Source organism: Blastococcus sp. SYSU DS0539, from assembly GCF_054050855.1.
In genome coordinates this window covers 1-57,671 of the sequence record NZ_JBJHAF010000012.1, presented here as the reverse complement: position 1 = coordinate 57,671, position 57,671 = coordinate 1, and the positions used below count along the sequence as shown (strand labels likewise).

The 57,671-nt window shown below is 74.4% G+C and carries 49 protein-coding genes (1 of these 49 running past the window's edge); 6 read left to right on the top strand and 43 right to left on the bottom strand.

Annotated features, from left to right (window positions below; translation table 11 throughout):
- Positions 1–141: the start of an imidazole glycerol phosphate synthase subunit HisH gene (gene hisH, locus ACI790_RS15105; RefSeq protein WP_456570603.1), read on the bottom strand. 498 nt of this gene lie to the left of the window's left edge; only the first 141 of its 639 coding nucleotides appear in the window; its start codon is at positions 139–141; its stop codon lies beyond the left edge, outside the window.
- A gap of 174 nt (positions 142–315) precedes the next feature.
- Between hisH and ACI790_RS15100 the strand changes: the two genes are divergently transcribed.
- On the top strand, positions 316–594 hold the full coding sequence (locus ACI790_RS15100) for a hypothetical protein (RefSeq protein ID WP_456570602.1): 279 nt from the start codon (positions 316–318) through the stop codon (positions 592–594).
- 42 nt (positions 595–636) lie between these two features.
- Here the strand turns inward: ACI790_RS15100 and ACI790_RS15095 are convergent, their stop codons facing one another.
- The 5 genes from ACI790_RS15095 to hisD are packed head-to-tail and all read right to left on the bottom strand — an operon-like array spanning position 637 to position 4,440.
- The gene (locus ACI790_RS15095) at positions 637–1,233 is read right to left on the bottom strand and encodes a nucleotidyltransferase family protein (RefSeq protein WP_456570601.1); all 597 of its coding nucleotides are present in this window, start codon (positions 1,231–1,233) and stop codon (positions 637–639) included.
- The gene (locus tag ACI790_RS15090) at positions 1,230–1,406 is read right to left on the bottom strand and encodes a hypothetical protein (RefSeq protein WP_456570600.1); all 177 of its coding nucleotides are present in this window, start codon (positions 1,404–1,406) and stop codon (positions 1,230–1,232) included. Before ACI790_RS15090 ends, ACI790_RS15095 begins: the two co-directional genes overlap by 4 nt.
- Before the next feature lie 4 nt (positions 1,407–1,410).
- Positions 1,411–2,007 (bottom strand): imidazoleglycerol-phosphate dehydratase HisB, encoded by a 597-nt coding sequence (hisB, locus tag ACI790_RS15085; protein ID WP_456570599.1) that lies wholly within the window; start codon positions 2,005–2,007, stop codon positions 1,411–1,413.
- 4 nt (positions 2,008–2,011) lie between these two features.
- Positions 2,012–3,124, bottom strand: a complete 1,113-nt coding sequence (locus ACI790_RS15080) for a histidinol-phosphate transaminase (protein ID WP_456570598.1) — start codon at positions 3,122–3,124, stop codon at positions 2,012–2,014.
- Complete coding sequence (gene hisD / locus ACI790_RS15075; RefSeq protein WP_456570597.1) at positions 3,124–4,440, bottom strand: histidinol dehydrogenase; 1,317 nt, start codon at positions 4,438–4,440, stop codon at positions 3,124–3,126. The genes ACI790_RS15080 and hisD overlap by 1 nt, the downstream gene beginning before the upstream one ends.
- Before the next feature lie 131 nt (positions 4,441–4,571).
- On the opposite strand from hisD, the gene ACI790_RS15070 reads away from it, so the two are divergent.
- The gene (locus ACI790_RS15070) at positions 4,572–5,372 is read left to right on the top strand and encodes an LON peptidase substrate-binding domain-containing protein (RefSeq protein ID WP_456570596.1); all 801 of its coding nucleotides are present in this window, start codon (positions 4,572–4,574) and stop codon (positions 5,370–5,372) included.
- An 18-nt stretch (positions 5,373–5,390) separates the two neighbouring features.
- On the opposite strand, the gene ACI790_RS15065 is transcribed toward ACI790_RS15070, so the two are convergent.
- The 16 genes from ACI790_RS15065 to ACI790_RS14990 all read right to left on the bottom strand — a co-directional run bounded on the left by ACI790_RS15065 (position 5,391) and on the right by ACI790_RS14990 (position 26,574).
- Positions 5,391–6,575, bottom strand: a complete 1,185-nt coding sequence (locus ACI790_RS15065) for a PucR family transcriptional regulator (protein ID WP_456570595.1) — start codon at positions 6,573–6,575, stop codon at positions 5,391–5,393.
- Between the two features lie 173 nt (positions 6,576–6,748).
- The gene (locus ACI790_RS15060; RefSeq protein ID WP_456570594.1) at positions 6,749–8,164 is read right to left on the bottom strand and encodes a phytoene desaturase family protein; all 1,416 of its coding nucleotides are present in this window, start codon (positions 8,162–8,164) and stop codon (positions 6,749–6,751) included.
- On the bottom strand, positions 8,161–9,966 hold the full coding sequence (locus ACI790_RS15055; RefSeq protein ID WP_456570593.1) for a DUF3556 domain-containing protein: 1,806 nt from the start codon (positions 9,964–9,966) through the stop codon (positions 8,161–8,163). Before ACI790_RS15055 ends, ACI790_RS15060 begins: the two co-directional genes overlap by 4 nt.
- A gap of 94 nt (positions 9,967–10,060) precedes the next feature.
- Positions 10,061–11,527, bottom strand: coding sequence for a class I adenylate-forming enzyme family protein (locus ACI790_RS15050; RefSeq protein ID WP_456570592.1), 1,467 nt, complete (start codon positions 11,525–11,527; stop codon positions 10,061–10,063).
- A gap of 173 nt (positions 11,528–11,700) precedes the next feature.
- Positions 11,701–12,312 (bottom strand): hypothetical protein, encoded by a 612-nt coding sequence (locus tag ACI790_RS15045; RefSeq protein ID WP_456570591.1) that lies wholly within the window; start codon positions 12,310–12,312, stop codon positions 11,701–11,703.
- Positions 12,313–12,379: 67 nt separating this feature from the next.
- Positions 12,380–15,946, bottom strand: a complete 3,567-nt coding sequence (gene dnaE, locus ACI790_RS15040) for a DNA polymerase III subunit alpha (RefSeq protein ID WP_456570590.1) — start codon at positions 15,944–15,946, stop codon at positions 12,380–12,382.
- Between the two features lie 199 nt (positions 15,947–16,145).
- The gene (locus ACI790_RS15035; protein ID WP_456570589.1) at positions 16,146–16,610 is read right to left on the bottom strand and encodes a GNAT family N-acetyltransferase; all 465 of its coding nucleotides are present in this window, start codon (positions 16,608–16,610) and stop codon (positions 16,146–16,148) included.
- A 15-nt stretch (positions 16,611–16,625) separates the two neighbouring features.
- Positions 16,626–17,429, bottom strand: a complete 804-nt coding sequence (locus tag ACI790_RS15030; protein WP_456570588.1) for a CPBP family intramembrane glutamic endopeptidase — start codon at positions 17,427–17,429, stop codon at positions 16,626–16,628.
- A 10-nt stretch (positions 17,430–17,439) separates the two neighbouring features.
- Entirely contained in the window at positions 17,440–18,387 is a 948-nt protein-coding gene (locus ACI790_RS15025) for an RluA family pseudouridine synthase (protein ID WP_456570587.1), read from the bottom strand.
- Positions 18,388–18,425: 38 nt separating this feature from the next.
- On the bottom strand, positions 18,426–18,869 hold the full coding sequence (gene lspA / locus ACI790_RS15020; protein WP_456570586.1) for a signal peptidase II: 444 nt from the start codon (positions 18,867–18,869) through the stop codon (positions 18,426–18,428).
- A gap of 231 nt (positions 18,870–19,100) precedes the next feature.
- Entirely contained in the window at positions 19,101–20,390 is a 1,290-nt protein-coding gene (locus ACI790_RS15015; RefSeq protein ID WP_456570585.1) for an ABC transporter ATP-binding protein, read from the bottom strand.
- Between the two features lie 55 nt (positions 20,391–20,445).
- Positions 20,446–21,279: a carbohydrate ABC transporter permease gene (locus tag ACI790_RS15010; protein ID WP_456570584.1), complete on the bottom strand. Its 834-nt coding sequence runs from the start codon at positions 21,277–21,279 to the stop codon at positions 20,446–20,448.
- A gap of 2 nt (positions 21,280–21,281) precedes the next feature.
- Positions 21,282–22,241, bottom strand: a complete 960-nt coding sequence (locus tag ACI790_RS15005; protein WP_456570583.1) for a carbohydrate ABC transporter permease — start codon at positions 22,239–22,241, stop codon at positions 21,282–21,284.
- Positions 22,238–23,599, bottom strand: a complete 1,362-nt coding sequence (locus ACI790_RS15000) for an extracellular solute-binding protein (RefSeq protein ID WP_456570582.1) — start codon at positions 23,597–23,599, stop codon at positions 22,238–22,240. The genes ACI790_RS15005 and ACI790_RS15000 overlap by 4 nt, the downstream gene beginning before the upstream one ends.
- 78 nt (positions 23,600–23,677) lie before the next feature.
- Positions 23,678–25,021 carry a DUF4032 domain-containing protein gene (locus ACI790_RS14995; protein ID WP_456570581.1) on the bottom strand — a complete coding sequence of 448 codons (1,344 nt, stop codon included), beginning with the start codon at positions 25,019–25,021 and terminating at the stop codon, positions 23,678–23,680.
- Positions 25,022–25,062: 41 nt separating this feature from the next.
- Positions 25,063–26,574, bottom strand: a complete 1,512-nt coding sequence (locus ACI790_RS14990) for a potassium/proton antiporter (protein WP_456570580.1) — start codon at positions 26,572–26,574, stop codon at positions 25,063–25,065.
- A 122-nt stretch (positions 26,575–26,696) separates the two neighbouring features.
- On the opposite strand from ACI790_RS14990, the gene ileS reads away from it, so the two are divergent.
- The gene (gene ileS / locus ACI790_RS14985; RefSeq protein ID WP_456570579.1) at positions 26,697–29,876 is read left to right on the top strand and encodes an isoleucine--tRNA ligase; all 3,180 of its coding nucleotides are present in this window, start codon (positions 26,697–26,699) and stop codon (positions 29,874–29,876) included.
- Positions 29,877–29,909: 33 nt separating this feature from the next.
- Here ileS and ACI790_RS14980 read toward each other — a convergent pair whose 3' ends face one another.
- From ACI790_RS14980 to mraZ, 19 genes are all read right to left on the bottom strand, one after another.
- The gene (locus ACI790_RS14980) at positions 29,910–30,593 is read right to left on the bottom strand and encodes a hypothetical protein (RefSeq protein ID WP_456570578.1); all 684 of its coding nucleotides are present in this window, start codon (positions 30,591–30,593) and stop codon (positions 29,910–29,912) included.
- A 142-nt stretch (positions 30,594–30,735) separates the two neighbouring features.
- On the bottom strand, positions 30,736–31,476 hold the full coding sequence (gene wag31, locus ACI790_RS14975) for a DivIVA-like cell division protein Wag31 (RefSeq protein WP_456570577.1): 741 nt from the start codon (positions 31,474–31,476) through the stop codon (positions 30,736–30,738).
- 98 nt (positions 31,477–31,574) lie between these two features.
- Positions 31,575–31,862 (bottom strand): YggT family protein, encoded by a 288-nt coding sequence (locus tag ACI790_RS14970; protein WP_456570576.1) that lies wholly within the window; start codon positions 31,860–31,862, stop codon positions 31,575–31,577.
- Between the two features lie 49 nt (positions 31,863–31,911).
- Positions 31,912–32,649: a cell division protein SepF gene (locus ACI790_RS14965; protein ID WP_456570575.1), complete on the bottom strand. Its 738-nt coding sequence runs from the start codon at positions 32,647–32,649 to the stop codon at positions 31,912–31,914.
- A 91-nt stretch (positions 32,650–32,740) separates the two neighbouring features.
- Complete coding sequence (locus tag ACI790_RS14960) at positions 32,741–33,475, bottom strand: YggS family pyridoxal phosphate-dependent enzyme (protein ID WP_456570574.1); 735 nt, start codon at positions 33,473–33,475, stop codon at positions 32,741–32,743.
- 55 nt (positions 33,476–33,530) lie between these two features.
- Positions 33,531–34,262: a peptidoglycan editing factor PgeF gene (gene pgeF / locus ACI790_RS14955; protein WP_456570573.1), complete on the bottom strand. Its 732-nt coding sequence runs from the start codon at positions 34,260–34,262 to the stop codon at positions 33,531–33,533.
- Between the two features lie 79 nt (positions 34,263–34,341).
- On the bottom strand, positions 34,342–35,655 hold the full coding sequence (ftsZ, locus tag ACI790_RS14950; protein ID WP_456570572.1) for a cell division protein FtsZ: 1,314 nt from the start codon (positions 35,653–35,655) through the stop codon (positions 34,342–34,344).
- Between the two features lie 388 nt (positions 35,656–36,043).
- Positions 36,044–36,844 carry a cell division protein FtsQ/DivIB gene (locus tag ACI790_RS14945; protein WP_456570571.1) on the bottom strand — a complete coding sequence of 267 codons (801 nt, stop codon included), beginning with the start codon at positions 36,842–36,844 and terminating at the stop codon, positions 36,044–36,046.
- On the bottom strand, positions 36,841–38,301 hold the full coding sequence (murC, locus tag ACI790_RS14940) for a UDP-N-acetylmuramate--L-alanine ligase (protein ID WP_456570570.1): 1,461 nt from the start codon (positions 38,299–38,301) through the stop codon (positions 36,841–36,843). The genes ACI790_RS14945 and murC overlap by 4 nt, the downstream gene beginning before the upstream one ends.
- Positions 38,298–39,395, bottom strand: a complete 1,098-nt coding sequence (gene murG / locus ACI790_RS14935) for an undecaprenyldiphospho-muramoylpentapeptide beta-N-acetylglucosaminyltransferase (RefSeq protein WP_456570569.1) — start codon at positions 39,393–39,395, stop codon at positions 38,298–38,300. The genes murC and murG overlap by 4 nt, the downstream gene beginning before the upstream one ends.
- Positions 39,392–40,918, bottom strand: a complete 1,527-nt coding sequence (gene ftsW, locus ACI790_RS14930; RefSeq protein ID WP_456570568.1) for a putative lipid II flippase FtsW — start codon at positions 40,916–40,918, stop codon at positions 39,392–39,394. Before ftsW ends, murG begins: the two co-directional genes overlap by 4 nt.
- Before the next feature lie 4 nt (positions 40,919–40,922).
- A complete protein-coding gene (gene murD / locus ACI790_RS14925; protein ID WP_456570567.1) occupies positions 40,923–42,356 on the bottom strand; it encodes a UDP-N-acetylmuramoyl-L-alanine--D-glutamate ligase in 1,434 nt (477 codons plus the stop codon).
- A complete protein-coding gene (gene mraY / locus ACI790_RS14920) occupies positions 42,353–43,429 on the bottom strand; it encodes a phospho-N-acetylmuramoyl-pentapeptide-transferase (protein ID WP_456570566.1) in 1,077 nt (358 codons plus the stop codon). Before mraY ends, murD begins: the two co-directional genes overlap by 4 nt.
- Positions 43,426–44,817, bottom strand: a complete 1,392-nt coding sequence (locus tag ACI790_RS14915) for a UDP-N-acetylmuramoyl-tripeptide--D-alanyl-D-alanine ligase (RefSeq protein WP_456570565.1) — start codon at positions 44,815–44,817, stop codon at positions 43,426–43,428. Before ACI790_RS14915 ends, mraY begins: the two co-directional genes overlap by 4 nt.
- Entirely contained in the window at positions 44,814–46,376 is a 1,563-nt protein-coding gene (locus tag ACI790_RS14910; RefSeq protein ID WP_456570564.1) for a UDP-N-acetylmuramoyl-L-alanyl-D-glutamate--2,6-diaminopimelate ligase, read from the bottom strand. Before ACI790_RS14910 ends, ACI790_RS14915 begins: the two co-directional genes overlap by 4 nt.
- 104 nt (positions 46,377–46,480) lie before the next feature.
- Positions 46,481–48,328, bottom strand: a complete 1,848-nt coding sequence (locus tag ACI790_RS14905) for a peptidoglycan D,D-transpeptidase FtsI family protein (protein WP_456570563.1) — start codon at positions 48,326–48,328, stop codon at positions 46,481–46,483.
- Positions 48,329–48,331: 3 nt separating this feature from the next.
- Positions 48,332–49,087: a hypothetical protein gene (locus tag ACI790_RS14900; protein WP_456570562.1), complete on the bottom strand. Its 756-nt coding sequence runs from the start codon at positions 49,085–49,087 to the stop codon at positions 48,332–48,334.
- Entirely contained in the window at positions 49,084–50,079 is a 996-nt protein-coding gene (gene rsmH / locus ACI790_RS14895; protein ID WP_456570561.1) for a 16S rRNA (cytosine(1402)-N(4))-methyltransferase RsmH, read from the bottom strand. The genes ACI790_RS14900 and rsmH overlap by 4 nt, the downstream gene beginning before the upstream one ends.
- 422 nt (positions 50,080–50,501) lie before the next feature.
- Complete coding sequence (gene mraZ / locus ACI790_RS14890; RefSeq protein WP_456570560.1) at positions 50,502–50,936, bottom strand: division/cell wall cluster transcriptional repressor MraZ; 435 nt, start codon at positions 50,934–50,936, stop codon at positions 50,502–50,504.
- A gap of 223 nt (positions 50,937–51,159) precedes the next feature.
- Between mraZ and ACI790_RS14885 the strand changes: the two genes are divergently transcribed.
- The 3 genes from ACI790_RS14885 to ACI790_RS14875 are packed head-to-tail and all read left to right on the top strand — an operon-like array spanning position 51,160 to position 55,841.
- Complete coding sequence (locus ACI790_RS14885) at positions 51,160–52,143, top strand: AAA family ATPase (RefSeq protein WP_456570559.1); 984 nt, start codon at positions 51,160–51,162, stop codon at positions 52,141–52,143.
- A 3-nt stretch (positions 52,144–52,146) separates the two neighbouring features.
- Complete coding sequence (locus ACI790_RS14880; protein ID WP_456570558.1) at positions 52,147–53,496, top strand: DUF58 domain-containing protein; 1,350 nt, start codon at positions 52,147–52,149, stop codon at positions 53,494–53,496.
- Positions 53,493–55,841, top strand: a complete 2,349-nt coding sequence (locus ACI790_RS14875; protein WP_456570557.1) for a transglutaminase family protein — start codon at positions 53,493–53,495, stop codon at positions 55,839–55,841. Before ACI790_RS14880 ends, ACI790_RS14875 begins: the two co-directional genes overlap by 4 nt.
- Before the next feature lie 3 nt (positions 55,842–55,844).
- Here ACI790_RS14875 and ACI790_RS14870 read toward each other — a convergent pair whose 3' ends face one another.
- Entirely contained in the window at positions 55,845–56,246 is a 402-nt protein-coding gene (locus tag ACI790_RS14870) for a DUF3040 domain-containing protein (protein ID WP_456570556.1), read from the bottom strand.
- A 165-nt stretch (positions 56,247–56,411) separates the two neighbouring features.
- On the bottom strand, positions 56,412–57,623 hold the full coding sequence (gene dinB / locus ACI790_RS14865; RefSeq protein WP_456570555.1) for a DNA polymerase IV: 1,212 nt from the start codon (positions 57,621–57,623) through the stop codon (positions 56,412–56,414).
- Positions 57,624–57,671 lie beyond the last annotated feature (48 nt).

Sequence of the window (57,671 nt, the reverse complement as noted above, 5' to 3'; positions counted from 1 at the left end):
GCCGGGGACGACGAGCCCGTCGGCGTCCAGCGCCGTCTGGAAGTCGGCGGTGACCGTCACGTCGGCCCCCACCCGCTGGAGCGCGCGCTCGGCCGACCGCAGGTTGCCCGAGCCGTAGTCGAGGACCGCCACCTTCTTCACGCCTGCCACGCTACCGACCAGCACGGGAGCGACCGGAAGTGTTCCCGGCGGCGGCGGCCGGCAGCCGAGCCGGCCGAGGGCAGCCGCCGGGCGTCCACCCAGCCACCACGGGAGGGCCACTCAGGACACCTTCTTCCGGGCGACAGTGGCCACCCAGGGGCTACCGTCCCTCCGATGAGCTTGACCATCGTCATGGTCGCGGACATCCCGAGTGGAGCCGACGCGGGCTTCCAGGCGTACGAGTCCGCAGTTCTGCCCCTGCTCACGCGTCACGGCGGTCGCCTCGAACGACGCCTGCGAACTGGCGACGCGCTCACGGAGGTCCACATCGTCTCCTTCGTGTCGCAGGACGGCTTCGAGTCCTACCTGGCCGACGAAGAGCGGCAGTCGCACAAGGGGCTGCTGGACGGCCTCGGCGTCACCCAGCGCGTGCTTCTCGTCGACGACGTGTAGGTCCCGTTGCACGCGCGCGCGGCGGACCGGGACGGCGGATGCTCAGCGGCCGGCGTCCGGCCCGTCGGGCCACGGCAGGACCGTGAGCTCGGGCCACTCCCCCACCCAGCGCGCGGCCTTGGCCTCGTAGACGTGCCGGGGCGCCAGCCGCGGGTTGGGCCGCACCACCAGCGCGAAGAGGTCGTCGTAGCCGTGCGGTGCGTAGACCTCGACCGCGCCGGCGTCGTCCACCCGGATCCCGTAGCAGCAGCAGACCGCCGCGAAGTGGTCGATGGCGTCGGCGCAGTCCCGGAACGGCACGGCCGGCGCGCCGAACCTCAGCTCGTACCAGAGGTGCACCCGGGCCTCGTTGCGGATCTCGACCGGCACCGGCAGGTCGGCGAACAGCTCCGCGCCCGCCCGGATCACCGCGTCCTCGGCCCCCCACGAGGTGTCGGGGTCGAAGTAGAAGAAGTCGGCGTCGCGGATGCCGGTGCCGGGTGGACGGCCGGTCAGGCCGTTCCACACCGTCTGGAACAGCACCCCGGCGGTCAGCCACCAGTCGGCCAGGCCCAGGGCGGGGGCGCGCTCGAGCACCGCCCGCACCGTGGGGTCGGCGGTGACCAGCTCGAGGAAGCGCTCCTCGTCCGCTCGGCTCACACCAGCCGGAGGATCCCCGAGGCCGTCGCCAGCACCGCCGCGAACAGCAGGATCGCGGCGAAGACGGTCTGCGGTCCGGTGCGCCCGGCGGTGTCGGAGTCCGCCCGCCAGATGCTCCAGGCGCCGCCGAGGAGGAACCCGCCGAGCACGACGAGGATCAGGCCGAAGTCCACCGGGTTACAGGGCGCCCTTGGTGGAGGGCACGTCGGTCACCCGCGGGTCCAGGGCGACGGCGGTGCGCAGCGCCCGCGCCAGCGCCTTGAACTGCCCCTCGACGATGTGGTGGGCGTCCCGGCCGGCGTAGAGCACCCGGACGTGCAGGCTGATCCGCGCGTTGAACGCGAAGGACTCCAGCACGTGCTTGGTCAGGCTGGTCGGGTAGTCCGGCCCGATCATCGGGGTCATGTTCTCGGGCTCGGCGTGCACGAAGTACGGCCGGCCGGAGAGGTCCACCGCCGCCTGGGCAAGCACCTCGTCCATGGGGATCGTCGCGTCGCCGTAGCGGGTGATGCCGCGCTTGTCGCCGAGCGCCTGGGCGAACGCCTGGCCCAGGGCGATGGCGACGTCCTCCACCGTGTGGTGGGCGTCGATGTGCAGGTCGCCGTCGGCCCGCACGGTCAGGTCGATGCCGCTGTGCTTGGACAGCGCCGTCAGCATGTGGTCGTAGAAGCCCACGCCGGTGCTGATCGAGCTGGTGCCGGTGCCGTCGAGGTCGAGCTCGACCACGAGCTTGGTCTCGTTGGTCTGTCGCTCGACGCGTGCGGTGCGGGTCATGCGGTCAGTCTCCCAGAGTCGTGCGGTGGTCCGGCGCGATCTCACCCAGCGCGGTGAGGAAGGCGTCGGTCTCCTCGGCGGTGCCGGCGGTGACGCGGAGCCAGCCGGGCAGCCCGACGTCGCGCACCAGCACCCCGCGGTCGAGCAGCGCCTGCCAGGCCTTCGCCTGGTCCGCGAAGTGCCCGAACAGGACGAAGTTGGCGTCACTGGGCACGCTGGTCAGCCCGAGGCCGGGCAGCGCCGCGACGATCCGGTCGCGCTGCGCCTTCACCGCGTCGACGGTCGCCAGCAGTGCGTCGGTGTGCGCCAGGGCCGTGCGTGCGGCGGCCTGGGTGAGCGAGCTGAGGTGGTACGGCAGCCGGACCAGCTGCAGCGCGTCGACGACGGCGGCGTCCGCGGCGAGGTAGCCCAGCCGCAGGCCCGCCATCCCGAAGGCCTTGCTCATCGTCCGGCTGACGATCAGCCGGGGCCGGCCCGGCAGCAGGGTGAGCGCCGACGGCGTGCCGGTCCGGGCGAACTCGGCGTACGCCTCGTCGACGACGAGCACCCCGTCGGTCGCCTCGTACAGCGCGGCCACCGTGTCCAGGTCGACCGCGGTCCCGGTCGGGTTGTTCGGGCTGGTCACGAAGGTGGCACCGGGCCGGACCTCCCGCACCTGCGCCACCGCGGCCGCGGCGTCGATGGTGAAGTCGGCGGCCCGGTGGCCGTCGACCCACGCCGTGCCGGTGCCCGCCGCGATGATCGGGTGCATCGAGTACGAGGGGGTGAAGCCCAGCGCCGTGCGCCCGGCACCGCCGAAGGCCTGCAGGATCTGCTGGAGCACCTCGTTGGAGCCGTTGGCCGCCCACACCTGCCGGGCACCGACGGGCTGCCCGCCGGTGCGCGTCAGGTAGGCGGCGAGGTCGGTCCGCAGCGCGACGGCGTCGCGGTCGGGGTACCGGTTGAGCTCCAGGGCCGCGGAGCCGAGCGCCGCCCCGAGGTCGGCGAGCAGCTCGGCCGGCAGCGGGTGCGGGTTCTCGTTGGTGTTGAGCCGGTGGGTCGCCGGCACCTGCGGAGCGCCGTAGGGCGTGCGACCGCGCAGCTCCGGCCGCAGCGGGAGCTCGTCGAGGCCGGCCATCAGCCGCTCTGCCGCGCGGTCTGCCGGATGCGGACGGCGGCGGCGTGCGCCGGCAGGTCCTCGGCGCCGGCGAGGGCGTCGACGTGCCGGGCGACGTCGGCGAGCGCCTGCTCGTCGTACTCGACCAGGTGGATCCCGCGCAGGAACGACTGCACGGACAGCCCGCTGGAGTGCCGGGCGCACCCGCCGGTGGGCAGCACGTGGTTCGACCCGGCGATGTAGTCGCCCAGGGAGACCGGCGACCAGGCGCCGACGAAGATCGCGCCCGCGTTGCGCACCCGCAGCGCCACCTCGCGGGCATCCCGGGTCTGGATCTCCAGGTGCTCGGCGGCGTAGGCGTCCACCACGCGCAGGCCGGCGGCCAGGTCGTCGACCAGCACGATGCCGGACTGGGTGCCGTCCAGCGCGGTGGTGATCCGGTCGGAGTGCTTGGTGGCCGCCACCTGCGCGGGCACCAGCGCCAGGACGGCGTCGGCCAGCGCCTCGCTGTCGGTCACCAGCACCGCACCGGCCAGCGGGTCGTGCTCGGCCTGGCTGATCAGGTCCGCGGCGACGTGCGCCGGGTCGGCGGTGTCGTCGGCGAGGATCGCCACCTCGGTGGGGCCCGCCTCGGAGTCGATGCCGATGAGCCCGCGCAGCAGCCGCTTCGCGGCGGTGACGTAGACGTTGCCCGGCCCGGTGACCATGTCGACGGGCTCGCAGGACCCGGCGCCGTAGCCGAAGACGGCGATCGCCTGGGCGCCGCCGACGGCGTACACCTCGGTGACCCCGAGCAGCGCGCACGCGGCGAGCACCCCCGGGTCCGGCAGCCCGCCGTGGTCGCGCTGCGGCGGGGAGGCGACGGCGATCGACTCGACACCGGCGATCTGCGCGGGCACCACGTTCATCACGACGCTGGACAGCAGCGGGGCGAGCCCGCCGGGCACGTACAGCCCCACGCGGCGGACCGGCAACCAGCGCTCGGTGACGGTCCCGCCGGCGACCACCTGGGTGGTCACGTCGGTGCGCCGCTGGTCGGCGTGCACCTGCCGGACCCGGGAGATCGCCTCCTCCAGCGCCTCGCGCAGCGTCGGGTCGCACTCGGCCAGCGCCCGGTCCAGCGCCTCCTGCGGCACGGCGAAGTCCTCGGCGTCCACCCCGTCGAGCCGGGCGGTGATCTCCCGCACCGCGTGGGCACCCCGGATCCGCACGTCCTCGCACAGCGGCCGGACGGTGGCCAGCACCGAGTCGATGTCGGTGGCGGCCCGCGGCAGCAGGCCGGCGAGTTCCCGGACGCCGGGCAGCGCGGATCCGCGCAGGTCGATGCGGGCGAGCACGGGTGCCTCCGGATGGGTGGGCGGAACAGTCACCGGCGTCGGGCGACGGGGTCTCCAGGGTAGCCAGCGGCCCGGACCGCACCCGGGGCGCCCGGGCGGGCAGCGGGCAGGCGACCCGTAGGCTTGCCCGGATGGGTGAGCTGATCCCGCTGTTCCCGCTGGGACGGCCGCTGTTCCCCGGTGTCGTGCTGCCCCTGCAGATCTTCGAGCCCCGGTACCGCCGGCTGATGCGCGACCTGATGGACCTGCCCGAGCACGGGGACCGCCGGTTCTTCGGCGTCGTGGCGATCCGGCAGGGCTGGGAGGTCGAGCACGTGTCCCCGGCGGCCGCCCTCTACGACGTCGGGTGCACCGCCCGCCTGCAGCGGGTGCAGCCGCAGGCCGACGGCGGCTTCCGGATCGTGACGGTGGGCGGCGAGCGGTTCCGCCTGCTCGACGTCGTCGTCGGGGACGATCCGCCCTACCTCCAGGCCGAGGTGGAGTGGCTCGCCGAGGAGGAGGCCGCCGAGGAGGCCGCCGGCGACGCCGAGGCCGTCACCGACGGCTCCGGCCTGCTGGCTCCCCCCACCGACGAGGTGGCCACCTCGGTCGCCCGTGGATCGCTGGACCTGCTCGCCCGCGGGGTGGGTGACCTGTTCACCCGCTACGTGTCGGAGGTGTCGGCGCTGGGCGCCGGCGCCCACGGCGACGGCGCGGAGGCGGCCGTGCGGCTCGCCGCCGCGGCCGACGACCCGACGGCGCTGTCGTGGCTGGTCGCGTCGTCGGCGCTGCTCACCACGGAGGACCGGCAGGCCCTCCTGGCGGAGTCGGCCACCCGGCGACGGCTGGCCGCGGAGTCCCGCCTGCTGCGCCGGGAGCTGACGCTGCTGCAGACCCTCGGCGCCGTGCCGGCGCCGCTGCAGCAGTTCGCCAGCCCGATGACGGTGAACTGACCCGCCGGGAACGGGCGGTCAGCGGGGACCGGGGGCGGTGAGGACCGCGGAACCGAGGAAATGGCAGGCGTTCAGGGCGACGGCCAGGTCCACCCGGTGCGACCGGGCAGCGGGGTCCCGGAGCTCCAGGGCCCGGGAGACGCGGTACTTCACCGTGTTGCGGTGCAGCCGCATGATCTCGGCCGTCTCGGTGTAGCTCTCCCCGGCGAGGTAGAAGATCCGGAGGGTGTCCCGCAGCACGCGGGACGCATCGTTGTCCAGGGCGAGCTGCCCGAGGACCTCGGAGATCCAGACCCGGGCCGAGTCCAGGTCCGCGGCCAGCATCGACGTGATGGCGACCCCTTCGTCCCCGAAGCCCACCACCGGCACGGGTGCGCCCGACGCCGTCGCGACGCGGCGCGCGGCCTGCGCCTGGACGTGCGTCCGCCGGAAACCGGCCACACCGGGAGCGGTCAGCCCGAGGGTGACCCGGCACGTCCGCGCCTGCTCCACCTGCCGGTGGATCCGTGCCGTGTCCACCTCGGCCGGGCGGGCCGCGAACGGCAGCCACGCCCAGGCCGTCTCCCGGTCGACCGCCGTCACCAGCGGCGCTCCGGAGCAGCCCGCGCCGGCGGCCACCTTGGACACCACCGAGGTGAGCAACCGGAGCTCGTCGGGAGCCGGGGTGGCGTCCACGGACCAGATGATCAGCCCCAGGTGGTGGGCGGCGAGCCGGTACCCCGTCTCCCGCTCGAAGTGGGCGGGAGCCACGTTCCGCCCGCCCAGGACGTCGTGGATCAGTGCCGCGCGGACCGTGCCCTGGGTGCTCAGCCAGCGCTCGCGTTCCTTCTCGTAGGCCTCGAACACGTACTGCGAGATCCAGTCGATGTACCGCCCGACCACCGTGGCCATGTGGTGCAGGACCTGGAACTTCTCCTCCGCCGTGCAGTCCAGCGCCTGCACGTCGGGGAAGATCTGCTCGATGAAGTCGTCCTTGCCCACGCTGTAGGCGCGCACCAGGGAGTTGGCCGGGATCTCGCGCTGGGCCAGCCGCAGCGCGTACTCCACGGCGGCCGTCGTGGGCTGCAGGTGCTCGATCGGGATGTGGTTGGTGAGGATGTGCGTGAGCGTCTTGGTGTTCGCGTCCACGCTCGCCCGGAGCAGCTCGAGGAACTGCGGGTCGACGTCGAGGGACCGGATGTGCCTGGCGATGAGATCGCTCATGTCCCGGGCTATCTGCGGCTGACGCGCGTCCAGCCGCTGCGCGGCCCGGGTGACGAGGGCGCGGATGCGGTCGGCGGCCGGGTCCCCGGGCGGTCCAGCTGCGCCCGGCGAGGGCCCCGCCGCCCCCTCGGTGCCGCTCCGCCCCGGCGGGTTCAGGCCTCCCTCCACCGGGCTCAGCGGGTGATCCGGGACAGGGCCGACGTCGCGGCGTTGAAGCCGCACAGGCCGTGTGCGCCGGCGCCGGGCGGGGTGGCTGCCGAGCACAGGTAGACCCCGTCGACACCGAGCGAGTAGGGATCCAGTGCGATGCGGGGCCGGAACACCAGCTGGAGGGGGTCGTTGGCGCCGGTGACGACGTCCCCGCCGACGTAGTTGGCGTTGTGCGCCTCCAGACCGGCGGTCGAGGTCACGTGCCGAGCGAGGACGCGGTCCCGGAAACCGGGCGCGAACCGCTCGATCTGGGCCTCGATGGCGGCGGTGGCGTCGCCGGTGTACCCGGCCGGCACGTGGGCGTAGCTGTACACCGGGTGGACGCCGTCGCTGGACCGGGTCGGGTCGGCGACGGACTGCTGCCCGACCAGCACGAACGGATGATCCGGCATCCGGCCACGTGCGACGTCGGTCTCGGCCGTGGCGATCTCCTCGAACGTGCCACCGACGTGGACGGTGCCCGCGCGGCGGGACTCCTGGTGGGCCCAGGGAACGCCGCCCTGCACGGCGAACTCGACCTTGAAGGAGCCGGGGCCGTGCCGGTACCGGGTGAGCGCGCGGGTGATCCGCCCGGGCATGCGGTCCCCGACGATCCGCGCGGCCGCGGCCGGGGCGACGTCGAGCATGACGATGTCGGGATCGCCGAGCTCGTCCAGCGAACCGACGGTCACCCCGGTCTCGACCTTGGCCCCGTGCGCGTCGAGCAGGGCGGAGATCGTCCGGCCGAAGGCGGCCGACCCGCCCTCGGCCACGGGCCAGCCGTAGCGGTGCGCCGCCGTGCCGAGCGCCACGCCGATCGCCGAGGACGCCGGGGAGCCGAACGGCCGGAAGGCGTGCGCGGCGACGCCGGCGAACAGCGCCCGCGCCTCCGGCGTCGACCAGCGCCGGGCCAGCGCCGTCGCCGGCAGCAGCGCGTAGGCGCCGAAGCGGGCCAGCTTCACCGGGTGGGCCGGCACGTGCAGGAGCGGGCGCAGGAAGTCCTCGGTGATGTCACCGAACCGTTCCGTCAGGGGGCCGAAGAGGCTGCGCCAGCGGCGCCCGTCGGGCCCCAGGGTGGCAGCCGTGTCGTCCACCGACCGCTGGACGGCAGCGCCACGGCCGCCGTCGAGCGGGTGTGCGTACTCGATGTCGGCCCAGCGCCAGGTCAGCCCGTGCGCCGCCAGGTCGAACGCGCGCGAGAAGGGGGTGTCGACGGCCAGGGGGTGGAAGCCCGAGCACTCGTCGTGGATCAGCCCGGGCAGCGTGAGGGCGCTGCTGCGGGTACCTCCGCCGATGGTGTCCGCGGCCTCGAGCACCGTGACCCGGACACCGGCGGCGGCCAGAGTGAGGGCGGCAGCGAGCCCGTTGGGCCCGCTGCCGACCACGACGGCGTCGGTCATGCACTCACACTGGCACGGACGACGGGGTGGGTGTGCTCCCCCGCCGGCGTGTATCCGGGACTGCGCCAGGTGACGGTGTGCGGGATGGGCCCGTCGGGCAGCCACGGCTGCGCCGCCACCGCGTCCGACACCTCCCAGTAGCCGCGCTCGACGACGCCCAGCGCCGCATCGATGACCTTGTACTCCTGGGTGGAGCGGTGGATCGGCTGCGACTCGACCCAGACGACGACGCACTCACCCGGTTCGAAGGCGCAGCGCTCCTGCACCGCGCGGATCGTCTGCTCGTTGTGCAGGTGCGCATCGCCGAACTGCCAGCCGACCAGCGTGGTGCAGACGAACTCGCCCTCGCGGATCCGGTAGTTCTCCAGCCGGTCGAGGTGCCGCATCATCAGCGACAGCAACCCCCGCCCCTGGCTGTGCATGGTCCGCCAGGCCACCGCCTTCTGCATGAAGATCTCCGCGATCTCCTTGCCGAAGGCAGCCGTGAGCTGGTCGACCTGGTTGTCGTTGTACTTCACCAGGTGCTTGTTGAGCTTCGCCTCGGCCTCGTCACCCCGGAAGGCCCAGGTGGCCGAGGCCCAGTTGCCGGCGTACTGGCGCATCGACGGCAGGAAGGACACCAGGTCCGGCCGCAGGTTGCCCAGGATCGGGAAGGCGACGAACACGGCGACGATGCCGGCGAGCAGCCACGGCGAGCTGATCGCGCCGACCCCGTATCCCTCGGACGCGGGGAAGCCGCCGAAGATCCAGGCGGTGGCGAACATGAAGAACACGTTCCACTCCAGCGGAACCGCGAGCGGGAACGTGGACGTGATGAAGATGTGGAACACGATCATGCCGACGATGGCCAGCCAGGTGATCGTCGCGTTCGTCGAGAAGAGCAGCACGAACGGCAGCACCAGCTCGACGACGGTGCCGCCGATGTGGGCGAAGGCCCAGGCGATCCGCGAGGGACGCAGGTCGTTCGGGAAGTCGCGGTAGAGGGCGCGCTTGAACCGCGTGGAGGTCAGCCACGGCGTGTTGCTCATCATCGGCGGGACCACGTTGGTGAAGTGGTGGCCGAACTTGGAGACACCGGCGCCCACCCAGATCGACACCATGGCGATCTTGGCCACCAGGATCATGTCGACGTGGTTGCTCAGGATGCCGAAGAAGAAAAGCACGGCCACGTACTGCTCGGAGCGCGCCGCCAGGAAGACGACCCGGTCCCGCAGGCCCATGGCGATGATGAGCGCGACGAAGGTGAGCAGCAGCCACTGCGGCAGGAGCCCTGCCTCGCTGCCGGGAAGGGCGTCGGTGCGCACGCCGGGACCGATCAGCAGGACGGCCAGTGAGGTGAGGACGGCGTAGTAGAGGGTCACGTCGACACCGGTGCGGTGGTCACCGCGGGTGAAGGGGACCTTGTCCGGCCACGGCGGCAGCCGGAGGGTGTTCCGCCGGGAGAAGTAGCGGAAGCCTCCCGTGAAGGGCGCGAACTTGAAGGCCAGCGGACCGGAGGACGAGGCCCAGCCGGTGATCTCGAACAGGATGGTCCACACGATCAGCTTCTGGTAGACGATCGGCTCGCCCCACCACGCGCCGAGGTCGGCCAGGCTCAGGCCGGGCGTCGTGAGACCGACGACCAGCAGCCCGCCGAGCACGTAGAAGGCCAGCTTGTAGATGTAGAGCATGTGGTTGCTCTTCGGGCTGCCGAAGCCGTACTCGGCCCAGTGCGTGGCCAGCATCCGCATCCGTTCCATGAACGGCATGGCTTCGTACTGGGCCGGGTCCACCGGCGGCATGTCCGCGGTCTTGAAACCCATGGTCGCTCCTCCTGGGGGCGGTCTCGTCCGGTTCTCGGGCAGGGGTGTCCGGCGCGAGGGGGCTCGCGCGGACGGCGGTGCGGGGCGGGGGCTGTCAGGCCGGCTGCGGGAGCAGCGAACGGCGGAGAGCCGGCTTGTCGATCTTGCCGACGGGGTTCTTGGGCAGCGCCGGTTCGACGCTGATCCGCACGGGCACCTTGACCCTGGTCAGGTGCCGGCGGCAGTGGTCGAGGAGGTCGCCCTCCGAGACGGTCGAGCCGGGATAGAGGCTGACGTAGGCGACGGGCACCTCACCCAGGACCGGGTCCGGCCGGCCGACGACCGCGGCCTCCAGGACGCCGGGCAGGCCGTGCAGGACCGATTCGATCTCCTTGGGGTAGATGTTCTCCCCACCCCGGATGATCATGTCCTTCACCCGGTCGACCAGCGTGAGGTATCCGTCCTCGTCCAGCCGTCCGACGTCACCGGTGCGCAACCAGCCGTCGACGAGGGTGGCCGCCGTCTCCGCGGGCTGGTTCAGGTAGCCCCGCATGACGGTGGGGCCGGCCACGACCACCTCGCCGGTCTCTCCCGGCCCGGCGAAGGACCCGTCCTGCCGCCTGATCGCGATCTGCTGGCCGGGCAGCGCGGGCCCGACGGTGCCGAGCTTGCGGATCCCCGCGACGGGATTGCACGCCGATGCGCACGTGCCTTCGGTGAGCCCGTAGCCCTCCACCATGGTGAAGCCGAACCGCTTCTCGCAGCGGTCCAGGAGCTCGGCGGACACGGGAGCGGCGCCGCAGACCACGAAGCGCAGCGAGGAGGTGTCCGGGCGCACGTCGTCGGGCAGGGAGGCCAGCAGCGCGTAGATGGTCGGCACCGCCGAGAAGTAGGTGGGACGCAGGCGCTCGACGTCGTCGAAGAACCGGCTCGCCGAGAAGCTGCCGGCGATGCTCAGCCGGCCGCCCGACCGGAGGACCGCCAGCGCGCTCACCATGAGGGCGTTGGCGTGGAAGAGGGGCAGCACCAGCAGGCAGTGGTCCCGCTCGGTCAGCGAGAAGTGCCGGGCCATGGTGTCCGACATGGCGTCGACGTTGGCGTGGTCGAGCATCACGCCCTTCGGACGGCCGGTCGATCCGCTGGTGTAGATGAGCAGCGCCAGATCCTCGCCCCGCAGGGCGGCCGGGGCGCTCTCCGTCCCCATCGGCTCGACGCGCATGTCCCCGACGTGGATCGCGGGACGCCCCCCGTCGGGGGCGCCCGGACCGGAGTTGAGCACCACCGTGGCGCCCGCATCGGTGATCTGGTGGTCCGCCTCCGTCGCGGTGAACACCGGGTTGACCGGGGTGGCCGTGCCGCCCAGCCGCCAGGCGGCGAACAGCGCCACGAGCAGTTCCACCCGGTTGGGGAGCATGACCGCGAGGACGTCGCCGCGACCGAAACCACGCTCGGCCAGCTGGCCGGCGAAGGCGGTGATCCGGGCGTCGAACCCGGCCCGGGTGAGCTCTCCGCGGTCGTCCCGCACGGCCGGCGCGTCACCGGATGCACCTCGTCGTTCCCACGGCAGGTAGCCGAAGCCCATGGCGCGCCACTCCCGGTGCTCGTCGTGACCCGGAACACACGGGCCCTGTGACGCATGACACTAGGAAGCCCGGGCGGACGTGCCCACGTCCCCGGGACACCAACTTGACCGGCACCGTTGTGCACGGTGCACACTCGCGGCGGAGCCGCACGCGGGCCCGCGCCGGAGCGCGGCTACCCCGCCGGTGGCGCGACGGGGTGGTCCACGACGGCGTCGTCGCGACCGTGCCGGCCCAGCCCGTCGTCGGCGGTTCCCACGACGCAGCCCAGGTAGACCAGCAGCGCGGCGAACGGCGCGGCCGCCAGCCCGGGCAGGGACTCGAACACGAGTCCCGTGGACACCCGCGCACCGACGACGGTGAGCTCCGCCTCGCCGGGCGGCGGCCGCAGCAGCTCACCGGTCTGCCAGGCGACGAGCGCCGCCAGCGACGTCCCCACCGCCAGGATCACCAGCATCCCCACGCCGCGGCCGCGCCGCAGCCGCCAGGCGGCCGCCCCGGCGAGCAGCCCGAGACCGATCAGCACGAACACCAGCACGGCGTCGTCACCGATCCCCAGCTCTCCCGACGGCGTGCCGACCGGGACCGGCCCGGTCTCGGTCACCCGGTAGTCGGCGCGCGGGGCGAAGGCCCACCAGAGCAGCCCGGCGGGGACGCCGGCCAGCACCAGCCCGACGAGCAGCGGCCGCCCCGCACGCAGGTCCTCCCGGACCTCCGGCCAGCCGCGCCAGTAGGCGTGCGGCGGCACCCGGGGGACCGGCCGGAAGGACGGCAGAGGGGGGCTCACCGGTCCAGTGAACAACGGCGCCGGGGGCCGGCGGGCCGCACCCCCGGACCGCAGGCCGTCGGCCGGCTCAGAGGATCGCCACGCTGGTGGGGCCCAGCAGCGCCTTGATGTCGCCCATCAGGGCCGTGCTGGGCCGCACCCGGAGCCCCTGGTCCAGGCGCAGCACGGTCTCCCGGCTGCCGTTGACCAGCTTCAGCTGCACCTCGGTGGTGCCGGGGTGGCTGCCCAGGACCTCGCGCAGGCGTTCGACGACCGGCGGGGTGCAGCGGGCGGCCGCCATGGAGACCAGCACCGGGCCGCGCGGCCCCTCGGTGAGCTCCGGGACGGTGACCTCCGAGCCGAAGAGGGAGGGCTGGTCGTCGCGGCGGCTGATCCGGCCCTTCACCACGACGATCTGGTCGCGGACGATCTTCTCCGACACCTCGGCCCAGGTCTTGGGGAAGAACAGCACCTCGATGCCGGACTCGAGGTCCTCCAGCGTGGCGATCGCCCACGGCGCACCCTGCTTGTTGGTGCGCGGCGAGACCGCGGTGAGGATGCCGGCGATCGTGACGTTCGCGCCGTCCTCGACCCCGCCGGCGTTGATCTCGGCGATCGGGGTGTCGGCGTGCGAGGTGAGCACGTGCTCGACGCCGTGCAGCGGGTGGTCGGAGACGTAGAGGCCGAGCATGTCGCGCTCGAACATCAGCCGCTCGCTCTTCGACCAGTCGGCGGTGGGGATGGTGATGTCGAGGGCCCCGGCGAACGGGTCGTCCGCGGCGTCCTCCGCGCCGAAGCTGCCGAAGAGGTCGAACTGGCCCTCGGCCTCCTTGCGCTTGAGCCCCATGGCCGAGTCGACCGCCTGCGCGTGGACGGCGACGATCCCCTGCCGCGAGTGGCCCAGCGAGTCGAACGCGCCGGCCTTGGCGAGGGACTCGATGACCTTCTTGTTGCAGGCCACCGTGTCGATCTTGCGCATGAAGTCGGCGAAGTCCTTGAACGCGCCCTTCTCCTCGCGGGCCCGGACGATCGACTCCACGACGTTGGTCCCGACGTTGCGCACCGAAGCCAGGCCGAAGCGGACGTCGGTGCCGACCGCGGTGAAGTCCCAGGAGGACTCGTTGACGTCCGGCGGGAGCACCTTGATGCCCATCCGCCGGCACTCGGCCAGGTAGATCGGCCGGCGGTCCTTGTCGTCACCGACGCTGGTGAGCAGACCCGCCATGTACTCGGCCGGGTAGTTCGCCTTGAGGTACGCCGTCCAGTACGAGACCAGGCCGTACGCGGCCGAGTGGGCCTTGTTGAACGCGTAGTCGGCGAACGGGACGAGGATGTCCCAGAGCGTCTTGATGGCCGCGGCGGAGAAGCCGTTGGCCTTCATCCCGGCCTCGAACCCGACGAACTCCGCGTCGAGGACCGACTTCTTCTTCTTGCCCATCGCGCGGCGCAGCAGGTCGGCCTTGCCGAGCGAGTACCCGGCGACCTTCTGCGCGATCGCCATGACCTGCTCCTGGTAGACGATCAGGCCGTAGGTCTGGCCCAGGATCTCCTCGAGCGGCTCGGCGAGCTCCGGGTGGATCGGCGTGATCTCCTGCTGGCCGTTCTTGCGCAGCGCGTAGTTGGTGTGCGAGTTCGCGCCCATCGGACCGGGCCGGTACAGGGCGCCGACCGCGGAGATGTCCTCGAAGTTGTCCGGCCGCATGAGCCGCAGCAGCGAGCGCATCGGACCGCCGTCGAACTGGAAGACACCGAGGGTGTCGCCCCGGCCGAGCAGGTCGTACGTCGCCTTGTCGGTGAGGTCCTTGCTGAGCTCGTCGAGGTCGATCGGCTCCTTGCCGTTCAAGACGATGTTGCGCAGCGCGTCGTCGATGACGGTCAGGTTCCGCAGGCCCAGGAAGTCCATCTTGAGCAGGCCGAGCGTCTCGCAGGTCGGGTAGTCGAACTGCGTGATGACCGCGCCGTCGGCCTCCCGGCGCATGATCGGGATGCTGTCGATCAGCGGGTAGCGGCCGATGATGACGCCGGCGGCGTGCACGCCCCACTGGCGCTTCAGGCCCTCGAGCTTGCGGGCCTGGTCGACGACCTCGGCCGCGCCCGGATCGGCCTCGTAGCGCGCCCGGAACTCGGCGGCCTCCTTGTACCGCGGGTGGGCCGGGTCGAAGACCCCGGACAGCGGGATGCCCTTGCCCATCACGTCCGGCGGCATGAGCTTGGTCAGCTCGTCGCCCACGGAGTAGGGCCGGTCGAGCACGCGGGCGGCGTCCTTGATCGCGGCCTTGGCCTTGATCGTGCCGTAGGTGACGATCTGGCTGACCCGCTCCTCGCCGTACTTCTGCGAGACGTACTGGATGACCTCGCCGCGGCGGCGGTCGTCGAAGTCGATGTCGACGTCGGGCATGGAGACGCGCTCGGGGTTGAGGAACCGCTCGAAGATCAGCCCGTGCGCCAGCGGGTCGAGGTCGGTGATGCCCATGGCGTAGGCGGCCAGGGAGCCCGCAGCCGAACCACGGCCGGGACCGACGCGGATGCCGTTGTCCTTCGCCCAGTTGATGAAGTCGGCGACCACGAGGAAGTACCCCGGGAAGCCCATCTGGCAGATGATCCCGGTCTCGTAGTCTGCCTGCTTGCGCACGTGGTCGGGGATGCCGCCCGGCCAGCGCTTGTGCAGCCCGCGCTCGACCTCCTTGATGAACCAGGAGGTCTCGTCCTCCCCCTCCGGCAGCGGGAAGCGCGGCATCAGGTCGGCGCCCTCGGTGAAGGACACCTCGCACTGCTCGGCGATCAGCAGCGTGTTGTCGCACGCCTCGCGCAGGTCACCGGGGAACAGCGCCCGCATCTCGGCGGCGGACTTCAGGTAGTAGCCGTCGCCGTTGAACTTGAAGCGGTTGGGCTCGTTGAGCCGGGAGCCGGTCTGGATGCACAGCAGGGCGTCGTGGGCGTCGGCGTCCTCCTTGTGCGTGTAGTGCAGGTCGTTGGTGGCCAGCAGCGGGATGCCGAGGTCCTTGGCGATGGCCAGCAGCGCCGGGCGGGTCTTCTTCTCGATGGACAGCCCGTGGTCCATCAGCTCGGCGTAGAAGTTCTCCCGCCCGAAGATGTCCTGGAAGTCCGCCGCCGCCTGGCGCGCCTTGTCCTCCTTGCCGGCGCGCAGCCACATGTTCACCTCGCCCGAGGGGCAGCCGGTGGTGGCGATCAGGCCCTTGCCGTAGCGCTCCAGCAGGTCGCGGTCGAACCGCGGCTTGCGGTACTGCCCCTCGAGGCTGGCCAGCGAGGAGATGCGGAACAGGTTGTGCATGCCCTCGGTGGTGCGGGCCAGCAGCGTCATGTGGGTGTAGGCGGCCTTGCCCCGGTTGGACCCGCCGTCGCCCTCCTCGTCGAGGAGCTTGTCGCCGAAGTCGAACGGGGCGCGGTCGAACCGGGAACCGGGCGTGTAGTAGCCCTCCATGCCGATGATCGGCTTCACGCCGGCGCCCTTGGCCTGCTTGTAGAAGTCGTAGGCGCCGAAGACGTTGCCGTGGTCGGTCATCGCCAGCGCCGGCATGCCCTGGGCGGCCGCGGCCGCGGTGACCTCCGGCAGCTTCGCCGCGCCGTCCAGCATCGAGTACTCGGTGTGCACGTGCAGGTGCACGAAGTTCTCTTCGCGGGACGGGCTGCTCACGGTGCGGGGTGCTCCTCACGGGTCTCGACGGCCCGGCCGGCACGGGGCGGGCAGGGCCGACGGGGTGGTTCTCATGACCGGCGGGGAAGGCCGTTCGGCGGTGACGTTCCAGCGGGGACCGGTGGCGTCGATCCTCGCACCTCGACAGGTCTACCGGCGACCACCGACAGAACGTGTCTCGGCGATCCGGACCACTCCGTCACACCGTCCCCGCCGGCCCCTCGGCGAGCCGCCGGCGCATGGTGACGTGCGCGATCCCGGCCTCCTCGTAGACCTCGCCCACGGCCGCGTACCCGGCGCGCTCGTAGAACCGGCGGGCCGGCAGCTGGGCGTGCAACTCCACCACCGTCGCGCCGCGGCCCGCCGCCTGGCGGTGCAGCTCGGCCAGGACCGCGGCCCCGTGCCCCCTCCCCCGGACGTCGGCGGCGGCGGCCATCCGGCCGACCCGGGCGGTCGCGCCGTCGACCAGCAGCCGTCCGGTGGCCACCACCCGCCCGGCGTCGTCCCGGCTGAGCACGTGCACCGCCGTGGCATCGGCGTCGTCCTGCTCGATCTCCGGCGGGACGCCCTGCTCGTCGACGAACACGCGGCTGCGCAGGGCGGCGACCTCGGGCCAGTCGGCGGTGGTGGCGACCTGCGCGGTGGGGCTCGGCACGGCGTCCATTCTGGCGACCACGCCTCAGCCGGCCGCGTCCCCCCGCGGGCCGGCGCCCGGAGCGGGCAGCGCGCTGGCCGGCACGAGCAGGAACCGCAGGTCGATCAGCGCGTGCAGCAGCACCGGCCACAGCAGCGACCCGGTGTCCAGGTAGAGCGCCGCCATCACCCCGCCGAGGACGCCGGTGAGGAGCATCCCCGCGCGCCCCTGGTAGGCGTGCGCCAGCCCGAAGGCGACGGCGGCGACCAGCACCAGCACGGCCGACGGCACCCCGCCGGCCAGGGCCGCCACCACGGCGAGGAAGAAGCCCCGGTACAGCCACTCCTCGCAGACGCCGGCGGTGATCCCGACGACGGTGAACAGCCGGCGCTCGTCGGCCGTGCGCGGCAGCAGCGCCAGCGTCGACTGCCCCGGCGGCTCCGCGTGCCGGCCCTCACCCGGCCGGCGCTCCGGGCGGGTCATCTCCAGCAGCGCCCCCGAGCGCAGCTGGCGGGTCGAGGCGACGACGAACAGCAGCACCACCACGATGACGACCGCGGACACCGGTCCGGGCCACTCGCGCGGCCAGACCAGCCCCACGGCCGCGGCGTCGACCCCCGGGGCGGACAGCCAGACGACGAGCGCCACGACCGCCAGCCCCCACTCGAGCACCAGCAGCCGCCGGTAGAACGAGCGCCGGGCCCCGGCGTCGATGCGCAGCCGGCCCTCGAACCGGCGGTGCAGCACGTGCCCGACCACGGGCTCCCCCACCACCAGGTAGACGGCCACCACGACGGCGGCCAGCGCCGCGGGGCCGAAGTCGGCGAGGGAGGCCGGCAGCGCGGTCACCGGAGGTGGGTCAGGCCTCGGCGCGCAGGACGGCCAGCGCGCCGGCGAGGTCGGGCGGGTACTCGCTGGTGACCTCGACCCACCGCCCGTCGGCCGGGTGCGGGAAGCCCAGCCGCACCGCGTGCAGCCACTGGCGGGAGACGCCGAGCCGCGCCGCGAGGGTGGGGTCGGCGCCGTAGGTCGGGTCGCCGACGCAGGGGTGGCGCAGCGCGGAGAAGTGCACCCGGATCTGGTGCGTGCGGCCGGTCTCCAGCCGGATGTCGACGAGGCTGGCGGCGGCGAAGGCCTCCGTCACCTCGTAGTGGGTGACCGACGGGCGGCCCCCGCTCACGACAGCGAACTTCCAGTCGTGCCGCGGGTGCCGGTCGATCGGCGCGTCGATGGTGCCGCGCGAGGGATCGGGGTGGCCCTGGACGAGGGCGTGGTAGCCCTTCTCGACCGTGCGCTCCTTGAACGCGGCCTTGAGCGCGGTGTAGGCCCGCTCGCTCTTCGCGACGACCATGACGCCGGTGGTGGCGGCGTCCAGCCGGTGCACCACGCCCTGCCGTTCGGCCGCCCCGGACGTCGAGATGCGGTAGCCGGCCGCCGCGAGGCCGCCGATCACCGTGGGCCCGTCCCAGCCCGGGCTGGGGTGCGCCGCGACGCCGACCGGCTTGTCGATCACGACCAGATCGTCGTCGTCGTGCAGGATCGTCATGCCCTCGACCGGCCGGGGCGGGGCGGGCTCCCCCGGCGGGGGCGGCAGCTCGACCTCGAGCCAGCTGCCGCCGGTCAGTCGGTCCCCCTTGCCGCGGACGCGGCCGTCGACGACGACGTGGCCGGCGTCGGCCACCTCGGCGGCGGCGGAACGGGAGAGGCCGAACAGCCGGGACAGGGCCTGGTCGACCCGCTGGCCCTCCAGCCCGTCGGGCACCGGGAGGGCCCGGTGGAGGCCGGGAGCGCTGGTCACGGGCTCCATTGTGCGGGTCGGGCCGGACGGGACGGCGGAGCCGGACCTCACACGGTGTCGGGCTGCCCGTCCGCGCCGCCGCGGCTGCCGTCGAACTCGATGCCGCGCAGCGCCAGCAGCACCCCCAGGATGCCGCCGCAGACGATGGCCGAGTCGGCGACGTTGAACACCGGGAACACGCTGCCGTCGGGGCCGAACACCGAGAGGAAGTCGACGACGCCGCCGCGCAGGAAGCCTGGGTCGCGGAAGATCCGGTCGATCAGGTTGCCCAGCGCGCCCCCGAGCACCAGGCCCAGGGCGACTGCCCAGCCCGTCGACCGCAGCCGGCGGGCGGTGCGCACGATCACCACGGACACCACCACGGCCACCAGGGTGAACAGCACGGTGAAGCCCTCGGCGAAGGAGAACGCCGCCCCGGTGTTGCGCAGCTGGGTCAGGTAGAGCGCCCCGCCGAGGGTGCGGATGTCCTCCCCCGGCTCGATGGTGGCCACGACGACCAGCTTGGTGACCAGGTCGAGCGCCAGGACGACGGCGGCGAGGGACAGCAGCAGCCGGGTGCGGGAGCGGCCGGGCGGCGCGACGGCAGAGGAACCCCCGGAGGCGTCGTCCGCCGGGTCGGCGTGCTCGGACAGAGAGGCTCCTCGGCTGGGCGGGATCGCGGCGTGGCCGCGCGGCCACCGCCGAGAACGATAGCCGCGCGACCTCCCGCCACCCGCTGCCCGCTACGACCCGACGGCCGTCGCCCCGCCCGTCCGCACCTGGCCGTGGTCGGCCTGCGAGCGGGACTGCGAGTCCTCCACCTGCTCCATCCGGTCCTGGGTGGCCAGCCGGGTCAGCTCGGCACCGGCCTCCGCGTCGCGGGTGAGGTTGTCCCCCGACTCCGGGTCGAACACGTGCACCTTCCGGCTGTCGAGCCAGAACTCGGCCTCCCGGCCCTCGCGGATGCGGCTGGTCGCGTCGATCGACACGATCGCCTGGGTGCGCAGCTCCTCGGAGTCCAGTTCCTTGGACAGGTCGCGCAGCTGGGCCTTGATCGAGTCCGGGGCCTCGTAGGGGATGTAGGCGTACTGGGAGTCCCCCAGCCACTCGGTGACGTCCACCCGTGCCCGGAACGTCGAGCCGAGCGGCCGCTTGGCCTCGTCGACCAGCGAGGCGTCCTCGAAGTACTCCGGCCGGATGCCGACCAGCAGCAGGTCGTGCCCGGCGACGGCCTTCGCCCGCTGGTCGTCGAGCTCGATGTCCCCGAAGGGCGTCTTCAGCCGGTTGCCCTCGGGGGTGGCCGGCAGGAAGTTCATCGGCGGCGAGCCGATGAACCCGGCGACGAACAGGTTGACCGGCTGCTCGTAGAGCTCGCGCGGCGAGGCGACCTGCTGGATCTTGCCCTTCCGCAGGACGCAGACCCGGTCGCCGAGGGTCATGGCCTCGGTCTGGTCGTGGGTGACGTAGACGGTGGTGATGCCCAGCCGGCGCTGCAGCCGCGAGATCTCGGTGCGCATCTGGCCGCGAAGCTTGGCGTCCAGGTTGGACAGCGGCTCGTCGAAGAGGAACGCCTCGGCCTGCCGCACGATCGCGCGCCCCATCGCGACGCGCTGGCGCTGGCCACCGGAGAGGTTGGCCGGCTTGCGCTCCAGGTGCTCCTTGAGCTCGAGCACGTCGGAGGCCTCGTCGACCCGGCGGCGCACCTCGTCGTCCGGGGTCTTGGACAGCCGCAGCGGGAAGGCGATGTTCTCGTAGACCGTCATGTGCGGGTAGAGCGCGTAGTTCTGGAAGACCATCGACAGGTTCCGGTCGCGGGGGGCCAGGTCGTTGACCCGCTTGCCGCCGATGATCATGTCGCCGCTGGTGATGTCCTCCAGCCCGACGATCATCCGCAGCAGCGTGGACTTCCCGCAGCCGGAGGGCCCGACGAGGATCATGAACTCCCCGTCGGCGATGTCCAGGCTGACGTCGTTGACCGCCGGGAACCCGTCGCCGTACTTCTTGACGATGTTCTTCATCTCGATGGAGGCCATCAGTGTTCGTCCCCTCGGGAGGTCGATGAGGTGGGGCAGGTCGGGGTCATGGCGGTCAGCCCTTGACCGCGCCGTTGGTGAGCCCGGCGACGATGCGCCGCTGGAACAGCAGGACGAGGACGACGACGGGGATCGTCACGATGACCGCGGCCGCCGAGATGGCGCCCGTGGGCTCCTCGAACTGCGAGGCACCGGTGAACAGACCCAGCGCCGCGGGCACCGGGCGGGCCGCCTCGGTGGAGGTCAGCGAGATGCCGTAGATGAAGTCGTTCCAGGCGATGAAGAACGCGATGATCGCCGTGGTGAACACGCCGGGGGCGGCGAGCGGCACGATCACCTTGCGGAACGCCTGCCAGGTGGTCGCACCGTCGACCTGGGCCGCCTGCTCCATCTCCCAGGGGATCTCCCGGAAGAACGCCGACATGGTCCAGATGGAGATCGGCAGCGTGAGCGACAGGTACGGGATGATCAGGCCCGGCCAGGTGTCGTACAGGCCGATGTTGCGCCACAGGTTGAACAGCGGCGTGACGATGGAGATCACCGGGAAGATCGCCACGGCCAGCGCCGTGGAGAGGATCAGCTTCTTGCCGGGGAAGTCCAGCCGGGCGATCGCGTAGGCGGCGAACATCGCCAGCAGGCAGGAGATGGCCGTGGCGATCAGGCAGATGCCGAAGGAGTTGCGCAGCGCCGGCAGGAACAGGTCGCTGGCGCCGCCGGCGAGGATCAGCTCGTAGTTCTGCCAGGTGAGCTCGGTGGGCAGGAAGTTCCCGGTGGCCAGGTCGCTGGGCGCCTTGAACGAAACCGCGACGATCCAGGCGATCGGGAACAGGCAGTAGAAGACGATCAGCGCGCTGCCGACGCCCCAGAGGACCTTCTTCCGCGTGGACATGGCTAATCCCCCCGAGTCTGGGACAGGTCGACCTTGAACAGCTTGATGAAGGAGAAGGCGATCGCGACCACGCAGAGGAACAGCAGGACCGAGACCGCCGAGCCGAGGCCGATCTCCAGCCGCGCGATGGTCTGCCGGTAGGCCAGGAACGACACCGACTCGGTGCCGTTGGCCCCGTTGGTCATGATGAAGATGGTGTCGAACACCCGGAAGGCGTCCAGGGTGCGGAACAGCAGGGCGACCATGATGGCCGCCTTCATGTTGGGGATGGTCACCTTCCACATCCGCTGCCAGCGGGTGGCGCCGTCGACCTTGGCCGCCTCCTGCAGCACCTCGGGCACCTGGGCCAGGCCGGCCAGCAGGAGCAGCGAGATGAACGGCGTGGTCTTCCAGATCTCGGCGAGGCAGATGACCAGCAGGGCCGTCCACCGGTCACCGAACCAGTCGGTGTTCTCGGAGACGCCGGGCAGCCAGGCGAACCAGGAGTTCACGAACCCCGAGTTGATGTCGAAGGCGAACTGCCAGGCGAACGCCGACACCACGGTGATGACGGCGTAGGGGATGAGGATCGCCGCGCGGAGCACCGGGCGCAGCGCCCGGAGCGCCTTGATCATCACGAGCGCGAGCGCGAAGCCGAGGACGAGCTCCACCGCGACGGTGACCACCGTGATGAACGCGGTGACGCCGATCGACTGCCACCACAGCGAGTCGGTGAGGATGACCCAGTAGTTGGTCAGCCCGGTGAACGAGCGGTTCTCCGGGTCGGTGAGCCGGTAGTCGAACAGCGACTCGTAGGTGGCCTGCAGGATCGGGTAGGCGGTGACCAGGAGCATCACCGCGAACGCCGGACCGGCCAGCAGCCAGCCGAGCCTCCGCTCGCTGCGCGCCCGGTCGGTGATGCCCCGGTCGGGCGACGAGACCGGTTCGGTCTTCTTGCCCGGCGGGAGCGTCGTCGTCGTCACAGCAGGTCCTCCTTCGCCAGAACCGCCTTGATCAGCTCGGTGGCGTTCTCCCCCGTCTCCCCGGGCTCGACGCCCGACGGCGGGTGGTAGCTGCGCTGGATGCCGACCGAGATCTCGTTGTAGTAGGGCGTCTGCGGCCGGGGTGCTGCCAGCTCCAGGGACTCCCGGATGACCGGGGCCATCGGGAAGGCCTCCAGCACCTCCGGGTTGTCGTACACCGAGGTGGCCGACGCCGGGTTGCCGTTGGTCACGAAGTAGTAGGCCTGGTTCTCGTCCGAGACGATGCACTCGGCGGCCTCGTAGGCCAGCTCGGGGCTCTCGCTGAAGGCCCCGACCCCGAGGTTGATCCCGCCGTAGGGCGGCGCGGCCGGCGTGTCCTCGTCGACCCGCGGGTAGATCGCCGCGGCGTAGTCCTCCGGGACCGACGGGTCCATGGTCCCGGCCTCGACGGCGTCCAGCGCGCGGGGGTAGACGAACGGGTAGTTGACGTTGAACCCGCCGATCTCGCTCTCCAACCCGGTGGCGCTGGAGTCCTCGTTGGAGGTGGAGAACGCCGGCCCGGCCGCCTCGGACTCGGCGACCATCTTCATCACCTCGGTGGCCCGCTGCCCGGCCTCGGAGGTGAGCCCGAGCTCGATCTGGGCCGGGTCCTCGGGCGAGGCCTCGGTGATGATCGAGCCGCCGGCGGACTCGATCAGGGCGTTGAACCAGACGGTGAGCGACTCGGCACGGGCACCCTGGGCGCCGACGAGCGTGCCGGTCTCCTCGGCCGCCGCGACGATCTGCTCCCAGGTCACCGGCTGCGACATGTCCAGCCCGGCGGCCTCGGCCACCGACTGCCGGTACCAGAGCACCTGGGTGTTGGCCCAGAACGGGACGGCGACGAGCTCGCCGTCCCAGGTCGAGCCCTCCACGGCGCTCTCGACGACGTCCTCGGTCACCCGGCCGGCGACGTCGTCGGGCACCGGGGCCAGGAAGCCGGCTTGCGCGAACTCCGGGATGAACGGCGGGTCCAGGCTCATCAGGTCGATCGAGGCGTCGTTGGCCGCCAGGCGTCGGATCAGCTGCTCGCGCTGCGACGCGGCGTCGCGGGGCAGCAGCGCCGTCTCGATCGTGTAGCGGCCGCCGGCCTCCTCGGTGCACCGGGCGGCGATCTCCGCCTGCCCGCCGGCGTCCGGGTTGATGTACCAGGTGAGGCTGCGGGCACCCCCGCCCCCGCCCCCGCAGGCCGCGAGGGTCCCGGCGGTGACCAGCAGGGCCGCGGCCGCTGCGACGGGTCTGCCCGGCTGCCTCCGCGCGGCCGGTCGGATCGTGGTGGCCCGCGTCCCGGGCTCTGTCTTGCCAGCCGCGTAGGGCACTGTGCATCGCCTCCGTTGGCGCGACGGCGACGGTAGGTCACCGTGATCTTCGGAGCGTGGTGCAGGTCACAAAGGGTGTCAATTCGAACCGGCACCGCGGCCCGGATCGAGCCCGGTCCGGGACGTGCCTGGCGCGGGCGCGCCCCCCGCCCGGGCGTCGGGCCGCCGCTCGGCGATCACCGACGGCGTCGTGACCTCGGGGGGCGTGCGCGGCAGCACGGTCTCGACGTAGGACCGGGCCGCCTCCGTCGTCCCGACGTCGCGGCCGGCACGCTCGGACAGGAACCACCGGTGCTCGAGCACCTCGTGGAAGATCTCGGCCGGCGCCAGCCGGCCGACGAGGTGCCGCGGGATCGCGTCGACGACGGGCTGGTAGACCTCGGCCAGCCAGCGGTGCCCGGCGATCGTCTCCGGCACCGGCCGCCCCGACTTCTGCTCCAGGTAGGCGCGGAACGCGCGCACGTCGTTGAGCAGCCGCTGCGCCTGGCGTTCCTGCACCTCCAGGCCGGTGAGCCGGAACAGCTCCCGCCGGTTCTGCCCGGGCTCGGAGACGCGGGTCTCCACGCGCAGGCGGGTGCCCTCGTCGGTGGTCAGCAGCTCCACCTCGCCGACGTCGAAGCCCAGGTCGTTGAGCCGCTTGAGCCGCTCGGCGACCCGGTAGCGCTGCTCGTCGGTGCGGAACACCTCCTCCCGGGTGACCTCCTCCCAGAGCTTCTCGTACCGCCGCGGCAGCCCCTCGGCCACCTCGATCGGGTCGATCCCGTCCGGGAGCAGCCCGCCGAAGCGGAGGTCCAGCAGCTCCGCGCCGACCCGTTCCCGGGCGAGGTCGACGTCGTAGGAGCGCTGGCCCGGGGACAGGCTCGGGTGCCGGTCGACCGTCTCGGCGTCGACGAGGTAGGCCGAGAACGTCCCGGCGTCCAGCCGGAACAGGGTGTTGGACAGCGAGCAGTCGCCCCAGAACACGCCGGCCAGGTGCAGCCGGACCAGCAGCACCACCATCGTGTCGAGCAACTGCTCGGCCGAGTGCCGCCCCTGGGGCCGGGAGAACAGCCAGCGGTAGGACATCGAGTACTCGAGGTAGCGGGTCACCAGGATGGCCTGCTGGCCCGCCGGGCGGTCGACGCAGATGCCGAGCACCGAGACGGCGGGGAGCCCCTCCGCCTCGAACTGGGCCAGCAGCGCGTACTCGTGCCGGGCCAGGCGCTCGGAGATCTCCTTCAGGGCGAAGACGTGGCCGTCGAGGGCGACGAACCGGACGACGTGCCGGGAGATGCCGCGCTGGGGCACGTCGAGCAGCAGCTCGTCGTCCCACTCCTCTAGCGGCTCGTTCCAGGGCAGGCTGAGCAGGCCCGACGCGTCGGCGGCGGGTGGCCGGAAGAGGAACCGCATGGGCGCTCCGAACCGGTGGACGACGGTGGCCACCGGTGCCCACGATGCCATGCGCGGTGGCGCCGCGCCGACCGTCAGTCGGTCTCGTCCGGGCGGCCGGTCTCGCCGCGCCACGTGGCCAGCCGCCCGGCCCGGCTGACCGCCCGCAGCCGGCGCTCCGCCTCCGGCCGGGAGCGCCGCGCCGACACCAGCAGCGCCTGGTCCCGGCGCATCAGGCGGGTGTTGTCGTCGGGCACGAAGGCGCGGCCGTGGCGCACGATGAGGACCACCGCCGCGTCCTCGGGCAGCCGCAGCTCCGGCAGGTAGACGCCGTGCAGCCGGGACCCGTCGGGCACGGTCATCTGCATCAGCTCGGCGTCGAGTTCCTCCAGCGGCGCCGCCTCGACCTGGATCTCGCGCGGTGCGGCCGGCCCGGCGATCCGCAGCCGCCGGGCGACCCACGGCAGGGACCAGCCCTGCACCAGGGTGAAGACGACGACCAGCACGAAGACGGTGTCGAAGATCCGCCCCGCCCCCGGCACACCCGCCGTGACGGGGAAGGTGGCGAGGACGATCGGCACGGCCCCGCGCAAGCCGGCCCACGACACGAACGCCTGCTGGGACCACGGCCACCGGAACCACACCAGCGAGAGGACGACGGAGAGGGGCCGGGCCACCAGCAGGAGCGCCCCGCCGACGACGAGGGCCGGGACGAGGGCGTCGATCAGCCGGGGCGGCGAGACCAGCAGGCCCAGCAGCACGAACAGCCCGATCTGCGCCAGGGACGCCATCCCCTCGGCGAACCCGATGCTCGCGGTGCGGTGCGGCAGCGTGACGTTGCCGAGCACGACGCCGCACAGGTACACCGCGACGATGCCCGAGGTCCACGCCAGCGTCGCCGTCGCGTAGGCGAGCACGCAGAGCGAGAGCATCGCGATCGGGTAGAAGCCGGCCAGCGGGAGCGCCGCGCGCCGCAGCAGCTGCGCCCCCAGGACCCCGGTCGCGACGCCGACGACCGCGCCGCCCAGGAGCTGCCCGACCATCTGCAGGACGACCAGCCACCAGGCGTGGGCCTGCGCGTCGGTCAGCACGGCGGCCAGCGTGGTCACCAGGAGGATCGCCGGGGCGTCGTTCAGACCGCTCTCCGCCTCCAGCGCGGCGGCCAGCCGACGAGGGAGCGGCAGCCGGCGCAGCGCCGCGAACACCGCCGCGGCGTCGGTCGAGCCGATGACCGCGGCCAGCAGCAGGGCGAAGCCCCACGACTCGTCCAGCAGCCACACCGTGATCCCGGCCGTGACCGCCACGCTGACCGCGACGCCCACGGTGGCCAGGGTCAACCCGGGGCCGATCGCCCGGCGCACGTCGGCCCACCGGGTCGTCAGTCCGCCCTCGGCCAGGATGACCACCAGCGCGGCGACGCCGAGGGTCTGGGTGAGCTCGGCGTCGTCGAACTGCACGCCGAGGCCGCTCTCCCCCAGCATCACGCCCAGGGCCAGGTACAGCAGCAGGCTGGGCAGCCCGAGCTTGTCGGCCAGGCGCAGCGCCACCGCCGCCACCAGCACGACGGCCGCACCGATCGCGAGGGCGAGGGTCACCGTGGTGTTCACCCGGTCCCCCTCATGGGGACAGTCTTCCGCACCGCTCCCCCGGCCCCTTCCCGCCACGGGCACCGGGCGGGTCGGTGGCCGGCCGGTGCCACCCGGAGAACCGGTTTGCCGGTTCGGGGAGAATGGGGGGCGTGAGTGCTCCCACCGGCCCCTTCGCCGCGCTGCCCCCGCAGGTCGACCTGCCCGCCCTGGAGCACCGGATCCTCGAGCGCTGGGAGTCGGACAAGGTCTTCGACCGCTCGCTGACCGAGTCGGCCGGCCGGCCGCAGTGGAACTTCTACGAGGGGCCGCCGACCGCCAACGGCCGGCCCGGCACCCACCACATCGAGGCGCGGGCGTTCAAGGACGTCTTCCCCCGGTTCAAGACCATGCAGGGCTTCTCGGTGCCCCGGCGCGCGGGCTGGGACTGCCACGGCCTGCCCGTGGAGATCGCCGTCGAGCAGGAGCTCGGCTTCGCCGGGAAGCCGGACATCGAGCGCTTCGGCATCGCCGAGTTCAACGCCCGCTGCCGGGCGTCGGTGGAGCGCCACGTCGACGCGTTCACCGAGCTCACCCGCCGGATGGGCTACTGGGTGGACATGTCCACCGCCTACTGGACGATGGACCCCAGCTACATCGAGAGCGTCTGGTGGTCGCTCAAGCAGGTCTTCGAGAAGGGCCTGCTGGTCGAGGACCACCGGGTGGCGCCCTACTGCCCGCGCTGCGGCACCGGGCTCTCCGACCACGAGGTCGCCCAGGGGTACGAGACGATCACCGACCCCTCGGTCTACGTGCGGCTGCCGGTCACCGACGGCGAGTGGGCCGGCCGGGCCGACCTGCTGGTCTGGACGACGACGCCGTGGACGCTGCCGAGCAACACCGCCGTCGCCGTGCACCCCGACGTCTCCTACGTCGTCGCCCGGGCGGCCGGCACGGACGACGTGCCGGTCGTCGTCGCCGAGCCGCTGCTGGCCGCCGTCCTCGGGGAGGACGCCGAGGTGCTCGGCCGCGCTCCCGGCCGCGACTGGGAGCGCACCCACTACCGGCGACCGTTCGAGCTGGTCGACTTCCCGGCGGGCGAGGACGCGCACTTCGTGGTGCTCGCCGAGTACGTCACCACCGACGACGGCACCGGGCTGGTCCACCAGTCCCCCGCCTTCGGCGCCGACGACCTCGCCGTCTGCCGCGGCTACGGGCTGCCGGTGGTGAACCCGATCGACGCGACCGGGCACTTCCTGGCCGAGATCCCGCTGGTGGGCGGGCACTTCTTCAAGGCCGCCGACCCCGCGCTGGTCGAGGACCTGACGTCCCGCGGCGTGCTGTTCCGGGAGATCCGGTACGAGCACAGCTATCCGCACTGCTGGCGGTGCCACACGCCGCTGATGTACTACGCGCAGCCGTCCTGGTACATCCGGACCAGCGCGATCAAGGGTCAGCTGCTCGCCGAGAACGAGAAGACCAACTGGTACCCGGAGAGCATCAAGACCGGCCGCTACGGCGACTGGCTGAACAACAACGTCGACTGGGCGCTGTCCCGGGACCGGTACTGGGGCACGCCCCTGCCGATCTGGCGCAACGACGCGGACCCGAGCCGGATGATCGCCGTCGGCTCGCTGGCCGAGCTGTCCGAGCTCACCGGCCGTGACCTCTCCGACCTCGACCCGCACCGCCCGTTCATCGACGACGTCACGTTCACGGTGGCCGGCGAGGAGGGCACCTACCGGCGGGTCCGGCAGGTCATCGACGCCTGGTACGACTCCGGCTCCATGCCCTTCGCGCAGTGGGGCGCGCCGCACCGCAACCAGGAGCAGTTCCAGGCGGCCTACCCGGCGCAGTTCATCGCCGAGGCGATCGACCAGACCCGCGGCTGGTTCTACACGCTGATGGCCGTCGGCACGCTGGTGTTCGAGCAGAGCTCCTACGAGAACGTGCTCTGCCTGGGGCACATCCTGGCCGAGGACGGCCGGAAGATGAGCAAGCACCTGGGCAACATCCTCGAGCCGATCCCGCTGATGGACCGGCACGGCGCCGACGCCGTCCGCTGGTTCATGCTCGCCGGCGGATCGCCGTGGTCGGCCCGCCGGGTCGGGCACGAGACGCTCTCCGAGGTCGTGCGCAAGGTGCTGCTGACCTACTGGAACACCGCGAGCTTCTTCACCCTGTACGCGGAGACCAACGGCTGGGACCCCGCGACCTCCCCCGCTCCCGCGCGGGCCGAGCGGCCGCTGCTGGACCGCTGGGCGCTGGCCGAGCTGGCCGCGGTCACCCGGGACGTCACCGCCGCGCTGGAGGAGTTCGACACCCAGGGCGCCGGCCGGCTCATCGCCCAGTTCGTCGACGACCTGTCCAACTGGTACGTGCGCCGCTCCCGGCGGCGGTTCTGGGACGGCGACCCCTCGGCGCTGGGCACCCTGCACGAGGTGATCGACGGCCTGACCCGGCTCATGGCGCCGTTCACGCCGTTCGTCACCGACGAGGTGTGGGCGCGCGCCGTCGTCCCCGGCCTGGCCGGCGGGAACGGGGACCCGGCCGTCGACTCGGTGCACCTGGCCTCCTGGCCGCAGGTCGACGAGGCGGCGCTGGACGACCGGCTCGTGGAGCAGATGGCCCTGGTGCGCCGGCTCGTGGAGCTGGGCCGGTCGGCCCGCACCTCGGCGAAGATGCGCACCCGGCAACCGCTGGCGCGCGCCGTCGTCGCCGCGCCGGGCTGGTCGGCGCTCCCCCGCGACCTGGTCGCCGAGGTGGCCGACGAGCTGAACGTCGCCGAGCTGCTGGAGCTCTCCGCGGTGGGCGGTGACCTGGTCAACGTCAGCGTCAAGGTGGACTTCCGCGCGGTCGGCCGCCGGCTGGGCAAGCAGGTGCAGGCGGTGGCGAAGGCCGTCGCCGCGGCCGACGCGCCGACCCTCGTCGCGGCCTACCGCGCCGGCACGGCCGGCGTGGACGTCGACGGCTCCCGGGTGGCGATGGAGGACGGCGACCTGGTGGTCACCGAGACTCCGCGCGAGGGCTGGACCGTGGCCAGCGCCGGCGGCCTGACCGTGGCGCTGGACCTCACGCTCACCCCCGAGCTGGAGCGGGCCGGCCTGGTCCGCGAGGTGGTCCGGCTCGTGCAGGAGGCGCGCAAGGCCGGCGGCCTGGAGGTCAGCGACCGCATCGAGCTGTCCTGGACCGCCGACGGCGCCATGGCGCAGGCCCTGACCGAGCACGCCGGGCAGCTGGCCGGCGAGGTGCTGGCCAGCGCCGTGCACGCCGGCACCGCGGGATCCGGCGAGGGCGTCGAGGGGCCGGACGGCTCCCGGTTCTGGGTGACCAAGGCCGGCTGAGGACGGCGCCCTCCCGGACCCGGGATGACGGATCTATCCGGTCCGGCGGGCCCGCGCGCGGTCGGCGAGCGTGCGGTCGGGGCGGCACACCGCGCACGGGGTGAACCCGTCGGTGCGCGCCTCGTCCAGCGGCAGCGGGATCGCGTCGTGCCCCTCGAGGTGCACGCACCCGGGCACGTGGTAGCGGGGGCGCTCGTCGACGACGAGCACCTCGTCGGTGAGGTCGACGATGATCAGCAGATCGGTGACCTCGACCTCCTCGACCGGGGGGTCGGGGAGCTCCGCGGCCGCGACCGAGGCGGCGGTCGCGCCGGCCGGCGGGGACGCCGCGACGGGTGCGGTCACCGGCTCCGGCTCCCGCGGCGGCTCCGCCGTCGCCCGGGCGGCGGGAGGCTCCGCGGCGGGAGGCTCGACCACGGGGGGTTCGACGACGGGGGGTTCGACGACGGGCCGGGCGCCCGTGGCGCCGGTGGCCAGGTCCGGGCCGGCGGCCGCCGGGAGCACCGCTGGAACACCTCCGGAGTCGGCGGGTCGCTCGGGGGCCGTCGTGGCCGGGGCCGAACGGGCCGCCATCGCCCGGCGGGCCGCGACCAGCACACCCGCGGCGACGGCGCAGGCGGCGACGCAGCCCCAGTACAGCGCGGTGATGCCGGTCAGCAGCCCGCCCACGAAGAGCCCGAAGCCCAGGAGCACGAGCAGTCCGGCGATCACGATCACGCCTGGACTCTAGGGCGCCCGCCCGACACGCCGCCCGCCGGGCGACACCACCGGGACGGGACCGCCCGACGACGAGCAGGGCCCCCGGACCGGAGTCCGGGGGCCCTGCTCGTTCCTCGCTGCGATGCTCCCGCGGCTGCCGTCAGGCGGAGGCGTGCTGGTTCTGCCGGGCAGCGGTGGCGGGCTCGGCCGAGCCCCGGCTGTCCAGGTCGCGCAGGTGCGACTCAAGGTAGGAGCGCAGCCGGGTGCGGTACTCGCGCTCGAAGGTCCGCAGCTCCTCGATCTTCCGCTCCAGGCTGCTGCGCTTCTCCTCGAGGCTGCCCATGGCCTCGACGTGCCGCCGCTCGGCGTCCTGGTCCAGGGCGGCGGCCTTGGTCCGGGCCTCCCGCTCCATGGTCTCGGCGCGGGTGCGGGCGTCGCCGATCATCGAGTCCGCGCGGTGCTTGGCCTCGGTGACCATCTGCTCGCTCTTGGCCCGCGCCTCGCTCATGAGCCGGTCGCTGTTGGTCTTGGCGCCGCTGAGCATCTGCTCGGCCTGCGTCTTGGCCTCGTTGACGTAGCGGTCAGCGGTCTCGGTGGCCAGGGCCAGCATCCGCGAGGCGCGCGCGCTGTCGTCCTCCCGCGGCGGCTGGACCGGCGGCGGGGCCGCCACGACCGGCGCGGCCGGGGCCGGCGCCGGGGCGGGCGGTTCGGGCCGCTCCTCGACCCGCGCACCCGCGCGGCTCGCGGTGGCGCGGAGCTCGTTGTTCTCCTCGATCAGGCGGGCCAGCTCGGCCTCGACGACATCGAGGAAGGCGTCGACCTCGTCCTCGTCGTAGCCCCGCTTGCCGATGGGCGGCTTCTTGAAGACGACGTTGTGCACGTCGGCAGGCGTGAGTGGCATCGCAGGTCACCTCAGGTCGGACGGCGAGAACAGGGGCGTGCGGGGACGGGCAGCGGAATGCGGCCGTCCCGCGGCTCTGGTCCCGGGGGATTCAGCGGTCATGCGAGTGCGAGCGTGACGTTCCGGAGGACCACCACGGCGATCAGCAGCACCATAAACCCGAGGTCCAGTCGGATGGACCCCAGGTTCAACGGCGGGATGACCTTGCGCACCGCCTTGAGCGGCGGATCGGTGGTGGAGTAGACGACCTCGAGGCCGGCCGCGACCAGGCCCGTGGGGCGCCAGTTGCGGGCCAGCACCATCACCCAGTCGACGACGAACCGTGCGAAGAGCAGGACGAGGAAGACGAGCAGCACCGATGAGAGGATCTGCCAGAAAAGAGACACGGGCCCCGCTCGTTCAGGGCACCCGCCGGTGCCGACTCCACTCTGCCGCTCAGGACTTGTCGGAGAACCCGCCCTCGCGGATCTTCGCCTTGTCCTCAGGGGTGACGGCGACGTCCTGCGGGCTGAGCAGGAACACCTTCGCCGTGACGCGCTCGATACTACCGCGCAGCCCGAAGCTCAGTCCCGCGGCGAAGTCGACGAGTCGCTTGGCGTCGGCGTCGTCCATCTCCGTGAGGTTCATGATGACCGGCATGCCGTCGCGGAACCGCTCACCGATGGTGCGCGCCTCGTTGTAGGTGCGCGGGTGCAGCGTCGTGATCCGGTAGCTCTTGGACACGGGAGCGGGTGCCGCCTCGGGCTCGGGCTCGGGCTCGGGGGCCACCACCGGCTCGCGGACGGCGAGCCCCGCGGCAGCGACGGGGCCGCTGGTCATTCCACCCAGCCGGGCGCCGACGGAGCCCGACCCGGCACCCGACGCGCTCGCACCGGTCGGCGCGAGGCCGAGCGGACGGGCCTGGACCCGGCGCACCGACAGCGGCTCGGGGTCGCGGGCGGCGGGCACCTCGGCGACCGCCGGCTCGTCGTCGGCGTACCCGCCGGCGTAGTCGTCGTCGGCGTAGGGGCGGTCGGCGAACTCGTCACCGTAGCGGTCCTCGCCGTACCGGCCGTAGCGACGGTCGTGCTCCAGCTCGTCGGATCCGCGGGCGTCGTACCGGCCGTAGCCACGGGTGTCGTCGTCCTCGACGAGCCCCAGGTAGATCCCCATCCTCCGCATGGCTCCAGCCATCGGACCTCCCCCTCTGCCGGTGTCCTCAGCGTCGCGTCTGCACGGTCGTCGCCACATCGGTCCCGGACGTCCGGTGAGCCTGCGGCTCGTGTTACCTCTGCGACTCGCGTGGCTGGTGTTCCTCGAACTCTCCGCAGGGTAGGGGCCGCGCGCCGAACAACGCGGTTCCGACACGCACGACCGTGGCGCCGGCCGCGATCGCGTCCTCGAGGTCGCCGCTCATGCCGGCGGAGATCTCGACGGCGTCCGGGTGGTCGGCCCGGAGCCGCTCGGCGAGGGCGGCCAGGCGCGCGAACGCGGGGGCCGGGCGCTCCTCGCGGGGAGCGACGGCCATGAGCCCCCGGAGCCGGAGGCCGGGTGCCGCGGCGACGGCGTCGGCGAGGGCCGGGACGTCGGCGGGCTGCGCCCCACCCCGGGCCGCGGCCCGACCCGCCGGGCCACCGAGGTCCACCTGGAGGAGCACGTCGACCGGGCGCCCCGCCTCCTGGCCGGCCCGGTCCAGCGTGGCGGCCAGGGACGGCCGGTCGACGGAGTGGACCACCGCGCCGGTCCGGGCCACCGCGGCGGCCTTGTTGCGCTGCAGCTGGCCGACGAAGTGCCACCGCAGGTCCGTTCCGGCGAGCTCACCGTCCTTGCCCAGCAGCTCCTGCACGCGGTTCTCGCCGAAGTCGCGCTGCCCGAGCCCGGCCAGCGCCCGCACGTCGTCGGCGGGCCAGGTCTTGCTGACCGCGAGGAGCGCGACGTCGGCCGGGTCCCGTCCGGCGGCCCGGGCCGCCGCGTCGATCCGGGCGCGCACGGCCCTCAGGTTCTCGGCGAGCTGGTCCATACCCCCGATCCTCCCCGACGGGGAGCGCGGACGGTCGAGGCGAGGGGAGCCGGGCTCAGTCGAGCCAGACCAGGCCCGCCTGGCGGCCGGTGACGCCGTCGCGGCGGTGCGAGAAGAGCGCCGGGTCCTCCACGGTGCAGCGCGGGTCCTGGACCACCTCGGGGATCCCCGCCCGGCGGAGGACCTCCTCGATACCGGCCCGCAGGTCCAGCCCCGGCGTGCCGATGCGGGTGCGCACGGCCGCGGCGGGCGCCACCCGGGCCACGTCGGCCTGCATCGCCTCGGGCACCTCGTAGCAGGCGCCGCACACGGCGGGGCCGAGCAGGGCGGACACGTGGCGCGCGCGGGCGCCCAGGCTCGCCATCGCCGACAGCGCGGCCGGGAGCACGCCCTGGCGCAGGCCCTCGCGCCCGGCGTGCACGGCGGCGACGACGCCGGTCTCGGAATCGGCCAGCAGGACCGGGACGCAGTCGGCGGCCAGGACCGCCAGCACCAGACCCGGGGTGGCGGTGACCAGACCGTCCGTGGCGGCCACCGGCTCCTGCCGCGGGCCGTCGACGACCGCCACGCCTGTGCCGTGCACCTGGTCCATCCAGACCAGCCGGTCCTCGGCCACCCCGAGCTCTCGCGCGACGCGGGCCCGGTTGGCAGCGACGTCGGCGGGGTCGTCGCCGACGTGCGTGCCGAGGTTGAACGAGTCGTAGGGGGGACGCGAACGGCCGCCCCGCCGGTCGGTGACGACCCGGCGGGGTCGCACCGCCGGCGAGGCGGCCGTGTTCGTGCTCATCGGGACCAACCCTACGACCTCCTCCGAGCCCCCGCCCCGAGCGTGCGCGGCGAGCGGAGGGAGGTCGCCGGGAGTCCCGTCACCCCTTGAGGAACTCCGGGATGTCCAGCTCCTCCTCGAAGTCCTCGTTCGACAGCGGCCGACGACCGTTGGTGGCGACGGGGCCCGGGATGGGCGGCAGCGGGGGGACGGTGAGCCCGCCACCCGTGCCCGGACGGCCGGCCGCGGATCCCGGCACCGGCTGGGCGAGCCGCTCCCCCGTCACCGGCGGGGTGGCCTGCGCGGGGGCCGGAGCGGGGGCCGGAGCGGGGGCCGGCGGAGCGGCGGCGACCGGCGGGGCGGCGACCGGGCGGCGGTGCGACGCGAACGGCGAGGCGCCCCCGGTGGACAGCCCCCCGGAGGGCGCGCCCGACGTTCCGGCCGACGCCTCCTTGCGAGAGCTGGGCCGGCCGCCGTCGAACCCGGCGGCGATGACCGTCACCCGCACCTCGTCACCGAGGGCGTCGTCGATCACCGCACCGAAGATGATGTTCGCGTCGGCGTGCGCGGCGTCGGAGACCAGCGAGGCGGCCTCGTTGATCTCGAACAGGCCGAGGTCCGACCCACCCGAGATCGACAGCAGCACGCCGTGGGCGCCTTCCATCGAGGCCTCGAGCAGCGGGCTGGCGATGGCCTGTTCCGCAGCCAGCAGCGCCCGGTTGTCCCCGCGCGCGCTGCCGATGCCCATGAGCGCCGAGCCCGCCCCGGACATGACCGACTTGACGTCGGCGAAGTCCAGGTTGATCAGACCCGGGGTCGTGATCAGGTCGGTGATGCCCTGGACACCGGAGAGCAGCACCTGGTCGGCGGTGCGGAAGGCGTCCATGACGCTCACGTTCCGGTCGCCCAGCTGCAGCAACCGGTCGTTCGGGATGACGATGAGCGTGTCGCACTCGTTGCGCAGCTCCTCGATCCCCGACTCGGCCTGCACGGCCCGCCGCTTCCCCTCGAAGGAGAACGGGCGGGTGACCACGCCGATGGTGAGCGCGCCCAGCTTGCGGGCGATCGAGGCCACGACGGGGGCACCGCCGGTGCCGGTGCCACCGCCCTCGCCGGCGGTCACGAAGACCATGTCGGCGCCCTTGAGCACCTCCTCGATCTCCTCGCGGTGGTCCTCGGCGGCCTGCCGGCCGACGTCGGGCTGCGCACCGGCCCCGAGCCCGCGCGTGAGCTCGCGGCCGACGTCGAGCTTGACGTCGGCGTCGCTCATCAGCAGCGCCTGGGCGTCGGTGTTGATCGCGATGAACTCGACCCCCTTGAGGCCGACTTCAATCATGCGGTTGACCGCGTTCACCCCGCCGCCGCCGATGCCGACGACCTTGATGACCGCTAGATAGTTGTGCGGAGGTGTCATGCGGCGCTCCCCAACTGGACCCTCATCCTCAAGTTCAGCCTTACAGTTATGTCAACCAGGTCGACGTGGATGAAGTTAGGTGGGGGCGGAGAGGCGCTACAAGCACCTCCTCCGGGTCGGCGTGTCGATGGACCCGGATCGCACCAACCACTGGCGACGCTTTGGTCACAAGCACACCACTAGCTGTGACGACTCGCCTCGCAAATGTCTCATCCCGTGATGCAGGGGCGGGCGCCGGCCGAGACGAGAAACATCCGCGAGGAATCCGCGTGTCGGGCGTGTCGCACCGGTCGGCGTGTCGGCCGACCTGCTGGCCCCCCCCGGTGCGCAGGCGCGTGGCGACCGTCTGCCACGAGCCGGCCCCGCCCGGCGCGACGGGGCCCGGCGACTAGCGCAGGACGACGGCGTCGGGGGTGCTGACGTCGATCTCGGCGGCCGGCTCGAGCTCCTCGGCGGCGATCCGGTCCAGGAGCGCGACGAGGACCTGCGCCTTGGTGTCGGACTCCGCGGCGTCGCCCCACACCACGACCGTGCCGTCGGCCATGGTCAGGCCGATGTCCTCGACGCCGGGGACGTCGACCTCGGCCACCTCGTCGCGCAGGTCGGCGGGCAGGGCGCGGATCGCCGCGATCCCGGCGCGGAGCTCGGGATCCCCCGGCTCCGGGTCGGCCACCACCAGGGGGACCACGCCGGGAGGCGGGTCGCCGGTGACGGTGTCGAACAGGACCCCGCCGGCGTCGACCAGCGACCGCCGGCCGGGCTGACCGACCACCGCGACCGGAACCCGCTCGGCCACGGTCACCACGACCCGGTCCGGCCAGCCGCGCGTGGCCTGCACGTCGCGGATCTGCGGGAGCCGGGCGACCCGGTCCTCGACCGCGCCCAGGTCGACGCGCAGCAGCGGCACGCCCTCGGGCACCTGCGCCGCCTCCTGCACCTGCTCGGCGGAGAGCGTCGCCGTCCCGTCCACCTGCACGGTGCGGACCGCCAGCACGGGGCTCAGCCAGAGCAACCAGCACACCACGGCCGTCACGGTCAGCGCCGCGGCGAGCTGCATCGCCCGCCGCTGCCGGGACCGGCGCCGGCGCGGACGCCGGTCGGGCAGCGGGGCGACGCGGGCACCGCGACGAGCGGCCGGCCGGCGCCCGCCCCGCGTGCGGTCGCGGGTGGTGCTGCCGGTCCGGTTCACCGGCCGGCGTCCGGCGGGTCGTCCTTCCCGGCCGGCCCCTCCGCGGCGCGCAGGGCGTCGAGCACCTCCGGCCCCACCATGGACACGTCGCCGGCACCCATGGTCATGACCAGGTCGCCGGGCCGGGCCCGGGCGGCCAGGGCCGGACCGGCCGCCGACCACGACGGCTCGAAGAGCACCTGCTCGGCCGGCAGCGGCACCGCATCGGCCACCATCGCGCCCGTGACGCCGGGCACCGGGTCCTCCCGCGCGCCGTAGACGTCCATGACCACGACCTCGTCGGCCAGGCCGAGCGCCGCGCCGAAGCCCACGGCGAACTCCCGGGTGCGGCTGTAGAGGTGGGGCTGGAAGGCGACGACGAGGCGCCCCTCCCCCGCGACCGCGCGCGCGGCCCGCAGCTGGGCCTCGACCTCGGTCGGGTGGTGGGCGTAGTCGTCGTAGACCCGCACGCCGGCGACGACGCCCTTGAGCTCGAAGCGCCGGTGCACGCCGCCGAACCGTCCGAGCCCGTCGATCAGACCGGCCGCGGGCAGCCCCAGCTCCAGCCCGGCCAGCAGCGCCGCGGCGCTGTTGCGCGCCATGTGCTCCCCCGGCAGCTGGATCTCGACCCGGCCCAGCTCGGCGCCGTCCAGCAGCGCGGTGTAGCTGGTGTGCTCCCGGCCGACGACCAGGTCGACCAGCCGGAGGTCGGCGTCGCCGGCGGTGCCGTAGGTGCGCACGCGGGCCGGTGCCGGGACCGTGCGCAGCCGGGCCGCGCCCGGGTCGTCGGCGCAGAGCACCACGAAGCCGTCGGGGTGCACGGTCTGCAGGAACCGGTCGAAGGCGGCCTCCACCGCCGCGAGGTCGCCGTAGTTGTCCAGGTGGTCGGCCTCGACGTTGGTGACGATCCCGGCGAAGGGCGCCAGCAGGAGGAAGGACCGGTCGCTCTCGTCGGCCTCGGCGACGAAGACGTCGCCCTCCCCCGCGTGCGCGTTGCTCCCGGACTCGTTGAGGTTGCCGCCGATGGCGAACGAGGCGTCGACACCGCAGGCCTGGACCGCGACGGTGAGCATCGAGGTGGTCGAGGTCTTGCCGTGCGTGCCGGCGACGGCGATGCTGCGACGCCCCGCCATCACGGCGGCCAGGGCCACGGCACGGGGCAGCACCCGCAGGCCGCGGTCGCGGGCGGCGACGAGCTCGGGGTTGTCCGCCCGGATCGCCGTCGAGACGACCACGGTGTCGGCGTCGCCCACGTGCCCGCCGTCGTGGCCGAGCTCCACCCGGGCGCCGAGGGCGCGCAGCGCCAGCAGCGTCGGGCTGTCCCGCCGGTCGGTGCCCGAGACGCGGACGCCCCGGGCGAGCAGGATCCGGGCGATCCCGCTCATGCCGGCGCCACCGATCCCGATGAAGTGCACCGCGCCCAGCTCGGGCAGGGTCGGGACGGGGCCGGTCCAGGCCGCCACGTCGTCGGCGCTCACGTTCCTGCCACCTCGCAGACGATGTCGGCCAGCCGCTCGTCGGCGTCGGGGACCCCGGCCGCGGCGGCGTGCTCCGCCAGCCCGGCCAGCGCGGCCGGGTGGGTGAGCAGCGGGACGAGGGTGCCGGTGATCCAGTCCGGGCCCAGGTCGTCGTCCTCGACCAGCAGCCCGCCGCCGGCCTCGATCACCGGCAGCGCGTTGCGCCGCTGCTCGCCGTTGCCGATCGGCAGCGGCACGAACGCCGCGGGCAGGCCCACGGCGGAGAGCTCGGCGACGGTGACCGCGCCGGAGCGGCAGAGGGCGAGGTCCGCCGCGGCGTAGGCGAGGTCCATCCGCTCGAGGTAGTCGACGACGACGTACGGCGGCCGCCCCGACGGGCGTTCGGGCACCACCACGTGGGTGTTCTTCGGGCCCCGGGCGTGCAGCACCTGCACCCCCGCGTCGGTGAGCGCGTCGGCCGCGGCCACGGCGGCGCGGTTGAGCGATGCCGCCCCCTGCGACCCGCCGAAGACCAGCAGGGTCGGCCGATCGGGGTCCAGGCCGAACTCGGCCCGGGCCTCGGCCCGTCGTGCCACCCGGTCGAGCGAGGAGATCTCCCGGCGCAGCGGCATCCCGACGTGCTCGCCGCGGTGCAGGGGCGTGCCCGGCACGGTGACGGCGACGCGGGCGGCCAGCCGGGCGCCGACGCGGTTGGCCAGCCCCGGCAGGGCGTTCTGCTCGTGCACCACCACCGGCACCCCGGCGCGGCGGGCGGCGAGGTAGGCAGGCAGCGCCACGTAACCGCCGAAGCCGACCAGCACGTCGGCAGCCAGCTCGTCGAGCAGCGCGCGCGTCTCGGCGACCGACCGGCGGACCCGGCCGGGCACGCGCAGCAGCTCCGGCGTGGGCGTGCGGGGCAGCGGGACCGGCGGGATGAGCCGCAGGTCGTAACCGCGGGCGGGGACCAGCCGGGTCTCCATGCCGCGTCCGGTGCCCAGGCAGGTGATGCGCAGGTCGCCGTCGCGCCGCCGGAGGGCGTCGGCGAGGGCGAGCATCGGCTCGATGTGCCCGCCGGTGCCGCCCCCGGCGAGGACCACCGATCGCACGGCGCTCACCGGTCACCCCCGGGGCGCCCGCGCGGGGCCACGGGACGCTGCCGCGGCGCCGGGGTGCCGGACGCGGTGCGCACCGGCGCGTCCCCGCGGGACGCGGGCCGAGGCCGCCCGGCGCCGGCGGCCCGCGGCGGGGCCTCGGTGCGCGCCGGGGAGCGGCGGGGCGGAGCACCGCGGGCGTGCAGCAGGGTGCGGCCGCTGCCCACCAGGGGCCGCTCGGGAACGCCGCCCGCGGTGGTCCGGCGGGGGCGCACCTGGTCGACGGCCGTGGTCGGCGCCGGCATGAGCAGCCGGGCCAGCCGGCCGCGCTCGGCCGTGCGCAGGTGCTCGACCGCCGCCGGCTCGGAGCGGGCGAACCGGACCAGCAGCCCGACGATGAAGAGGGTGAGGATCAGGGAGGTGCCACCCGCCGAGATCAGCGGGAGCGTCACCCCGGTCACCGGCAGCAGTCCCACCACGTATCCCATGTTCATGGTCGCCTGACCGATGAGCCACACCGTGATGGCGACGCAGGCGAGCTGGACGAAGCGGTCGACCGAACGCCGGGCGATGCGGAAGCCGGCGTAGGCGAGCACCCCGTAGAGCGTGACGACGACCAGGCAGCCGAGGAAGCCCAGCTCCTCGCCGATGATCGCGAAGATGTAGTCGGACTCGGCCTCCGGGAGGATGTTCCACTTCATCGCGCTGTTGCCCAGGCCCACGCCCCACAGGCCGCCCGTGGCCAGCGCGTACATGCCCCGGATCGCCTGGAAGCCGGTGTCGGTCGGGTCGGCGAACGGGTCGAGGAACGCGGTGATCCGCTCCATCCGGTACGGCGCCGCCATCACCATGCCCACGACCGCGAGGGCGGCCACCCCGGCGAAGGCACCGAACCAGCGCAGCGGCATGCCGCCGGCCCAGAGCAGGCCCACCAGCACCAGCCCCAGGCTCACCACGCCACCGAAGTCGGGCTCGGCGATGAGTAGCAGCGACAGGACGCCGAACACCGGCAGCACCGGCACGAGCAGCGACTTCGTCGTCAGGTAGCGCTCGCGCAGGGCGAGGACGTGCGCCCCCCACAGCGCGAAGACGAGCTTGCCGAGCTCCGACGGCTGGAAGTCGGTGACGCCCAGGGAGATCCACTGCCGGGCGCCGTTGCGCTCCTGGCCGATGCCGGGGACGAGCACGAGGAGCAGCAGGGCGACGACCACCAGCAGCGCGATCGGCGCCCAGCGGCGCACCAGGCCCACCGGGAGCCGCATGGCGACCACCATCGCGCCCAGCCCGATGCAGGCCAGCACCAGCTGCTTCACGCCCGGCGCCCACGCCGGCTCGTCGGCCAGCGCCGCCTCGATGGACGAGGCGGAGAAGACCATCACCAGGCCGATGAGCAGGAGCAGCCCGGCGGCGCCCAGCACCAGGTGGCAGCTGGTCATCGGCCCGTCCAGCCACGCGGGGGCCGGCCATCGGCGGACCGGGATCCGCGGGGAGGGCATCCGGGCCCGGTCCCGGATGACCTGGCGCAGCGGTCGTTCGGTGGTGGTCATCGCGTCACCCCAGCGCCCGCACCGCGTCGGCGAAGGCCTGCCCGCGGTGCCCGTAGTCCCGGAAGACGTCCATGGACGCCGCGGCCGGCGCGAGCAGCACCGTGTCCCCGGGCCGGGCCAGGCCGGCGGCTGCGGTGACCACCCGGGCCATCGTCGTCTCCGCGTCGGTCCGGTGGGCGTCCATCTGTCCATCGTTCCCGCTGGCCACCTCGACGACCGGCACCGACGGCGCGTGTCGCGCCAGGGACCGCGCCACCACCGCGCGGTCGCGGCCGAGCAGCACGACCCCGGCCAGCCGATGGGCGACGGCGGCGACGAGCGGATCGACGTCGGCGCCCTTGAGCAGGCCACCGGCGATCCAGACGACCCGCGGATATGCCGCCAGGGAGGCCCCGGCGGCGTGCGGGTTGGTCGCCTTGCTGTCGTCGACGTAGTCCACGCCGCCGACCGTGGCGACGAGGACGTTGCGGTGGGCGCCGCCCCGGAAGCCGGCCAGCCCGCGGGCGACCGCCTCCAGCGGGACGCCGGCCGCGCGGGCGAGCGCCGCCGCGGCGAGGGCGTTCACGGTGTTGTGCGGCCCGGGGACGGGCAGGTCGGCGCGGGCCATGATCACCTCGCCCGCCGGATCGGCGGCGAAGGCCCGGTCCACCAGCGCACCGGCCCGCACGCCCAGCTGCCCGGGGGCGGGCTCGGCCAGGGTGACCGTCACCGGCCGGGCGTGGGCGCCGACGAGGCCGGCGGCGACCGGATCGCCCGCGTCGGCGACGGCGACCGGGGCGCGCTCGAGGATGCGCGCCTTGGCGTCGCGGTAGGCGGCGAAGGAACCGTGCCAGTCGGTGTGGTCGTCGGCGACGTTGAGCACCGCGGCCGCGGCCGGGGCCAGCGACGAGGACCAGTGCAGCTGGAAGCTCGAGAGCTCGACCGCGAGCACGTCGTGGGCGGGGGCGCCGTCGTCGTCGCGGGCGGTGACCACCTCGACGAGGGGCCGGCCCACGTTCCCGGCCGCCACGGCGCGGTGCCCGGCGGCGGCGAGGATCGCCTCCAGCATGGTGACCGTCGTCGTCTTGCCGTTGGTACCGGTGACCGCCAGCCAGGGCGCCGGCGTGCCGTCCGGCCCGGGGATGCGCAGCCGCCAGGCCAGCTCGGGCTCGCCCACCACCTCGACCCCGGCGGCCGCGGCGGCGGCCAGCAGCGGCGCGTCGGGCCGCCAGCCCGGTGAGGTGACGACCAGGTCGACGCCCTCGGGCAGGACCTCCGCCGCGCCCAGCCACTCGGCGCCGCGGCCGGTCAGCTCGTCGACGGCCGGCGGGCGCGCGGCGTCGGCGAGCAGCACCCGGGCGCCGGAGTCCAGCAGCACGCGCGCGGCGGCCGCACCGGACACGCCGAGCCCCGCCACGAGCACGGTGCGGCCGGCCACCACGGATCCGGGCGCGCTCACAGGCCCACGAAGCTCAGCCAGTCGGCGTAGAACAGGCCGAGACCGAAGGCGACCGCCATGCCCGTGACCAGCCAGAACCGCACGATCACGGTGTTCTCGGTCCAGCCGGCGAGCTCGAAGTGGTGGTGCAGCGGCGCCATGCGGAAGACCCGCCGGCGGGTGGCCCGGAAGAAGGCCACCTGGATGATGACCGACAGCGTCACCGCGACGAAGAGACCGCCGAGGACGACGAGCAGCAGCTCGGTCCGGGTGACGATCGCCAGCCCGGCGATCAGACCGCCCAGCGCCAGCGAGCCGGTGTCGCCCATGAAGATGCGGGCCGGGCTGGTGTTCCACCACAGGAAGCCCAGGCAGGCCCCCATGCCCGCGGCCGCCACCAGCGTCACGTCCAGCGGATCGCGCACCGTGTAGCAGCCGTCGATCAGCTCGTTGGCGCAGTTGTGGGTGAACTGCCAGAACGAGATGACGAGGTAGGAGGCGAGCACCATGGCCGAGGAGCCGGCGGCGAGCCCGTCCAGGCCGTCGGTGAGGTTCACGGCGTTGGAGAACCCGGCGATGAACAGGTAGGCCAGGATCACGAAGGCGATGGGGCCCAGGGCCAGCGGCGCGATGTCGCGGACGTAGGACACCACCGTCGAGGCGGGCGTGACCCCGTCGGACGGGAAGTTGATCGCCAGGATCGCGAAGGTGACGCCGACGACGAGCTGGCCCACCAGCTTGGCCGTCTTGTTCAGCCCCAGGCTGCGCCGGTGACGGATCTTGAGGTAGTCGTCGAGGAAGCCGACGGTGCCCATGCCGACCATGAGGAACAGCAGCAGCATGCCGGTGGCGCTGAACCCCCAGCCCGGGTCGCCGACGAACGCCAGGTGGGCGACGAGGTAGCCGAGCACGGTGGCACCCACGATGACGGTGCCGCCCATGGTGGGCGTGCCCTTCTTCGACAGGTGGCTCTCGGGACCGTCGTCGCGGATCTCCTGGCCCAGCCCCTGGCGGCGGAAGGCCCGGATGGCCAGCGGCGTCAGCAGGATCGAGATGATCAGGCCGACGGCGGCCGCGATGAGGACGCTCCTCACTGCCCGGCACCGCCCAGCAGGTCGGCCGCGAGCAGCTCCAGGCCGTAGGAGCGGCTGGCCTTCACGAGGACGACGTCCCCCGGGCGCAGCACCTCCGTCAGCCACGCAAGGGCAGCGCCCCGGTCCGGCACGTGCACCGACTCCTCTCCTGCGCGCCGCCCTCCGGCGGCCGCGCCCTCCGCTATGCCTACCGCATCGGCGCCGACCGCCACGACCAGGTCGACCCCCGCCGCGGCGGCGTCGCGGCCCAGCCGCTCGTGCTCGGCGCCGGCGTCCGGGCCGAGCTCGGCCATGCCGCCCAGGACGGCGATGCGGCGCTGCGCCGGCAGGCCGGCGAGGGCCGCCAGCGCGGCCCGCATCGACTCGGGGTTGGCGTTGTAGGCGTCGTTGACGACGGTGACGCCGTCGGCGCGCCGGTCGACCTCCATCCGCCAGCGGCTGCGGGTCTCCGCGGCCGACAGCGCCGCGGCGACGTCGGCGGGGGCCAGGCCGGCCGCCAGCGCGGCGCCGGCCGCCGACAGCGCGTTGGCGACCTGGTGCTCCCCCACCACGCGCAGCGCCACCGGGTGGCGCTCGCCGCCGGCCACCAGGGTGAACCGGGCGCGGGCCGAGTCGTCCAGGGTGACGTCGAGCGCGCGGACCGCGGCCTGCGCGGACCGGCCGGTCGCGAGCACGCGGGCCCGCGTGCGGGGAGCCATGCCGATGACCCGGGGGTCGTCGGCGTTGAGCACCGCGGTGCCGTCGTCCGGGAGCGCCTCGACGAGCTCGCCCTTGGCCTGCGCGATGCCCTCGGGGCTGCCGAACTCCCCGAGGTGGGCCGAGCCCACGTTGAGGACTACGCCGATCTGCGGCCGGGCCACCCGGCACAGGCGGGCGATGTGCCCCGGGCCGCGGGAGCCCATCTCGAGCACGAGGAACCGGGTGTCCCGGCCGGCCGAGAGCACCGTGAGGGGCAGGCCGATGTCGTTGTTGTAGGACCCCGGCGGGCTGACCGTCGGCCCGGCGGCCGCGAGGACCTGGCCGAGGAGGTCCTTGGTCGAGGTCTTGCCGGACGAGCCGGTGATGGCCAGCGTGCGCACGCCCGCGGCGGTCAGCCGCTCGTGCACGCCGGCCGCCAGCCGGCCGAGCGCGGCCACGGGGTCGTCGACGACGACGCACTGCAGCGCGGGATCGGGCCGGGCGGCCAGCGCGCCGGCCGCACCGGCCGCGGCGGCGGCGCCCAGGAAGTCGTGGCCGTCGGCCCGCTCCCCCGCCACGGCGACGAACAGGTCGCCGGGCGCGACGGCGCGCGAGTCGAGCGTGACCGTGCCGGTGACGGCACCGTCCGGGGCGCCCTCCAGGCGGCCACCGGCCAGCTCGGCCACCTCGGTCAGGGACAGCTCGATCACGACGTTCCTCCGCTCAGGACCTCGCGCAGCGCCGTGCGGTCGTCGAAGGGGTGCACCGTGCCCGCGATCTCCTGTCCCGTCTCGTGGCCCTTGCCGGCCACGAGGAGCGTGTCCCCCGCGCCGGCCAGCCGCACGGCCGCGGCCAGCGCGGCCCGGCGGTCGCCGACCTCCAGCACCTCGGCGCGCCGGCCGCCGGGGACCTCGGCGACGCCGGCCAGCATCGCCGCCCGGATCGCGGCGGGCTCCTCGGAGCGGGGGTTGTCGTCGGTGACCACCAGGACGTCGCTGCCCTCGGCGGCCGCCCGGCCCATCTCCGGGCGCTTGCCCGGGTCGCGGTCGCCGCCGCAGCCCAGGACGGTGATCAGCCGCCCCGGCGTGGCCCCGCGCAGGGCGGCCAGCGCGGTGCGCACGGCGTCCGGGGTGTGGGCGTAGTCGACGACGGCGACGAAGGGCTGGCCGGCGTCGACCGGCTCCATCCGCCCGGGGACGACGGTGTCGGCCAGGCCCGCGATCGCGTCCTCCACGGCGACGCCGATGCCGTCCAGCAGCGCGACGGCGAGCACCGCGTTGGCCACGTTGAACCGGCCGGGCAGGCGCAGGCGGGCCGGCCAGCTGCGGCCGCCGGGCCCGTGCAGGGTGAACGCCGAGCCGCCGCCGGGCACGGTGGCGACGCCGGAGGCGGTCCAGTCGGCCTGCGCCCCCTCGCTGCTGGCGACCGTCACCGGCCGCGGGCGCCCGGGGCGGGCCACCAGCCGGCGGCCGTGGGGATCGTCGACGTCGACGACCTCCACCGCGGCGCGGCCGTCGAACAGCAGCGCCTTGGCCTGGAAGTAGTCCTCCATGTCGCGGTGGAAGTCCAGGTGGTCGCGGCCGAGGTTGGTGAAGCCGGCGGCGGCGAAACGCACGCCGCCCACGCGCCCCTGGACCAGCGCGTGGCTGGAGACCTCCATGACGACGGTGTCGACGCCCGCGTCGGCCATGCCGGCCAGCAGCGCGTGCAGGGCCGGGGCCTCCGGGGTGGTGCGGATGCTGGGCAGCGCGGTCACCGTCGGGCTGCCGTCGGCGGCCCGCCCGCGGGTGCGGGCCTGGACGGTGCCGATCAGCCCGCTGCACCGTCCAGCGGCGGCCAGACCGGCCTCGACCAGGTAGCTCGTCGTCGTCTTGCCGTTGGTGCCGGTGATCCCCAGGACGGTGAGCCGGCGGCTGGGCTCCCCGTAGACCCGGTCGGCGACCGCCCCGAGCACGGCGCGGGGGTCCTTCACGACGCACACCGGCAACCCGGTCGCCAGCGCCTGCTCGCGGCCGGTGGGATCGGTCAGCAGCGCCACGGCGCCCCGGGCGGCGGCGTCGGCCGCGTAGCGGGCGCCGTGGGTCCGGGCGCCGGGCAGCGCGGCGTAGAGGGAACCGGGGGTGACCTCGGTGGAGGCGAGGGTGACCCCGGAGACCGCGACGTCGGCGCCAGCGCCCTCGGGGATGCCGACGAGGTCGGCCAGCGCGGCGAGGGGCAGCGGGCGGTTCCCGGCGGTCCGGGGGGTCGTCCCGGGGTCGGTCGGGGTCACGGGGCTCCAATCTACCGGCGGGGACCCGCCCGACCAGCGCACGTGCACGGGCACCGCCGGCCGCGTCGCGCCCCGTGCGGGGCGCGACGCGGCCGGGGCGCGGTTCAGGGGGTGCCGGTCAGCTCGAACTCGGGACGCGGGGTGCCCGAGGGCACCACGCCGTCGGCGGTCAGCGCGGCCCGCATGACGTCGGCGAAGACCGGCGCGGCGACCTGGCCGCCCTCCGCGGAACTGGTCGGGCGCTCCAGGTCGACGGCGACGACGTACTGGGGGTCGTCGGCCGGGGCGAACCCGACGAACGTGGTCACGTAGCCGCCGCCGGCGTAGCAGTTGCACTCGGGGTTGGCCCGCTGCGCGGTGCCCGTCTTGCCGGCCACTCGGAAGCCCTCGATCTGCGCCAGCGGGGCGGTGCCGCCCTTGCCGACGACGGCCTCGAGCATGTAGGCCATCTGCTCGGCGGTCGACTCGCTGACCACCCGCGTCCGGGCCGGCTCGGCGGCGGGCTCCGGGCGGCCGTCGGCACCGGTCACCGACGACACGATCCGGGGCTCGATCCGCATGCCCCCGTTGGCGATCGCCTGGTAGATCGAGGCCATCTGCAGCGTGGTGACCGAGACGCCCTGGCCGATGGGCACGTTGGCCGCGCGCACGGCGGTCCAGTCCGCGGAGTCCTCGAGGATGCCGCGGCTCTCGCCGGGCAGCTCGATACCGGTCTTCTCACCGACGCCGAACGCCCGCAGGTACTCCTCGAGCTTCGCGTCGCCGACCTCGCGGGCCAGCATGATCGTGCCGACGTTGCTGCTCTTGGCGAGGATGCCGGTGACCGTCCAGTCGACCGGCGCGTGGTCGTGGGCGTCGGTGACCACGCGGTCACCGGCCTCGATGTGGCCGTTGACCGACAGCACCCGGTCCGGCGTCGCGACCCCCTCCTCGAGGGCGGCCGCGAGCGTCACCGCCTTCATGATCGAGCCGGGCTCGAAGACGTCGGAGACCAGCGGGTTGCCCAGCCGCGCGGGGTCGGTCTCGGCGTACCTGCCGGGGTCGTAGCCCGGGCAGGAGCCCATCGCCGCCACCTGGCCGGTCGCGACCTCGAGCACGACCGCGGAGGCGCGGGTGGTGGCCCCGTCCGCGCACGCCTCGGCCAGCCGCTGCTCGGTGACGAACTGCAGGTCCTGGTCCAGGGTGAGCGTGACGTCCCGGCCGTCGGTCGCCGGGGTGGCCTCGTCGATGCCCGAGGGGATCCGGTGGCCGCCACTGCCGACCTCCACCGTGCGCTGCCCCGGCGTGCCCGACAGCTGCTCCTCGAAGGTCTGCTCGATGCCGGCCAGGCCGGTGCCCTCGCGCCCGACGAACCCGACGACCTGGCCGCCGACGGAGCCCGCCGGGTACAGGCGCACCGGGTCGTCCTCGAGGAAGACGCCGGAGAGCTCGAGTTCCTCGATCGCGTCGGTGGTCTCCGGCGTGACCTGGGTGGCCAGGACGACGTACCGGCCCTCCGCGGAGAGCTTCTCGGTCAGCTCGGGCACCGGGACGTCGAGCAGCGTGGTGAGCGCCAGCGCCGTCCGGGCCGGGTCGCGGACCACGGTCGGGTCGGCCACCACGCGCGAGGCGTCGACCGTGTAGGCGAACGGGTTGCCGTCGCGGTCGAGGACCTGGCCGCGGAGGGCGGCGATCGGGTAGGTGCGCAGCCGGTCCTGCTCCGCGGCGCTGGCGTAGGCGGCGCCGTCGATGCCCTGGAGCACCACGAGGCGCGCGACGACGAGCACCAGCAGCGCGATGAGCACGACCAGGCCCCACCGGTTCCGCCGGCCGCGCTGGTCGACCGAGAGGCCGGCCCCGCCGCTCCGGCGGGTGCCGGGGGCGCGGCGGGACACGAACGGGCCGGTCTCGCCCCGGCCGGGAGCCGACGGGCGCGCGGTGCGCGGGCCGGCGCCGCGGACGCTGCTCGGCACGGCTCAGTCCCCGTCCGGCGCGCTGTCCGCCGGCGCGGGCACGGGTGCGCCGTCCACCTGTGCGGGTGCGCCGTCCACCGGTGCGGGTCCGGGTGCGCCCTCCACCGGTGCGGGTGCGGCTGCGCCCTCCACCGGTGCGGGTGCGGCTGCGCCCTCCACGGGTGCGGGTGCGGGGGCCGGCTCCGGCGCCGGCGGTGCGGGCGCGGGCTCGGGGGCGCCGCGCATCGTCGTCGTCCCCCCGGGGCCGAGCACCAGGTACCCGGGGACGCCTGCGGGCACGAGGCCGGCCGCGACCGCGGCCTCGGCGACGCCGGCCGGCATGTTCCCGGACACCACGAGCTGCTCCAGGCGCTGGACCTCCTGGGCCCGGGCGGCGTTCTCCGCCCGCAGCTGGGTGGCCTTGAGCGAGTCCACCGCGATGGCGGTGTTGAGCACCAGCAGCCCGAGCGTGGTGAGGCCCAGGAGCGCCACGACCAGGAGGACGAACGGCGCCTTGCGGGAGCGCAGCGCGGCGCGGGCGCGGCGCCGGGGCCGGACGGCGGCGCCGGTGGGCACCAGCCGCAGCTCCGGGCGGGGGGTGGCGCGGGTGGAGCCGGTGGCTCGCGTGGAGCCGGTGGCCCGCGTGGAGCCGGTGGCCCGCGTGGAGCCGGTGGCCCGCGTGGAGCCGGTGGCCCGCGTGGAGCCGGTGGCCCGCGTGGAGCCGGTGCGCGGAGCGCTGGTGCGCGGAACGGCGGTGCGGACCGCCGCGGCGCGGGTCACGCCGCCCGCCGGATGCGCTCGGCGGCCCGCACCCGGGCCGAGGCCGCGCGCGGGTTGCCGGCGGTCTCCTCGGGCGCGGCCGCCTCTCCCCCGCGGGTCAGCAGCCGCAGCACCGGCCCGTACTCGGGCAGCTGCACCGGCAGCCCCGGCGGGGTGCGGTCCACCGCACCCGCGGCGAACGTCTGCTTCACAATCCGGTCCTCCAAGGAATGGAAGGTGATGACCACGACACGGCCGCCCACCGGCAGGGCGTCGATCGCGGCGGGGAGGGCGCGCTCGAGGGCGCCCAGCTCGTCGTTGACCTCAATGCGCAGGGCCTGGAAGGTCCGCTTCGCGGGGTGCCCCCCGGTGCGCCGGGTGGCGGCGGGGATCGAGTCCCGGACCAGCTCCGCCAGGCGCGCGGTGGTGGTGAACGGCTCGCGCGCACGTTCCCGCTCGATCGCCGAGGCGATGCGGGAGGCGAAGCGCTCCTCGCCGTAGACCCGGAGCACCCGCGCCAGGTCGCCGTGGGCGTAGGTGTTCACGACGTCGGCGGCCGTCCGTGGCGCGCCGGGGTCCATCCGCATGTCGAGGGGGGCGTCGGTGGAGTAGCTGAAGCCGCGGTCGGGCCGGTCGATCTGGAGCGAGGAGACGCCGAGGTCGAAGAGCACGCCCTGGACCTCGTCGATCCCGAGCCGGTCGAGCACCTCGGGGAGCTCGTCGAAGACGGCCGGCACGACCGTGACGCGGTCGGCGTGGCCGGCGGCCTCGATCCGGCGGGTGGCCTCCGCACGGGCCTGCGGGTCGCGGTCGAGCCCGACCACGCGCAGCCCCGGGTGGGCGCCGAGCATCGCGAGGGTGTGGCCGGCCAGGCCCAGGGTGGCGTCGACCAGGACGGCGCCGTCGGCGGCGCAGGCGGGGCCGAGGAGCTCGACGACCCGGTCGAGGAGGACGGGCACGTGCACCGGGGGCCGCGGGTGGCCCGGGGCCGCGGCACCTCCAGTGCTGCTCATCGTCTGCTGCCTCTCGAAGGGTCCGGGATGGTGCGGCGATGGTGCCGCCTCGCGCTCGGCCGCGGGGGGACGCGGCGGCGGGCGGTGTGCGGGTGGGGCCCAGGGGGGCGGTGGTGCGCCGTTCCGGCGGTGGGGCGCGGTGGGGCCGGTGGAGCGGGGTGGGGCGGTGGGACGTCGGACCGGTGAGGTGTCCGGCCCCGCGGGGTCCGCCTGGCGTCGGGGAAGAGCGTCAGGTGGCGCCCCGCGGGGCCGGTGGGATCACCCGTGCCGGCCGAGGGCCCGCACCGCTGGTCCGTGCGGTCCTCCGCTGTGGGACCGAGCCGCGGGGAAGGCGGCTGGGGCCCGGTCCGGTCGAGCCGCGGGGAAGGCGGCTCGAACGGCAGCGGCGCGGAGGCCGGTGGGGCGGGGAGGGCGTCCCGGGATCACGACAAGGTCGGCATCCCCTCGCTCTCCATGTCGGCGAAGGCGGCCTCCTGCTCGGCCACGTAGGCGTCCCAGGTGGCGGAGTCCCAGATCTCGAAGCGCGTGTCGACCCCGACCACGACCACGTCGCGGTCCAGGTGGGCGTACTCGCGCAGGCTCGCGGGGAGGGTGATCCGGCCGGCCTTGTCCGGCTCCAGCTCGACCATCGACCCGAAGCTCATGCGGGCGCGCATGCGCGCCGCGGCGGTGTCGGAGGGCGCCATGGCCGCCATCGCGGCGCTCTGCTCGGCGACCCGGGCCATGGTGAGCCCGTAGATGCAGCGGTCCTGGCCCTTCTTGATCACCATGCCGTCGGCCACCTGCTCGCGGAACCGGACGGGCAGGGCGAGCCGGCCCTTCTCGTCGAGGCGCAACTGGTAGCTGCCGACGAACACCGGATCACCTCCCGCATCGGTCCTCCCATGGCTCTGCCGGTCCCCTGGCGGAACCCTGCCTCCCCACCGGTCGACACACTAACCCACCAGCCCCCACTGGACACCACTCGAGGCCGTGTCGTGACCCGCCTCCCCCACCGGCGTCCGGAGGCGCCGCAGCGGGGTGGACGGAGGCGGACGCGACGACCCGCCCCGGGTCGCGCACGGCACGTACGGTGGAGCGGTGACGGAGGCGACACGGGCCGCCGACGGGACGGCCGACGCGTCGGTCGACGTCGCCGCCGAGGGGGCACGGATCGCGGCGAGCGTGAGCCGCGTCGTCCAGGGCAAGGACGGCGTCGTCCGCCTGGCGCTGATCGTGCTGCTGGCCGAGGGCCACCTGCTGATCGAGGACATCCCCGGCGTCGGCAAGACCACGCTGGCCAAGGCGCTGGCCGGGTCCGTCGACGCGACCGTGCGGCGCATCCAGTTCACGCCCGACCTGCTGCCGAGCGACGTGACCGGCGTGGCGGTCTACGACCAGGAGACCCGGGCGTTCGAGTTCAAGCCCGGCGCGATCTTCGCCAATGTGGTCGTGGCCGACGAGATCAACCGGGCCTCCCCCAAGACGCAGTCGGCCCTGCTGGAGTGCATGGAGGAGCGGCAGGTCACCGTCGACGGCGTCAGCTACGAGCTGGCCCGCCCGTTCCTCGTGATGGCCACGCAGAACCCGCTGGAGATGGAGGGCACCTACCCCCTGCCCGAGGCGCAGCGCGACCGGTTCACCGCCCGGGTCTCCATGGGCTACCCCGACCCGGCCGCGGAGCTGGCGATGCTCGACGACCGCGCCACCACCGACCCCCTGGGCGCTCTCCGGCCGGTCGCCGACGCCGCCCTCATCCGGTCGCTGGTCGCCGCCGTCGGCCGGTTGCACGTCTCCGAGGCGGTCCGCCGGTACGTCGTCGCCCTCGTGGAGGCCACCCGCCGCTCCCCCGAGCTGCGCCTCGGCGCCTCGCCGCGGGCCGGGCTGCAGCTGCTCCGCGCCGCCCGCGCCGCCGCCGCGCTCGACGGCCGCGACCACGTGCTGCCCGACGACGTGCAGGCGCTCGCCGTGCCGGTGCTGGCCCACCGCCTGCTGCTCAGCAGCGAGGCGTCGGTCGGCCGGCGCACGCCCGAGCAGGTGGTCACCTCGCTGCTCGCCTCCGTGCCGGTCCTCCGCGGGCGCTGACGCGTGGTCGGCGGTCCCGGGGCGAGCTCGGCCCTCACGCTCCGCGGTCGCTGCCTGGTCGGGGGCGGCCTGTTCCTGGGCCTCACCGGTGCGGTGCTGGGCGAGCGGCCGCTGGTGCAGCTGGCCGGATTCGTCCTGGCCCTGCCGCTCCTCGCCGCGGTGACCGTGACGCGGGGGCGGTTCCGGATGACCACCCGGCGCAGCGTCACCCCACCGCGGGTGCCGCGCGGCGCCCCGGCCGAGGTAGTGCTGCAGCTGGCCAACTCCGACACCCGCCGGGGCGGGGTCTGGCTGCTCACCGAGCAGGTGCCCCCCGGCCTGGGCCGCCCGCACCGCTTCGCGGTGGCCGGCCTGGCCGCCGGCGCCTCCACCACCGTCCGGTACCGGCTGCTCGGCCGGCACCGGGGCCGCTACCAGCTGGGTCCGCTGCGGCTGCGGATCGTCGACCCGTTCGGCCTGGTCGAGCGCACCGTCGCCGGCACCGAGACCGCGCCGCTGGCCGTCGTCCCCCGGGTGCGCCCGCTCGGCCGCGAGGGGCCGGGTGGGGAGCACGGCAGCGGGGGCGACGGCGCCCGCCGCGCGCTGGCCGTGCACGGCGACGACGACGTCAGCGTGCGCGAGTACCGGCAGGGCGACGACCTGCGCAAGGTGCACTGGCGGGCCACCGCGCGCACCGGCGAGCTGATGGTCCGGCTGGAGGAACGGCCCTGGCGCGCCCAGGGCACGCTGCTGCTCGACACCCGGGCGCGGGCGCACCTCGTCGCCCCGGCCGGGCACACCGCCCGCCGGGTCCCCGGGCCGCCCGGTGACGACTGCCCGCCCGCCGACAGCCTCGAGTGGCTCGTCGAGGCCGCGGCCAGCATCGGGGCCGCCCTGGTCCAGCGCGGCGCGGAGCTGCGGGTGGTCACCGAGACCGGGGAGCTGCCCCCGGCGCCCGGCCGTACGGGGCTCGGCGCGGAGGAGCTCCTGGACCGGCTGGCCGCCGTCGGGCCCTCGCGGGTGCCCCACCTGTCGGCCGCGGTGTCGGCGGCGTGCCGGGCGGCCGGTGACGGCCCGCTGGTCTGCCTGCTGGGCGCCGTGGGACCCGACGACGTGGCCGACCTCGTCCGGCTGCGCCCCGGCCCGGCCACCGGGCTGGCGGTGCTGATGGACATCACCGGATGGGCCGATCCGCGGCCCGGCCGGCGGCGGGCGGCGGCGGGCTCCGCCCCCGACGCGCTGACCGGCCAGCGGGAGCAGGCCGCGGCGATGCTGGCCGGCGCGGGCTGGCGGGTGACCACCGCGGCCGCCGGCCAGGACGTCGCCGACGTGTGGGCCGCGCTCGGCACGGTCGGCGCAGGGGCGCCGGCATGAGGACGTCGGACGTCCGGACCCCCGTCGCCGCCGCGGCCGCCACCCTGCTGGGGGCGCTGGCCCTCACCCCGGTGTTCACCAGCCGGGCCTGGCTCCCGCCGGTGGTCCTCGTGGTCGCCGCGGTGCTGGCCGGCGGGCTGCTGCTGCGGGCGGCCGGGGACCGGCTGTCCGCGCGGGCGAGCGTCCCGGGGCCGCTCGTGGGCCTCGGCACCGTGCTGGTGCCGGTCGGGCAGCTGGCGCTGGTCGCCTGCGTGCTCACCGCCGTCTTCGCGTCCGAGGACGCCGTGGCCGGGGTGCTGCCCACCCCGACCTCCCTCGCCGGCCTGGCCGACGTGTTCGGGGACGGCACGGCCGAGATCCGCGAGCAGGCGACGCCCGCCCTGCCGCTCACCGGGCTGCTCGCGCTGACCACCCTGTTCGTCGGGCTGATCGCCGTCCTCGTCGACACGGTCGCGGTCGCCGGCCGGCAGGCCGCCCTGGCCGGGGTCGGGCTCCTGGTCCTCTTCTGCGTGCCGGTCGGCACGGTGATCGGCGGGGTGGGTCTGGTGGCCCTGGTGGGGCCGGCCGCCGGCTTCGCCCTGCTGCTCTGGGCCGACCAGCGCCGGACCCTGGACGAGCCCGACGGCGAGCCGGTCACCGGTGCCACGGGCGCTGCCGTGCGCATCGGCGCGCTCGCCGTGGCGGCGGGCGTCGTCCTCGGCACCGTGGTGCCCACCCTGCCGGAGGGCTCGTTCACCACCGGCCTCGGCGGCGGCACCGGCTCGGCCACCGGGACCTCTCTCGATCCGGCGGCGGAGCTACGCGGGCAGCTGACCCTGCCGGAGGCGATCGAGCTGCTGCGCGTGGACACCTCGGTGGAGGACCCGGGCTACCTCCGGGCCGTGGCCCTCGACGAGTACGACCCGGCCGACGGCTGGTCGCTGAGCAACCTCGACGGCGAGATCTCGGTGGCCGACGACGAGGCGCTCGCGCCAATGCCGGATCGTCAGGCGACCCGCCCGGTGACCGCCTCGATCCGGGTCCTCGAGCACGACGACCGGTTCCTGCCCGTCCCGTCCGTGCCGCAGGCGGTGCGCGTCGAAGGCGATGACCAGGCGTGGCGGTTCGACGCGGCGACCGGGACGGTGTTCGGCCGGGACGTGACGAGCTCGGGGCTCTCCTACCGGGTGGTCGCGACCGAGCCCCGGCCGTCGCCCGAGATGCTGTCGCTTGCGGCACCCCTGCCGCCGGGCTCCCCCGTCCAGGAGCGCTTCGGCACCCTCCCCGAGCTCGACCCGTCGATCGGGGAGCTGACCGCCCGGCTGACCGACGGCGCGGCCACGGCCTACGAGCGCGTCCGGCGCATCCAGACCTACCTCACCGACCGGTCCAACGGGTTCACCTACAGCCTCTCCACCGCTCCCGGCACCAGCGGCGACGACCTGGTGGACTTCCTCCGTCTCAAGCGCGGCTACTGCGAGCAGTACGCCGGGGCGATGGCGGTGCTGGTCCGCCAGGCGGGGATGCCCGCACGGGTGGCGATGGGCTACACGCCCGGCGACGTCCAGCGGGACGGCGCCCGGCTGATCACCAGCGATGACGCCCACGCCTGGGTGGAGGTCTTCTTCCAGGGGTACGGGTGGGTGCCGTTCGACCCGACTCCGCTGGCTCCCGCCCGGCAGGTGACTCTCCCGTGGGCGCCGCGGGCCTCGGACGAGGAGCGGGTCGACTCCGCCCCGGCCGTGCCGGCCCCCTCCGCGGCCCCGGCGCCGGTCGCACCCCGCGGGGACCGCCTCCCCGAGGCGGTTCCGCAGGTCGGCGCGCAAGAGCCGGCCGGGACGTCGCTGCAGCCGGTCCTGCTCACGGCCGCGCTGGTCGTCCTGGGCGCGCTGCTGCTGGCGTCCCCGGCCGGGGTGCGCGCCCTGCAGCGTCGTCGCCGGCTGGCCGGGGAGGGAGCCGACGGGCTCTGGGACGAGCTGACGGCCGGCGCCGTGGACCTGGGGGTGCACCTGCACCCGTCCTGGACCCCGCGCCGGGTGGCCGACGCGCTGGTGAGAACCGTGACCCGCGGGCCGGGCGGTCCGTCGGTGGCGGCGTCGGTCGCGGCGGTGCGCGAGCTGGCCCGGGCGGAGGAGGCGGCCACCTACGGCCGGCCGGGGGGCGACCGGCCCGGTCCCGAGCTGAGGGCGGCGCTGCGGACGGCCCGCCGGGGACTGTCCGGATCGCGGCCGTGGCCGGTGCGGCTGCGGGCGCTGCTGTGGCCGGCCTCGCTGGTGTCGGGCGTGCGCGCCGCGCTGCCGCGGTGGTGGCACGACACCACCGGCCGCCGTCCGGGGAGGACGACGGCCGGGGCGGGCGGTGCGTGAGGGCTACTGGTCGTAGCGGCGGCGGAAGCGCTCCTCGAGGCGGTCCTTCATCGGCTGCTTGCGGCCGCGGCCGCCACGACCGGCCGCCGTCGAGCCGCGCGGCCCGGCGGGGCTGTCGGTGACCTCGACGGCGCCGGTGGCCCCGCGGTAGTGCAGCACCCCGAGGGCGGCACCGCCGAAGGCGACCAGGAATCCCAGCACGCCGAGCGGTACGGACTCGGCGACCGCGCCGGCGACCAGGCCGGCGAGGCCGACCAGGACCAGCAGGGCGCCGAGCTGCAGCTTGCGGCGGGCCTTCTGACGGCGATCGCCGGTGCGGACCGAGGAAGCGAACTTGGGATCGTCATCGACGAGGGCGCGCTCGATCTGCTCCAGCAGACGCTGCTCGTGCTCGGAGAGCGGCACGTCGACCTCCAAAGGGGCGGAGCCAGTGTCCGTCGGAGGCTCCCGCCGACGGTATCTCCGAGGATACGAGCCGATTGCAAGGCGCGAAAGGCGACGCCACCGCGACCCGCCGGGCGGGTCGGCCGATCACTCCTCCGGGTGGCCGATCCGGCACGAATCGCCTGGTCAGCGTCCACCCGGTCCGGAGGTGCCCGACCGGCGCAGGAGCGTCGCCGGGCGGACCGCGCCGGCACCGAACCGGCGGGCGGCGCGATCGGCGGCCAGCTCGGCCTCCCGGCGGCCGTGCTCGCGCGCCCCGAGCTCCAGCTGGCGGGGCGCCGACCCGGCCTCGACGAGCCGTTCGGCCCGGACGCCGACGAGCCGGATGCGGGCCCGGTCGAGCCCCAGGGCGTCGTAGAGGGCGCGGGCGGTGTCGTAGAGCTCCTGCCCCACGTCGGTGGGCGCCCCGAGCGTCCGGCTGCGGGTGATCGTCGCGAAGTCGGCGAAGCGCACCTTGATGCTCACCGTGCGGGCCAGACTGCCGGTCGAGCGCAGTCGCCCCGCCGTCCGCTCCGCCAGGCACAGCAGCTCGCGGTGGATGACCACGGGGTCGTCGACGTCGGTGGCGAAGGTCTCCTCCGCGCCGATGGAGCGCTCGGGCTCGTCCGGGACGACCCGCCGGGGGTCCCGGCCCCAGGCGAGCTCGTGCAGGTGGGTGCCGGCAGCCACGCCGAGGGCCCGCTGCAGGGTCTTCGCCGGCACGTGCGCCAGGTCGCCCACCGTGCGCAGCCCCAGCCGCAGCAGCGCCTCCTCCGTCTTCGGGCCCACGCCCCAGAGCGCGCTGACCGGCAGCGGGTGCAGGAAACCCATGACCTCCGGGGGGCGTACGACCAGCAACCCGTCGGGCTTGGCCCGGGTGGAGGCCAGCTTCGCCACGAACTTGGTGCCGGCGACGCCGACCGAGCAGGTGATGCCCTGCTCGTCGAAGACGCGGGCGCGGAGGTACTCGCCGATCTCCGCGGCGTCGCCCAGCCGGCGGCCGGCGCCGGAGACGTCGAGGAACGCCTCGTCCAGGCTCAGCGGCTCGACCAGCGGGGTGATCGACCGGAACAGCGCCATGACCGCCCGGGACACCTCGGTGTAGAGCGCCAGGTCCCCCGGCAGGACCGTCGCCGTCGGGCACAGCCGCAGCGCCCGCGCGGTGGGCATGGCCGCGTGCACGCCGTAGCGCCGGGCCTCGTAGGTGGCCGAGGTGACCACGCCCCGGTTGCCGGCCCCGCCGACGATGACCGGCGCGCCGGCCAGCTCCGGGTGCCGGCGAACCTCGACGCTGGCGAAGAACGCGTCCATGTCGACGTGCAGCACGGTGCACCCGGCCGCCCGCGCGCTCTCTCCCATGGCCCCTCCCGCTCGTCCCCCCGTGGATCGAACGGATGTTCGATCCAC

Coding starts and splice junctions, on each gene's coding strand:
- ACI790_RS15035 (WP_456570589.1), bottom strand. CDS start 16,610: ATGGACGCCGTGCCGAGCCCCACCGCGCAGGTCGCCACCACCGCCGAC.
- ACI790_RS15080 (WP_456570598.1), bottom strand. CDS start 3,124: ATGGCCGGCCTCGACGAGCTCCCGCTGCGGCCGGAGCTGCGCGGTCGC.
- ACI790_RS15010 (WP_456570584.1), bottom strand. CDS start 21,279: ATGTCCACGCGGAAGAAGGTCCTCTGGGGCGTCGGCAGCGCGCTGATC.
- dinB (WP_456570555.1), bottom strand. CDS start 57,623: ATGGGAGAGAGCGCGCGGGCGGCCGGGTGCACCGTGCTGCACGTCGAC.
- ftsZ (WP_456570572.1), bottom strand. CDS start 35,655: ATGACACCTCCGCACAACTATCTAGCGGTCATCAAGGTCGTCGGCATC.
- pgeF (WP_456570573.1), bottom strand. CDS start 34,262: ATGAGCACGAACACGGCCGCCTCGCCGGCGGTGCGACCCCGCCGGGTC.
- ACI790_RS15100 (WP_456570602.1), top strand. CDS start 316: ATGAGCTTGACCATCGTCATGGTCGCGGACATCCCGAGTGGAGCCGAC.
- ACI790_RS14960 (WP_456570574.1), bottom strand. CDS start 33,475: ATGGACCAGCTCGCCGAGAACCTGAGGGCCGTGCGCGCCCGGATCGAC.
- wag31 (WP_456570577.1), bottom strand. CDS start 31,476: ATGCCACTCACGCCTGCCGACGTGCACAACGTCGTCTTCAAGAAGCCG.
- ACI790_RS14875 (WP_456570557.1), top strand. CDS start 53,493: ATGAGGACGTCGGACGTCCGGACCCCCGTCGCCGCCGCGGCCGCCACC.
- ACI790_RS15060 (WP_456570594.1), bottom strand. CDS start 8,164: ATGACCGACGCCGTCGTGGTCGGCAGCGGGCCCAACGGGCTCGCTGCC.
- ACI790_RS15055 (WP_456570593.1), bottom strand. CDS start 9,966: ATGGGTTTCAAGACCGCGGACATGCCGCCGGTGGACCCGGCCCAGTAC.
- ftsW (WP_456570568.1), bottom strand. CDS start 40,918: ATGACCACCACCGAACGACCGCTGCGCCAGGTCATCCGGGACCGGGCC.
- ACI790_RS15025 (WP_456570587.1), bottom strand. CDS start 18,387: ATGGAGCCCGTGACCAGCGCTCCCGGCCTCCACCGGGCCCTCCCGGTG.
- ACI790_RS15070 (WP_456570596.1), top strand. CDS start 4,572: ATGGGTGAGCTGATCCCGCTGTTCCCGCTGGGACGGCCGCTGTTCCCC.
- hisB (WP_456570599.1), bottom strand. CDS start 2,007: ATGACCCGCACCGCACGCGTCGAGCGACAGACCAACGAGACCAAGCTC.
- ACI790_RS15065 (WP_456570595.1), bottom strand. CDS start 6,575: ATGAGCGATCTCATCGCCAGGCACATCCGGTCCCTCGACGTCGACCCG.
- ACI790_RS15015 (WP_456570585.1), bottom strand. CDS start 20,390: ATGGCCTCCATCGAGATGAAGAACATCGTCAAGAAGTACGGCGACGGG.
- rsmH (WP_456570561.1), bottom strand. CDS start 50,079: ATGAGCAGCACTGGAGGTGCCGCGGCCCCGGGCCACCCGCGGCCCCCG.
- ileS (WP_456570579.1), top strand. CDS start 26,697: ATGGGGGGCGTGAGTGCTCCCACCGGCCCCTTCGCCGCGCTGCCCCCG.
- ACI790_RS15050 (WP_456570592.1), bottom strand. CDS start 11,527: ATGGGCTTCGGCTACCTGCCGTGGGAACGACGAGGTGCATCCGGTGAC.
- ACI790_RS14965 (WP_456570575.1), bottom strand. CDS start 32,649: ATGGCTGGAGCCATGCGGAGGATGGGGATCTACCTGGGGCTCGTCGAG.